Raw genomic sequence first — 57,671 nt, forward strand, 5'->3', positions numbered from 1 at the left:
TCAGACATCTCCGGATCACGGGATATTTGCTCCTCCCCGAAGCTTTTCGCAGCTTATCACGTCTTTCATCGGCTCTTAGTGCCAAGGCATCCGCCCTGTGCCCTTATTGCTTGACCTTTCGCTTCATCACCCTAGCGTAGGTGATGCGGTCTCTTGATTCTCGTGTTACTACAGTAAGTGCTTTCTTCTCACGAAGTTTACACTCACGTTCGTAACGTATGTGTTTGATTACTCTGTTCATAACAGATAAATCGATGTCTTCCTATCTTTGCGTTTGCATTAATTTCTTAATACTTTGCGTTTAAGGATATTTGATTAAGTTAATCAAATCTCATGTATGCAGTTTTCAAGGTACAATGCTGACTGATGTTTTATCAGCCATCTGAAAGGAAAATAGCTTTTTCTCTCAGATCACTGGTAAAACCAGCATCTATCTCATCAGGTTTCCCTGTCCTTCTTTTTTTGATCTGGCGCCCACCTGCTCTCCCACACCGTCTCCAGTGCAGTACCATCGGCCGATTGGGTCTTAACCGTCGTGTTCGGGATGGGAACGGGTGTGTCCCCCAACCGCATCGGCACCAGAAATCTTTCAGCTTGATAGCTAAACAGTAAAACACATTTCTTTTCTCTACTTTTTCCTTAGAAAGGAGGTGATCCAGCCGCACCTTCCGATACGGCTACCTTGTTACGACTTCACCCCAGTCATCGGTCCCGCCTTCGGCAGCTCCTTCCTTGCGGTTAGGTCACTGACTTCGGGCGTTACTGACTCCCATGGTGTGACGGGCGGTGTGTACAAGACCCGGGAACGTATTCACCGCGGCATTCTGATCCGCGATTACTAGCGATTCCAGCTTCGTGTAGTCGGGTTGCAGACTACAGTCCGAACTGGGACGTTATTTTTGGGATTTGCCCACCCTCGCAGGTTCGCTTCCCTTTGTTTACGCCATTGTAGCACGTGTGTAGCCCAAATCATAAGGGGCATGATGATTTGACGTCATCCCCGCCTTCCTCCAGGTTATCCCTGGCAGTCTCCACAGAGTGCCCATCTTATATGCTGGCTACTGAGGATAGGGGTTGCGCTCGTTGCGGGACTTAACCCAACATCTCACGACACGAGCTGACGACAACCATGCACCACCTGTCACTTCTGCCCCGAAGGGAAGGAACGGTTAAGTTCCGGTCAGAAGGATGTCAAGACTTGGTAAGGTTCTTCGCGTTGCTTCGAATTAAACCACATGCTCCACCGCTTGTGCGGGTCCCCGTCAATTCCTTTGAGTTTCATTCTTGCGAACGTACTCCCCAGGTGGAATGCTTAATGCGTTTGCGGCGGCACCGAAGAGCTTTGCTCCCCGACACCTAGCATTCATCGTTTACCGCGTGGACTACCAGGGTATCTAATCCTGTTTGCTCCCCACGCTTTCGAGCCTCAACGTCAGTTACCGTCCAGTAAGCCGCCTTCNATTTTGTTGACGACTTGAATACTTTATCATATCTTCTGTCTTTTGTCAACTATGAATTTCATTTTTCTGAAATTCTTTTTAATTGTTTGTTTTTTGAAAACAATTATTTGCGACAGCTCAGTTATAATACCACTGGGAGTTATGCTTGTCAACCATAAATTTCAATTTTTTTAGATTTTCCTGGAAATTTATTTTTATAGGACAATTTTTTATTCTTATTTTTAATTTTTAGGATTATCTTTATTGTTGTTTATTGTGTTGTTTTTTTTATGATAAGTCTCTTCGCTGGATGGCGCTACGCCGGTCGCATTTTCAATGCGGTAAGTGCGAGGGAAGGCGATCTCAGAGTTCCGCAGCCCGAACGCCCTCCCTCGCGCTCCCACCCCGTTGGGCACGGAAAGAGTTCTGCGTTGTTGTGTGTGCTGCGTTGTTGACTTTTGTCTGTATGCTGCGGTACTCAGAATGGAACGTTGTGCCGATCTGGTTTCTGTATTCTTCGGTACTTATGGTGGTACGCTGTGCCGATCTGCGATCTGGTTCTGTGATTCTTCGGTACTTATAGTGGTACGCTGTGCCGATCTGGTCCCTGTATTCTTCGATATTTATGGTGATACGCTAGGCCGATCTGATCCCTGTATTCTTCGATATTTATGGTGATACACTGGGCCGATCTAGTTCCTGTATTCTTCGATATTTATGGTGATACGCTGTGCCGATCCTGTTTCTGTATTCTTCGATACTTATAGGAATATTCTGTACCAGTCTGACATTTCAGGACAGGACGCCCAGTCCGCTTTCATCCCCCGCATGTTTTTTTCCTGTCGGCTGGAAACGTCAGCCAGAGGAAGGTGGCATCGGGCCGGGCTGCTGCGGAGGAGGGGTGATTACTACTTGGGCTGCGGGAGACGGCGTTATTGCGGCAGGGTCTGCTGTCTGAGCCGCAGGCGAGTTCTGGCCCTGCCGCAATGCTTTTAGCCGTCTCCCGGAGCCCTAGTAGTATCCCCCGACGGAGTCCCTGCCCGGAGCGATGCCACTTTCCTCTGGCGTCCCTCAACCACATCCACCTCTCAAAACCCCAAAAACATCCCCGCCTGCATCCACCCCCGGACCGATGCCACCTTCCTCTGGCGTCCCTCTCCATCCACCCCACAAAACCGCAAAAACACCCCCGCCTGCATCCACTCCCCGGACCGATGCCACCTTTCTCTGGCGTCCCTCTCCATCCCAACAAAAAAACGGCACCCGGCAGTTCCAACACTGCCAGACACTGGAACCAAAACACCCGTCAAACAGACCTATACAATATATAATCAACATTCGCTATCTGCTCAACTAATTACCACCAGAAAGTTCCCTCAGCAACTCAAGATCGCTGGCCTGCACTTTAATATTCGTAGTCAGCTTCTCACCCTCAGGGCTAATATACGTCACCTCAAGAATGCTCCCCTCACGAATCCCACGCCGGGAAACCGCACTACAAAATGCCGGAAACTTCGGATGATTCTGTTTAAATGTATTCCATGCATTCATAACCTTCATCATATTTCCAATATTACCAATACCCATAACCAACACCAGCCTTTCCTTTACTATCATCTATGTTTTTTATCTATTAACCCAAACACAGCCGCCGTACAAACCATACAGCGGCTGACCACATGATCCTATTCAAAATAACCTGCCAGAAACTCATAACCCTCTGATAAAAGAAATCGCATCCCGGATCCCAGCCACATAAACCAATTTAATTCCTTTAATACTCTCTGTAGCCGTCCGGTTCACCTCAGGAAGTATCACCGTCTCAAACCCAAGCTTTTTCGCTTCCTGCACACGCTGTCCGGCCATACTCACTGCACGAACCTCGCCACTCAGACCAATTTCACCAAACGCCATCACAGAACCCGGGATCACGATCTCCTTCGCACTGGAAATAATAGCAAGACAAATACCCAGATCGATCGCCGGCTCTGTCATCTTCATGCCACCCGCAATATTCACATAAGCATCCGAAGCAGCAAGATGAACTCCCGCCTTCTTCTCCAGAACCGCCATCAAAAGATTCACGCGATTAAAATCCGTACCAACTGCTGTTCTTCTCGGAATTCCAAAATTACTCTGACACACCAGAGCCTGGATCTCCACCAAAATCGGTCTCGTCCCCTCCATAGAACATGCAACAACAGATCCCGAAGCATTCTCCGGTCTTCCATTCAAAAGGAACTCGGAAGGATTCTTCACTTCTTCAAGTCCGGAATTCTGCATCTCAAAAACACCAATTTCATTGGTAGAACCAAAACGATTTTTCACCGCACGCAGGATCCGGTAAGAAGCATGCCTGTCTCCCTCAAAGTAAAGCACAGTATCTACCATATGTTCCAGTACACGAGGACCTGCCACATTTCCCTCCTTGGTCACATGACCCACGATAAAAATGGACACTCCCATACCCTTAGCGATCTGCATCAATACATTGGTAGATTCCCTCACCTGAGAAACACTTCCCGGTGCAGACGAAATATCTTCATGAAACATCGTCTGGATAGAATCCACAACAGCTACATCTGGTTTCGTCCGCTCAATGATCTCCCGGATATTTTCAAGATTCGTCTCACAGAGCAGTTTCAGTTTATCATTAAACGTTCCAAGCCGATCTGCCCGGAGCTTGATCTGTCTGAGAGACTCCTCACCAGAAATATACAAAACAGAAATCCCCTGTGAAGATAAATTTCTGCACACCTGCAACAACAATGTAGACTTGCCAATACCAGGATCTCCACCTACCAAAACAAGGGAGCCGGGGACGATTCCGCCTCCCAGCACCCTGTCAAGTTCACCGATTCCGCAGCTCTGACGTTCATCTGAAGAAAGACTGATATCTTTCAGAACTACAGGCTCCGTTTTCTTTTGTGTAGTTTTAATACTCCCTGAGGAAGATTTTTTGGAAGAAACCGTTTCCTCCACAAAAGTATTCCATGCCTTGCATGCCGGGCACTGCCCCATCCACTTGGCTGATTCATACCCGCATTCCTGACAGAAATAAACCGTTTTTTTATTTTTTAGCATTTTACAATTTTAACTTCTGCTTTGGTGTTCGCATCCAGTTCAACACTGAAAGAAAGCTTGCCGCCCAGGTTTGTGGTCATTGTACCTGTACTTACATCATCAATAAATACCTGATACTCTGTCTCAGCTTCCAGTTCAACAGTAATCTGAGAATCCTCAAAGCCCTGAACCTCAAAGCTCATTGCTGTTCCATCCTGCTGAAGATGGAACACACTGGTTCCCGGAACAGACTCATATACGAACATTCCATTACGCTCAAGTTTGGTGATCTCCTTATATGTTTTTACTTTATACATATCTCCCTGATACTGATAATCCGACAATTTGGATTTCTGATTTAATTCATAATCTCCAAAACTGATAGTCCCATTATCTTCTGTGCGGATCAATTCCTGTACCACTGCCATGATCTTATGTCCTCCTGAAATCTTTCGTTGTATAGTTTTAATTTTGTTAATTATAACTTATTTCTGTTTTTTTGGCTATAGAAAGTAATAAAATTCTTACGCTTTCTCCGCATCTTTTACTTCAAAGTAGATTTTCTTGTCTTTGACCTTCACCTGTACGGTATCACCGGCTTTGATCCGACCTTCAAGGATTTCTGTTGCCATCTCATCCTCAATCTTTGTCTGAATCGCACGACGCAGCGGTCTTGCACCGTATTTACTGTCAAAGCCCGCATCTGCGATAAGATCTTTAGCTGCTCCGGTAACTTTCAGTATGATATCCAGCTGTTCCTGACAGCGTTTTTCCAGGTTTTTCAAAAGAATAGTAACGATCTTCCTGATATTTTCTTTATTCAGAGAATGGAATACCATGATCTCATCGATCCGGTTCAGAAATTCCGGTTTAAACATCCGCCGCACTTCTTCCATCACTCCGGACTTCATACGTTCATAATCACGCTTTTCCGTATCTCCGGACATAAATCCAAGATGTTTCGGTTCCATGATCATCTGCGCACCTGCGTTGGAAGTCATGATAATGATCGTCTGCTTAAAATCCACTTTTCTGCCTTGAGCATCTGTAATATGACCATCATCAAGTACCTGCAGAAGAATATTAAACACATCCGGATGAGCCTTTTCAATCTCGTCAAAAAGAATGACACTGTATGGATTTCTACGCACTTTTTCGCTGAGCTGTCCACCTTCTTCATAGCCTACATATCCGGGCGGCGATCCGATCATTTTAGAAACACTATGTTTTTCCATATATTCGGACATATCTACACGGATCATTGCCTGATCACTTCCAAATACAGCTTCCGCCAGCGCTTTGGAAAGCTCCGTTTTTCCCACTCCGGTAGGTCCCAGGAATAAGAAAGAACCTATAGGCCTTGCGGGATCCTTTAATCCTACTCTTCCCCTTTTTACCGCACGGGCAACTGCAGAAACTGCCTCATCCTGTCCGATCACACGCTTTTTCAGAACCTTTTCCAAATTTGCAAGCCTACGGGATTCCCCCTCTGTCAGACGCTGTACAGGTATTTTTGTCCAGTCAGACACAATACCGGCAACTGCCTCTTCCTCAACTGTAAGTGGATTTTTCCGATTTTTCCGCTCCGCCTTTCTTCGGATCTTTTCCAATTCTGCTTCCGCCTCATTCTGCTTTGCCTGTGCTGCTTTTGCACCTTCAAGATCTGCATTTATGACTGCCTGTTCTTTTTGTTTCAGAATATCGTGGATCTCTCTTTCCAGTGCTTCTGCTTTCGGAGACGGACGATATCCCGCCAGTTGTACTTTCGACGCTGCCTCATCAATAATGTCAATGGCTTTATCCGGAAGAAACCGGTCATTGATATAACGAACGGACATTTTTACAGCCGCCTCAAGGGCCTCATCCAGAATCTCTACACCATGATGTTTTTCATAATATGGGCGCAACCCCTTCAGGATTTCAACAGCCTCCTCTTCTGTAGGCTCTTCCACGATGATAGGCTGAAAACGCCGTTCAAGCGCTGCATCCTTTTCAATGTATTTCCGATATTCTTCCAGTGTCGTTGCTCCGATCAGCTGGATCTCTCCACGGGAAAGAGACGGTTTCAGGATATTGGAAGCATCCAGTGCACCTTCCGCTCCACCTGCTCCGATGATCGTATGGATCTCATCAATAAAGAGCAATATTCCCTGCTGTTCGCTTACCTCATCGATCACATTTCGGATACGTTCTTCAAACTCACCGCGATATTTACTTCCTGCGACCATTCCGGAAAGATCCAGAACTACAACCCGCTTATCCTTCACAGTATCCGGTACCATTCCTGTGACGATCCGCTGTGCAAGTCCCTCTACGATAGCCGTTTTTCCTACTCCCGGCTCTCCAGTCAGGCAGGGATTGTTCTTTGTTCTTCTGCTCAGGATCTGGATCAGTCTGGCAATCTCTTTATCCCTTCCCACTACAGGATCCAGCTTACCTTCTTCTGCCATGGCCGTCAGATCTCGGCTATACTGATCCAGAGTTGGTGTTACACTGCTGTTTCTTCCCTTTGAAGCTTTTACAGCCTGGAATTCTTCCGCAATGGCATCGCTGTCCATTCCCATAGCTGTCAGCACTGCCGCATAAAGCTTCTGGATATTGGCACCCATTGTGTACAGCAGTCTGGTACCCACACAGTCTGTTTCTTTCAACATTGCCAGCAGAATATGTTCTGTCCCAACTTCCTCAAAACGCATGGATTCTGCTTCTGCATATGCACCCTCAAGAACTCTTCTGGTTCTCGGACTGAATCCCGGTTTCTGTGAAACAGCCGTATTTCCCGGCGGTGCGATCAGTTTATCGATCAGAGCCATCGCTTTATCAGCCTGGATCCCAAACTCCTCCAGAACTCTTCCTGCTGTGCCCTCCTTTTCTTCTACAAGCCCGACCAGCAGATGCTCCGTGCCGATATAACTATGTCCGCAGGAGCTGGCTGCCTCTTTTGCCAGAGCAAGAACATTCTCTGCCTGTTTTGTATATCGTTCCTGCATGATGTCTCCTCCTATCTGTCTGTGTCATACTCGTCAAAAATCTCGTCCACCAGCTGATGGACTTCTTCTCTTGTTACATTTTTACAGCATCCCCATGCCATTGCTACTGTCAGATTCTGTTTCATTTCTTCCAGTGCTCTGACCTTATCTGCATCTATGGAGATCACCGCTCCCTTTCGCCTGTCAATAGTCACAAAGCCTTCCTGACGAAGCAGCGCATATGCCTTATTCACAGTATGCATATTGATTCCTGCAATGCTTGCAAGCTGCCGTACAGAAGGCAGAGTATCCCCTTCATGAAGCCTTGATGTAGCGATCCCCATTATGATCTGATTGGTGATCTGCATATAGATTGCCTCATCACTGTTAAAATCGATTTCTATCACCATAGGGTAATCTCTCCTCTACAACAGCAAAAGGCTGCACAGTTTCATCCTGGCAGCCTGCTGTGATTTTTGTTTTTATTTACTGATCCCTGCAATCTTCTCTATCTGTTCTTTGTTAAGAACCAGATTAAATCCCATTGGATTTACCACATAAGCGTTTGCCTGCGGAATCATCAGGCTCGGAAGTTTGTCTATAGTCACTTTCGCAACACGGAGATTCTTGCCTCTTCCAAATTTCTCAAATTCCATAACATCTGTAAACACAGGCTGCATGATCTTATCCTCTTTATTTTTCAGATACGGAATATGGAGCTTTCCATCTTCTTCCTGCTCTGCATTGATCGCGATCAGGAATTCTGCCTTACGCAGGTTTGCTATCAGCTCTTCTTCCAACTCACGGATATTCTTATGCTCTTCCTGTTTTACCGGGCGACGCAATTCCTGCATAAAATAGATTCCGGAAAGTTCAAGAGACGGGTTCAGAAGCGGTCTCTTTGACGGCTCGATCTTACTCATATCTCTCTGGTTTGCGATCTTTCCGATCTCAATCTCGATCTTCTCTTCTCCGTCGATCCAGATCACACTGTTCACTCCGATCGCGTACAGCGTACCATACAGTCTTGGATAGTCTTTTTTCTCATATTTCATGCCCATAAGAAGGATCTTATCCTCAAGGAGCTGTTTACCATATTCTTTGATCTCTTCTTCTGTGGCAAAAATCCTTGCCTGGTCATTAAATGTTTCTTCATCACAGGTCACATATGGAAGTCTGGTTGCCTGTGAATATGCAACAAATACTTCCTCCCTGTTTCTGAGCTCATGGATTGCTTCTTCTACACTGATTCCCATTTTTCTGTCCTCTCTGCCTCATCACTTGGATGCGACACCTCATCAAGGAAAATGGTTGGTTCCTGTTGTGCCCTGTCAGCATCCAGCTTTTCATGTTCGTAACTACTCACTGTGTTTCATAGTTGTTACTATTGTACAATGAAATCCCTGTTTTCGTCAAGCTGTGCCTGTGAAAAATGACCAACTTAAGCCTCGTCGATAGCTTTTCCGATATCGTGACGCATATACTTATTTGCAAAGCTGATCCACTCTGTAGCAGCATATGCATTCTTTCTGGCTTCTTTTAATGTCTCTCCTTTGGCAGTGATGCCAAGAACACGCCCACCGTTTGTAACGATCTCTCCATCTTTAAATTTGGTTCCCGCATGGAAACAGTAGTATCCGTCTTTGTCCTTAAAATTCTCAAATCCATGGATCGGGATACCTTTTTCGTATTTTACCGGATATCCATCACTTGCAAGAACAACACAAACTGCTGCATTGTCCTCAAATTTCAGATCGATCTGATCAAGTTTGCCGTCTACACAGGCTTCCATTACTTCAATGATATCATTCTCCATACGCGGAAGAACAACCTGTGCCTCCGGATCCCCAAATCTTGCATTATATTCCAGAACCTTCGGGCCATCTGCAGTAAGCATCAGTCCGAAGAAAATGATTCCCTTAAACGGACGTCCCTCTGCTGCCATGGCATCTACTGTTTTCTGATAAACATATTTCTTACAGAATTCATCTACTTCCGGAGTATAGAACGGACTTGGAGAAAATGTTCCCATTCCGCCTGTATTCAGTCCCTGATCCCCATCCTTCGCACGCTTGTGATCCTGTGCGGATGTCATGGTACGGATCGTCTTTCCATCTACAAAAGAAAGTACGGAAACCTCACGGCCAGTCATAAATTCTTCAATTACCATGGTATTTCCGGCATTTCCGAATTTTTTGTCTTCCATGATCTCTTTTACGCCAGCTTCTGCCTCTGCAAGATCCTGGCAGATCAGAACACCTTTTCCAAGAGCAAGGCCATCTGCCTTCAAAACGATCGGGAATTTTGCCTCGGTCCTTAAATATTCCAGAGCTTTTTCCGGATCATCAAAATTCTCATAAGCAGCTGTAGGAATGTCGTATTTTTTCATAAGATCCTTGGAAAAAGCCTTGGAGCCTTCCAGAATAGCAGCATTTTTGCGCGGTCCGAACACACGCAGTCCCTCTGCCTCAAATACATCTACGATTCCGCCCACAAGAGGATCATCCATTCCCACGATAGTAAGATCGATCTCTTTTTCTTTGGCAAAGGCTGCCAGTTTTTCAAACTCCATTGCTCCGATATCTGCACATTCCGCATACTCTGCGATTCCTGCATTTCCAGGTGCACAGTAGATCTTGTCAACTTTCGAGCTTTTTGCAACACTCCATGCAATTGCATGTTCTCTTCCGCCGCTTCCTACGATTAATACTTTCATCTGTTTACTCCTTTGTTTCATCTGTCTGCTGATTACTTTAAAGAAACAATTCCATCTGTCACTGTGATCTTGTCATTGGCGATAAGATTGATTGCTTCCGGAAGGATCTTCCACTCCGCTTTTTCCATTACACGTCTCTGAAGCTCCTTGGATGTATCTCCGTCTTTTACCTTTACTGCCTTCTGAAGAATGATCGGACCTGTATCCGTTCCGGCATCTACGAAATGAACCGTAGCGCCTGTTACTTTCACTCCTCTTGCGAGAACTGCATCATGAACCTTAAGTCCATAAAAACCTTTTCCGCAGAAAGACGGGATCAGAGATGGATGGATATTGATGATCTTGTTGGGATACGCTTCCACCATCATCGGAGGGATCGCAACCAGATATCCTGCAAGAACAATCAGGTCTACCTCTTTTTCCTGAAGCTTCGCCAGTAATGCTTTATGGAAAGCTTCTCGGTCCGGATAGTCTTTCGGTGCGATGCATACCGCCTCTATATCATGCTTTCTGGCTCTTTCCAGAGCATAAGCGGAGGCATTATTACTGATCACGATATCCACTTTTGCATTTGTGATCTCTCCTGCATCAATAGCATCCAGGATCGCCTGAAGATTCGTTCCCCCACCGGAAACAAGAACACCGATCTTTAACATAAGGTCACTCCCTTTTCTCCCTCTTCAATGGATCCTACCACATATGGCTTATCGCCGGTTTTACGGATAGCTTCCATTGTTTTGTCAACATCTGCAGGATCTACTGCCAGGATCATTCCAAGACCCATATTATATGTATTATACATCATATGCTCATCAATATTTCCTTTTTCAGCAAGGAGCTTGAAGATCGGAAGTACCGGATAGCTGTCTTTTTTGACAACAGCTCTGGTTCCCTCTTTCAGCATACGTGGGATATTCTCATAGAATCCACCCCCTGTGATATGGCTGCATGCATGGATCTTCACGCCAGACTCTCGGATGCTCTTCAGCGCTTTTACATAGATTCTGGTCGGTGCAATCAGTGCCTCTCCCAGAGTTGTTCCAAGCTCTTCATAATAAGTATCCAGAGACTCTTTTGTCATGTCAAATACTTTACGTACAAGAGAAAATCCATTACTGTGAACTCCTGTGGAAGCCATACCGATCAGGACATCTCCTGGTTTCAGGGCCTCTCCTGTAAGAAGATCTTTTTTGTCAACGACTCCTACTGCAAATCCGGCAAGGTCGTACTCATCTTCCGGCATAAGTCCAGGATGCTCTGCTGTCTCACCACCGATCAGAGCTGCCTCAGACTGTACACAGCCCTCTGCAACACCTTTTACGATCTCTGCGATCTTTTCCGGATAATTTTTGCCGCAGGCAATGTAGTCCAGGAAAAACAATGGCTCGCCGCCTGCACATGCAATATCATTTACACACATGGCTACAGCATCGATTCCGATGGTATCATGCTTGTCCATAACCATGGCTACCTTAACCTTGGTTCCACATCCGTCTGTTCCGGAAACCAGAGTAGGCTCTTCCATATCTTTGAATTTCTCCATGGAAAATGCACCTGAGAATCCACCGATTCCTCCAAGTACCTCCGGTCTCATTGTCTTGGCAATGTGCTTTTTCATCAGCTCTACTGATTTGTATCCTGCCTCAATATCTACGCCTGAAGTCTTGTAATCCATAATGTCCTCCTTATGACAACACCTTTTTATTTTTATGGTAAAAGATTTATTTAGTAATTTTTGTATCCAACTTCCTGAAGCCTTGCGTCTTTCTTCTCAACCTGCTCCTTCAGATCCTGACTGTAGGCTTTCAGTCTGGAAAGAAGCTCTGCGTCGGAAGTTGCAAGGATCTTGGCAGCAAGAAGTCCCGCATTGGCGCCACCATTGATCGCTACTGTAGCAACCGGGATACCGCTTGGCATCTGTACGATTGAGTAAAGGGAATCTCTTCCTCCCAGAGAGGTTGTATGCATCGGAATACCGATCACCGGCATCGGAAAGATTGCCGCACACATTCCCGGAAGATGAGCTGCCATTCCTGCGCCTGCGATGATAACTTTGAAGCCTTTTTCTTCTGCTGTCTTTGCATACTCGAAAAATACATCCGGTTCTCTGTGTGCGGAAATGATCTTCATTTCATAATCAATCCCCAGTTTCTCCAGGATATCTGCTGCTTTGCTCATAACCGGCATATCTGAATCACTACCCATTACAATTCCTACTTTTGCCATTGTGTTCTCCTTTCATGGTACACTAACTGAATATTAGCCTGTGTCCTTTGACTATTGTTATGGTTATTCTACGTATATTCTCACTTTCTGTCAATACGATCAGAAAAACTGTAAATTTACTAATTAACTTATATTATTATTTAATGGAAGATTCTCAAAAGGACGGTTCAATTCCTCTGTTCCGGGAAGAACAAACCTTCCGTTTTCGATAATGGAGATCATTTCTCCCTCATCATCGATCACCCGGATACTTCCAAGCTCATCATAAGGTATCGTAATATCTGTATGACAGCCATAATAAGCAAGGCTTACGTCATCCTTTCGCATCTCGGAAATCTCATTATCCCTGGCGATGATTTCTTTTCCATCCGGATTATATACCGGTGTATCCTCTGCCCAGCTGTAACAGGTATCGCCCACAGCAAAATGCGGTCCCATTTTTTCTGCGATCAGGATCGGAAGCTTATCCGCAATTCCGTATTTCAGCGCCGCCACATAAGCTGTGGTATTTGTACCGATGGCAAACTCTCCCATGGGGATCTTCGGATGGTGGTGGAGGATATTATCTTCAATATATTTCCGGTTCTCTTCTTCGGTTTTAAAATTCGAGCAGGTGTAATCAATAACCTGGCCGCAGTCAAATACCAGCTTCAGATCCCGGAACTGAAGACCGTTCAGATATACTTTTTTCACATGAAGGATTCCGCCTGTGCCTGCCAGCTGCGGAGATGTAAAGACTTCGCCCACCGGAATGTTCACATCTGCCACACAGTTCTCAAAATTCGTCTGTTTCTCCGGATCTGTCAGCTCATGAAGATGGATCAGAAGATCCGTCTCATTGTCTCCACGTCCTTTGACTTCCACCCACTCACAGGTATCCAGGGTATTGATGATCGTCTGCTGGATTTCCTGATAGAGATGGTAATCCAATGTATTGATCTTTACGATCTCACGGAAAATTTCCTCATAATTTCCACCAATCTCAGGAACCGGATATGCAATGATCGTAAAACTTCTCTCATCACCTTTGATGTATCGGTTTACGATCTGTCCGGATTCATTGTCAAGTTCTGTCTGAAGCTTCTGCTGTGTCTCGCTTAATGCATAAGCTTCCGGTTTACTTATCGGAGAGAAAGGATTTTCTCCAAATGTATCAATGCAGGCCGGACCGCCATGTACTTCTGCCAGTTCTCTGTACTTCTCATAGGAGGTCTGCATAGCACGAAGTTTTCGCTGAACAAAATCCCCATCCAGGAACAATGCACTGTCCTGACGATGATCGTAATCGTACTGCGGATTGGCAACGCCGCCTGTATAGCCTACTCTCACGGCGCCTCTCTTATTTACCACATGCGTTGCATGGCGATAGATTACCGGCTTCAAACCCATTTTTTCAAACTGGAGGATCGCTGCTTTTACCATCCGTTCAAAACCAAGACTATATCGGATATTTACTGTTTTCTTTTTTGTGATATCCTTCCGTCCGGTGATAAATCCGATCCGATAGCCTTCTGTATAGGTAGAAGCCATCTTATCGATCTCTTCCTGAGAAAGGGAGTTCAGAAACTCTGCAACTCCTGTTTCATTCTCTGAAACAAACTCGCCATAGCGATACAGATATCTCAAATCCGAAAGATCCGAATTCATGATGATATCTGCTGCAAAGTCAAGCTCCGGATCTACACCTTCCCGTATCCTCTGCTCCATCATATCCTGGCAGTAATCATTTACATAGGAACGGAGAATCCCCTCCACTGTTGCCGCCTCCGGAAGTTCTTCCTCACAAAATGCAGAATATACTTCCAGAAACAGTTCCATGGATACAGTCATATCCCACAGCCTTTTCTCATGAGCATAAGCTACAGTTCCTGCGATCTCTGCATACAGAAAACTGAAGGCTTTTCCATATTCTCCCATCTGCTGTACTGCATACGCCGGATTTCCATAGCTGCTTTCATAATTTTCCGGGAGGATATCCTGATAAAAGCAATGATTTCTCTCTTTCAACGCCTCCATCGTAAGCTCTGCTGCGCTCTCATCCATCACATCTGCTGCCATGGAAAGAAACTTTGCCCTGTTTCTGAAAAAATCTCCAAACGGTTTTTTTACGGTTTCTTCTGTTATGATCTCACGGATCCGTTCCTTCGCAAGTCCATAACGTTCTTTCATGCATTCTTCCAAGACTTCATCTCCCATCTTTTTCATCATCGATCACATGCCCCAGGGCAATGTGTTTGTCAACGAGTTCTTTCATATATTCCCAGATCACTTCAGAACCCTCTCCTGTTTTCCGGTTTCTCTTATAAATCTGACTTTTCTTCACCTGATGCTCTTCCCAGCTTTTTCCGTTGGAAGCATCATTTAGAAACAATGGCTGACAATTATCTAGCACATGGGCAAATTTCGCCTCCGGGGTTTCGTAAGCCTCAAACTCCTCCCATAATGCTTTTAACCACTGTCCCTGATCTTCCGGCAATAGTCCATAGATCCGTTCTGCTGCCTGCTTCTCCCTGTATTCCTTGGTTGTCGCTCCTTTTTCATCATATGCATAGGTATCACCTGCATCAATCTCTACCAGATCATGCGCCAGTACCATAGGAATCACCTTCAAAAGATCCACTTCCTCATTGGAATATTCCTTTAAAAGCACTGCCATCAACGCCAGATGCCAGGAATGCTCCGCATCATTCTCTTTCCGCTTTCCGTCTGCAAGATATGTCTGACGAAAAATATTCTTGACTTTATCTATTTCCATAATAAAGTCCAGCTGTTTTTTTAAGCGTTCTTTTTTATCCATCTGTTATACCCCCGATAAAAAAAGTCCCAGCCAGATAACCAGGATCACTCCATTCAAAATAGACCCGACCATGCTCGTCCTGTGTTTCCGGTTTTCTTCCGAAAAGCTGGAAAGCCCCAGTGTAAAGCCATATGCAGAAAGTAGCATGGCAAAAAGCCCGGTTCCGCCGATCAGGCCCCCGAGCTTTCCATCAAAAAAGAGTGCAAGCACAACTGCCGCGATAAACAGCACGAGGGAAGCCGCCGCAAGTCCTACAGACCATTTTCCCTTGGAAGCTTCTCTTTTTTTTGCAAATGCATATCTATATCTTCTTGCCATTAATTTTTCTCCTAATTCTGTCGCAGACTGCATAAATCCCATATCCAAGCGCTGCGCCCAGAGTATTCAATATCATATCATCCACATCAAAGCAGCCAACTTTTGTAAGCAGCTGGATCACTTCTATCGTCAGACTGATAAAAAAGCCGGATAATATGATAAAAAAGCCATTTCGCATTTTTCCGGTTATTACCGGAAGAATAAATCCGTATGGCACAAATCCCAGCACATTTCCAAAAACATTTGTGAAAAGCGCAAATGTACCCACTATTTTTCGATAAGTCCAGAAACGCCTGATCTCCACAAACGGAACAAGATTGTAACGGTATTCTCTTTCTGCATCCGCCACTCTTCCGTATCCTTCGGAAAAGAACAGAAGATACACAAGAACAAGAACATACAATACAAAAAAAGCTGTCCCGAGTTTTTTTACTCTGCGTTTTGTCCCTTTTTCCAATATTCTCCCCTGCTTAAATAGTCCGAAAAGCCACACGGAACAACGTGCGGCTTTTCAGATCATATTAGATTAATATCTCTGATTTTCTTCTGAGCAGTCTCGCACCGTTCACGATCATCAGAATTCCTGTGACAAGTCCCGTCACCAGAACGACAATACCGAGTGCAAGGCTTCCCGCCCCGCTGCTCGCCATAGTTTTATAAATTTTTTCATTCATAAGGCTGCGTCCTCCCAGTAAAAGCGGACCTTCGGAATCCGCCGCTCTTTTATGACCTTTTATAACAATATTATTCTGCGCCGTACTGGTCATAATATGCATCAATGGCAGCTTTCAGCTTATCATCGATCACAACACGGCCTTTGTATTCTTTGTTGTAGAGATGCTCAACAACCTCCGCCATAGTTACAATAGCTGTAGTCTGAAGGCCGTAGGTTTCCTCGATCTCTTTGAGCGCACTCTTTGTTCCCTGGCCACGTTCCATACGGTCAACAGAAACCACAAGACCTATCGGATTTACATCTCCCTGCGCTTTGATGATCGGAAGTGTTTCTTTAATGGATGTTCCTGCAGTCGTAACATCCTCAATGATCACTACCTTATCCCCATCCTGGATCGGGCTGCCAAGAAGAATTCCTTTATCTCCGTGGTCTTTCACTTCCTTACGGTTGGAACAGTAACGGATATCCTTTCCGTACATTTCACTGATCTCCATAGTTGCTGCTACAGAAAGCGGGATTCCTTTGTATGCCGGTCCAAACAGCACATCAAAATCCAGTCCGAATTTGCTTTCTATCGCTTTTGCATAATACTGTCCCAGCTTGCGAAGCTGCGCACCGGTACGGTAAAATCCTGTATTTACAAAAAATGGTGTCTTTCTTCCTGATTTCGTAGTAAAATCTCCAAATTTCAGGACATTACAGTCAATCATAAATTCAATAAATTCCTGCTTATACTGTTCCATTTATCTAATCCTCCATGTTTTTCATATATACGACAAACCCAGGATCCACACTCTGCTGCAATCCCAGTGTAAAATCCCTTTATTCATCCTGTTAATTCTAACATATGAACAACAGAATTGCAAATACGGCAATCCTCCGTTATTTCACTACTCCGATCAGCTCATTGATGTCTTCCACTTTCTGTTTTTCAAGAAATGCCTGAATACCATCTGCAATCTCCACAGTAGCATAAGGGTTAAAAAAGTTTGCAGTTCCCACAGACACTGCAGTAGCACCTGCCATAATAAATTCCAGGGCATCCTCAGCAGTTGCGATTCCTCCCATACCGATGATAGGAAGGGATACTGCATTTGCCACCTGATATACCATACGGACAGCTACCGGTTTTACTGCAGGACCGGACATTCCACCGGTTTTATTTGCCAGTGCAAATGTACGTCTGTTGATATCGATCTTCATTCCTGTCAGGGTATTGATAAGAGAAAGAACATCTGCGCCGCCAGCTTCTGCTGCTTTCGCCATCTCGGTAATATCGGTTACATTTGGGCTCAGCTTCATGATCACCGGCTGTTTTGCATATTTCTTTACTTCTTTTGTGATCTCTTCAAGAGCTTTCGGATTCTGACCGAAGGCAATTCCGCCTTCCTTGACATTCGGACAGGAAACATTGATCTCCAGCATATCCACAGGCTCATTTCCAAGGCGTTCTACAACCTCACAGTAATCCTTTGCAGATTTTCCACAGACATTGACGATGATCTTTGTATCATATTTTTTAAGGAACGGAATATCTCTTTCACAGAAAACATCAATCCCCGGATTCTGAAGACCAATGGCATTGAGCATTCCGGATGCTGTCTCTGTCACTCTCGGTGTAGGATTTCCCGGCCACGGTACATTTGCCACACCTTTTGTCACAACTGCGCCAAGTCTGTTCAGATCCACAAATTCACTGTATTCCGCTCCGGAACCAAATGTTCCGGACGCTGTCATCACCGGATTCTTAAGTTCTACGCCGGCAAGATTTACATTCATTCTGCTCATAGCTCTACCTCCGTGCTCAGGAATACAGGTCCGTCTTTACATACTCTCTTGTTATGGACATGAGAATGAGAATCCACATCTTTGGATTTGCACACACAGGCAAGACACGCGCCTACGCCACAGGCCATACGCTCTTCCATGGAGATCCAGCACGGAATTCCTTTTTCAAGGGCATATGCCTTGATGGCACGGAGCATCGGGGCAGGTCCGCAGGCAAAGATCGCATCTGCCTCAAGATCGTTCTCACGGATGGCATCCATAACATTTCCCTTTGTTCCTGCAGAGCCGTCTTCTGTTGCCACATAGACATCTCCATAAGCTTCAAATTCCTTATTTAAAAACAGCTCATCTCTGTATCCGAGAACCATGATCTTTTCTGCGTCCAGCTGTTTAGCAGTTTCCAGCATTGGCGGGATTCCGATTCCTCCACCCATGAGAAACACTTTTTTGCCTTTTACTGCATCCAGCGGAAAACCATTTCCCAGAGGTCCCATAGTCTCAATGGGGACCCCTGCATGAAGTCTGGAAAATTCCTCCGTACCGGTTCCTTTTCCTGTAACGCGATATACCAGTCTCAGTTTTCCTTCTGCTTTATCGATCTCACAGAGACTGATGGGTCTTGGCAGAAGCTTACCGCCATTGCGGCTGTAAAGTGATACAAACTGTCCCGGCACTGCATTTTTTCCAATCTCACCTGCATCCAGCCACATACTGTAAATATCTGTACCAATACATTCCTGGCTGAGTATCTTACAGGGCTTTTTTGTTTTTTTACTTTCTGATGTACTCATAAAATGCCTCCTGCATTATCTGTTCTCCAGCGCACCGCTGATATCCGCGATCATATCTTTTACTGCCGCTCTGGAAGCATCTGCGTAATTTTCAGCGCCAAACTCTTTATATTTCTCCTGCTTATATGCAGCGATGATTCCTCTGGAAGAGTTTACGATAGCACCAAGTCCGTCCTCATTAAAGAAATGGACAAGATCTGCGCCCTTTCCACCCTGAGCACCATATCCGGGAACAAGGATAAATGTCTTCGGCATGATCTTTCTTAATACCTTTCCCATTTCCGGATAGGTCGCACCTACAACAGCACCAACATAACTATATCCATCACCCATAAGCTCATCGCCCCATTGTGCAACCTTCTCACCTACCAGCTCATAGAGCGGGCGACCGTCGATGACACGATCCTGGAACTCACCACTTGATGGATTGGAAGTTTTGACCAGAACAAAGATACCCTTTTTCTCTTCCTTACATACATCCATAAAGGGTTTCACACCATCAGAACCAAGGTATGGATTGACCGTTGCAAAATCCTCATCAAAACCTGCATATTTTTTTGAGCCTACCTGAACCTGTCCCAGGTGACCAACTGCATATGCTGCAGATGTGGAACCGATATCACCTCTTTTGATATCACCAATCACAACCAGATCTTTGGCTTTACAATACTCAACCGTTTTCTTGTATGCGATCAGTCCCGGGATACCAAACTGCTCATACATGGCGATCTGTGGTTTCACTGCCGGGATCAGATCACAGGTCGCATCCACGATCCCTTTGTTATACTGCCAGATTGCTTCTGCAGCGCCCTCCAGAGTCTCTCCAAACTCTGCAAAAGCCTTCTTCTGGATATGCTCCGGAATATAATTCAGCATAGGATCCAGTCCTACAACGATTGGTGCATTTGTTTTGCGGATATTGCTGATCAGTTTGTTAATCATGATTCTTTCTCCTCCTGGTTTTTAAATACAATTTTTCCGTCACAGATGGTATAAAGCACTTTTCCCTTTACTTTCCAGCCATCAAACGGTGTGTTATGTCCTTTGGAAACAAATTTATTTTTATCGATAGCATACTCCTGCTCCGTATCCACGATGATCACATCTGCCGGATGGCCTTTCTGGAGAGTTCCTCTGTCAAGCCCGAGGATTTTCGCCGGGTTCAGGCACATCTTCTCAACCATCTGTTTCAGTGTGATCACATCTTTTTCCACCAGCTCTGTATAGGTGAGCGGAAGGCTTGTTTCCAGACCTACGATCCCAAATGGTGCATTCTTCATAGAACCTGTTTTTTCCTGTGCACTGTGCGGTGCATGGTCCGTGCTGATCACCTCGATGGTACCGTCCTTCAGGCCCTGTTTCAGTGCTTCCACATCCTTCGGTGTACGGAGCGGCGGATTCATCTTGTAATTCGGGTCATCTGTTTTAATATCATCGGATGAAAGGATAAAATGGTGCGGGCATACTTCAGCTGTGATATTGTCGTATCCTTTCTCTTTTACGATCTTCATCATCTGGGCATCCCCATAAGTGGAACAGTGGCAGAGATGAAGATGGACTCCTGTCTCCAGCGCCAGAATGATATCTCTGGCTGTAATGGTATCTTCCACTGCATTGCAGATTCCGGGAAGCCCCAGTCTTTTGGCGTTCTCATCCTCATTCATGCATCCATCTCCACGCAGATCGATATCTTCACAATGGTCAAAAAACGGCACGCCACATTCTGCTGCGATCCTCATTGCTTCTTTACAAAGTGCTGTATTCATCACAGATTTTCCATCCTCGGATACTGCCGGGATCCCTGCTTTCACCATTCCGGCAATATCTGCAAGTTCAGTACCTTTTTCTCCCATAGTGGCTGCACCTGCCTGAAGTACATGAATACCGGAAACCTGCGCCGCCTTGTTATGTACATAGTTTACCCGGTCCGGATTATCAATAGTGGGAGTTGTATTTGGCATAGCAACTACAGTTGTCACACCACCACGTGCTGCCGCAGCAGCACCACTCTTGATATCTTCCTTATGTGTCTGGCCCGGATCACGAAAATGGACATGAAGGTCGATAATTCCCGGCATGACCAGCTTTCCTTTCGCATCGATCACACGGTCGCCGTCTTTCTTTTTCAGCTTCTGGCCTATTTCCGCAATGATTCCGTCTTCCAGATAAATATCGCCTGTTTTATCCGTATCTGTAGCCGCATCCACGATCCGGCCTCCTCGAATCAGAATCCCCATTTCTGTTCTCCTCTCATCCTGTATTTTCAAAGCAGATCCTTCAATCCGCTTGTATTCTCCTATATCATACACGAAATCTCTCTATTTATAAAGATTTTTTTTACAAAGCAATTTCGCCTCTTTTTACACCCCGGAATTGTTGGAATTTTCTCCTTGACATTTCAAAACACGGGTTATATAATCAGAGCATGGCAAAATATTTAATGTAAAATCACTAGTTTTTAGAGATTATATTTACATGAATATAGTCTGTAAAATCTGGTGATTTTTTATTATCATCAGAAGGCTATTTTAATTTTTTTTATTTTTATGGAGGTAACACAAAATGAACAAGGGAACTGTAAAATGGTTCAACGCAGAAAAAGGTTATGGTTTTATCACAGGTGAGGACGGACAGGATGTATTCGTACACTTCTCCGCTATCAACGGTGAAGGCTTCAAATCTCTTGAAGAAGGACAGGCTGTATCCTACGACTTAACAGAGGGCGCTCGCGGAATGCAGGCTGCTAACGTTACAAAGTTATAATTCTATAACCATAAAAAACGTATAAGTCAAAACGGGGCTGCTTTATGGCAGACCCGTTTTTTATTGCATTGTATTTATCCTGTATATAAAAATCCCCGGGATGCTTCAACACATCCCGGGAACCCATCATTTCATATGTGTTTTCTATTCCGCACTGTCTGAAGATAATCCGGAAATATAATCTGTCAATGCAGAAGTATCCATCACAGTATCCACCTTCACACTGGCTTCCTTCGCCTGGATCTTGGCATATGCGGAATATCCGATCCAGCCTACAAGCAGAACCGCGATGAGGATCCATGCCGCCATCTCAAGTACAAATTCTGCGCGTTCCTTCTTCAGGGCACTGTTTCGCGAGTATTTGTTGTTTTTATATTTGTCAACTTTCTTCTGGCTCATTGTCTTTCTCCTTTGCCGCTTCAGTACTTCGTTCATTATAGCACACTTGTTTTCAAAAGAAAAGCGGCAACTCCCTGAAGAAATGTGATAATTTTCTGAACTGGAGATTTTCTCTGATCAGACTGCTACGATAACGCCACCATCGTTGGCATACATACTGCTGACACCGGCAGTATCCATAACTACGATCTTTGCTGGGTGCAGTTTCTCACGGATAGCCTCCTCCAGCATCTTCGCTCTTTCCGGACAGTTGCAATGAGTGATGGCAACTGTCTTTTCCGGGATGTTGATCCCCTTCTCTCCAATGTGATCCACCATTTTTACGATTGCTTTATTCATGCCTCTGGCCTGATCCAGCTGACAGATCGTTCCTTCCGGAGTAGCTCCCATAACCGGCTTGATCTTCAGTGCACTGGCCACCAGAGCTTTCACTCTGCCCAAACGTCCGTTCTTGCGCAGAGTTTCCAGATTCTCCAACACAAAAAATGTGTTCATCTCTTCAATATATTTCTCTACTTCACTTACTACTTCTTCAAAAGAAAGTCCCTTTTCTTCACACTCCACGATCTTCATGGCAATCAGACTCTGACCACCGGATGCAGATTTGGAATTAAATACATGAACCTTTTTCTCCGGCTGCTCTTCCAGGAACAGGTTTTTTCCAAGAATCGCACTGTTATAGGAACCACTCAATTCTGCCGATAGCGTCACCGCATAAATGTGTTCCGCATCACACTCATATGCCTTCATATAGCGTTCCGGAGAAGGGCATGCAGACTTGGGGCATTCCGGGCAGGCCGCAACCTTCTTTAAAAAATCTTTCTGATTGAAATTCTCATCATCTATAATATTCTCACCGCCCACCGTCAGCGTCAGTGGTATGGATTCAATCCTGCCGTCATTTTTCCATTCATCTAAAAGCTCCCCACAGCTATCTATCGCAATCTTATAGCTCAATTATATCGTCCTCTTTTCCATTATATGTAGTATTCAATACCATATCTATCGTATCACATAAACAGATATTTGAAAAGAGTTTTTTAAAAAGTCTGTCCTTTTTTCTTTATCTGAGATATAATGTCTACACGCGATCACATAAAAGAAAGGAAGTGCGGCATGCTTGCATTAAAGATCACAGATATCCGGGATTTCACAAACAAACTTTTTATAGGAGAAGTATTTGACAAATTCTGTCTGTCCGAAGCGACTGTGACTACTTTTAATACTTTTACCATTGATGGCAGGCTTCAGAAAGATTTTTTTGATACAGACAGCATGAACAGACTCACAGAGCACGGCCGGACACATTCTCTCTGGAAGGACATCAGACCTTTCTGCTGGTCTGTGATCCGCGGTAAGCGTACGCCCTTAAGCTTCAGGATCGTGCTGCATTTAAGTCGGAGTGGAGTTGAAGCCGCAATGAGAAATACAGATTTCGGAATTTCCTCCGAACAGATAGACGGACTATTCTTAAATCTTCAATTTAAAAATAACAGCCTTCTTTGTACTACCGGAACCTCTCTTAAAACATTCTCTATGGATAAACGCCCAGAGCAGCTCTGGGATGATATGATCCTGAGCTTTCTGTCCAGGAATCAGATTCTTTTTGAAAGGCTATAGTCAATTCTCTTCTTCTATTTCCCTCAGGTAATACGCAAGCATATCAATAAATTCACTGTTGGTAGGCTTGTATTCCAGAGGATATCCTGCAATCTCATCCAGCAGTTTTTTATTTCCTTCCCAACACACATTTACCATTGTTCTGATATCATGCTCAATATTGGTAGGTGTTGATCTGTACTTCCGCGCCAGGCATGGATAAATGTCCTTTGTGATCCGCAATGGTTTATACTGATACCCCATGGAAATCTTTACCGCTTCCGCAACGAAAAAATATCCTTTGTATTTCGAATTTGCACCAAGTCTTCTGATCAATCCATACACCTTTTTCATACATTTGTTCCTCCATTTCATTTTTTTCTCTTTTTAAAAGCACTCCCTTATGTATAATACGACAGTTATCTATATTTTTCGCTTTCTTCTGAAAATTTATTTTATACATATTAGATACTAATTTAAATTTTTAGTCATATTTTACAGGTTATTTTTATTTAATATCTATTATTTTATTTAAAATTCCTATAATTGTGTTAAAGATACACATATTGTTATAAAAAAAGCAAAGGCTTTGCCCCATTACGGGCAAAGCCTTTCGATCATTTTATATGTCGTTTTATTTTGTAAGGACCATAAGGATATCGTTGCTTCTCTTTACAAATTTTGTCATTTCTTCAGGAGAAAGCTGTTTATGGCTCATCATTGCAAGATCATAAAGCTGTTCACAGATCACCGGAACATACTCTGATCCCTGATTTTCTGCTATAAATCTTACAAGAGGATGATTTGCGTTCAGTACAAGTACTTCCTGACCACCGAACATATTCGGATCCATTCCGTACATATTGTACATTTTCATCATATCCTGCATACGGCGACTCTCCTCAGGAAGAGTGATCATCGCTGCAGTTCCCTCATTTTTCAGCTTCTCTACTTTTACTTCAAGTTTATCCTTGCCAAGATTCTTACGGAACACCTCAGTAAGTGTCTTGACTGTTGCTTCATCCGCTTTTCCGTCTTCACGAAGCTCTTCTGTCAGATCTGCATCAATTCTCTTGAACTGGATCGTCTGATCCTGCTGTTCAAGATGGGAAATAAACTGTGAATCGATCACATGCTTCAGCAGTACAGCATCTTTACCCGCTTCACGGAACATATTAATGTACTGGCTCTGCTGTACCTCATCGGTCACATAATAGATCACCGTTTTTTCCGGTTCCTCATTCTGGGATCCTTCAGAAGCTTTCTCCTCTGTCTTCTCCTCTTCAGCTGCTTTTGTTTCTTCTTTTTTATTTTCCTCAATGCAGTCTTTCAGGGTAAGATATTTGCCATCCAGATTCTTAAAGAGGATATAATCGTTCATCTTCTCACCAAATTTCGCATCCTTGATGCATCCAAATTTGATAAACGGGCTGATATCATCCCAGTACTTCTCATAAGACTCTCTGTCTGTCTTGCACATTCCGGTGAGCTTATCTGCTACTTTCTTGGTGATGTATTCAGAAATCTTTTTCACAAAACCATCATTCTGCAGTGCAGAACGGGAAACATTCAGTGGAAGATCCGGACAGTCGATCACGCCTTTCAGAAGAAGAAGGAATTCCGGGATCACCTCTTTGATGTTATCTGCAATAAATACCTGATTATTATAAAGCTTGATGGTTCCCTCAATGGAATCATACTCTGTCCTGATCTTCGGGAAATACAGGATACCCTTCAGGTTGAACGGATAGTCCATGTTCAGATGGATCCAGAACAGCGGTTCCTTGTAATCCATAAATACCTTACGGTAAAATTCTTTATACTCTTCATCCGTGCACTCATTTGGGTGTTTCATCCAGAGCGGCTGTGTATCGCTTAAGGATACCGGCCGTTTATTGATCTTTACTTTATCTTTGGCAGGAGAAACTTCCACAACTTCTTTCTCGCCTTTATCATTCTCCTTTTCCTCTGTCTTGGCATCCTCATGGATATGCTCAACTACCACATCATCTTCACGGAGATCTGCCTCATCGATCGTTTCATACTCCTGTTCAGCATTTGCTTTGGAAAGATAGATATTTACCGGCATGAAAGAACAGTATTTCTCGATAACCTCTCTCATACGATATTCATTGGCAAACTCCAGGCTTTCCTCATTGAGGAAAAGAGTGATCTCTGTTCCCGGTTCTGTTTTGTTTCCGTCTGCCATCTCATACTCCGTACCACCGTCACAGGTCCAATGTACCGGTGTGGAACCCTCCTTGTAAGAGAGAGTATCAATATGAACTTCATCTGCAACCATAAATGCAGAATAAAATCCAAGTCCGAAATGACCGATCATCTGATCATCCGTTGTTTTATCCTTATATTTCTCAAGAAACTCTGTGGCACCGGAAAAAGCGATCTGTGTGATATATTCCTCTACTTCATCTGCTGTCATACCAATACCGTTATCGATAAACTTCAAAGTTTTCTGATCCGGATCAACGATAACATTTACAGCCGGTTTGTAACCTTCCGGGAATGTATAATCTCCCATAACTTCCAGCTTTCTCAGTTTGGTGATCGCATCGCATCCGTTGGAGATCATCTCTCTTACAAAAATATCATGGTCGGAATATAACCATTTCTTGATAATCGGAAAAATATTTTCACTGTTGATTGATAAACTTCCATGTTTTGCTGACATATATGTCACTCTCCTTTTGTTTTTATTTTTATTTCTGATGTTCCGACAGAGCCGGAAACCTGTTGTTTTTTTCAATAAATATATACTAATACGACTTTTTACAAAAGTCAAGAAAAATTTAGCACTCATCATTATAGAGTGCTAGTAACAGCATATAAAACGGATCTCTATGTGCAAAAAAATCCCTCCGTACATTTTTTGTACGGAGGGTGCTGTAAAACTATCTTCTACATTCTGTTCTTATTTTTTCTTTCTACGATATACAAGGATTCCTCCAATACATACCACAGCCACGATCAAAATGATCACAAATGTCATGATCGGTGTACTGTCTCCCGTCTGCACTGCAGATTTCTGATTTGTCTGTGTCACTGCCGGACTCGGAGTCGCAGTAAGAACTGCTGCCTGTGATACCGTAAAAGTAACCGTACTTTCTGACTGTGTACCGGTATCCTTCCAGCTGGAGCCGTCGTATTTCTGCTGTCCAAAGGTAACTTTCAGAGTATATTTTCCCGGCTTGCTGACACGGAATGTTGCAGTATAAGGCTCTCCATCCCAGGTACGGGTCTCTGTGATCTTCCAGCTCTTCGGCTGATATCTGGTATCTCCCTTACGCGGGTTTGTATTATCCATTCCTGCACCAGCTGCTGTAAAGGTGATCTTTGTATTGGTATCATACTTGCCATTGGAATCAATGCCTGTGATCTTATTGTCCGATGCAGCGGCTTCCGTGCCCTGATATCCATTTACTGTAATACTTACTGCGATCACTGTACTGATCTTGTTGGGATTCTTAACCCCCTCCGGAAGAATGACGGTACCTTTTACATTAAATATCTGACGTTCTGCAGAAGACGGATCATAAGAAGATCCCTTAACATCCCATTTAACAGATGCCTTCTGCTCTCCCTTTGTTGTAGTGATCTTTACTGTTCCCGGAAGCTTCAGGGCTTTCTGGGTTTTCTGGGTTCCATTGGGTAGATCTTTGATATCGGATGGCTTTTTGATGCCTGTAAGGTTATTCGCCTTCTTACCGTTATCTGTTTTTTTCTTTGTAACGCTGAAATGGACATTTACATAAGCTTCCACATTTGCATCATTGGCGATCACAATGTCTTCCAGATATTCCCCCTGTGAAAGTCCGCTGACCGGCTGTACGCTAAAGGTTGCATTATCTCCTGCTTCCAGCTCTGTGGCGGAAAGTGTACCAATTGTATATGCATTTGATGAAGGCTGTTTCAGAACGATCTTTGTATTTCCGGTGTTGGTAACTGTAACTTTCTTCGCATCAGGAAGTTCCTTATAGCCTTCCTCTTTGGTTCCAAACTCCAGACTATCTGTTACCGAAAGACCGGGATTGGGTTCCGGTTCCGGTTCCGGCTCCGAAACTGTAAATTCCAGCCGGACTTCAGCCAGTGTGTTTCCGGTATTCTGATCTGTCACAGAAATCGTATCGCTGTGATCTCCGACCTGAAGACCGGTCTTGGGCTGTACGGTAAAGGTTGCCGCCTTATCTCCGGGATTGAGCACTTCCGCAGAAGGCTCTCCCACCTCATAATCCTCCGGAGCAGAAAGCTGGATCCGGATAGCCTCTGTACCTGTATTCTCTACGGTTACAGGCTGTGCATCCGGCGCAGTCTCATAGCCCTGTTCCAGTGTTCCAAACTTCAGAGGACCTTCCGGTTTCACTGTTGCAGTAACTGTTTTTGGTGTTTCTGTCTTTACCATAACCGAAGCCGTCACTGTAGCAGATGCTTCCGTGCTTTCATCAGAAGCAAATACAAGCTCTTCCACGTATGGATCATCTTTTGCAGAGAGTCCAAGCTTAGGCTGTACGGTAAAGGTCTGCTCTCCTCCCTGCGCCAACTGGATATTTCCGCTACTCTCCACTTCACTGACCGGCGCAATATCAAAAAACTCCGACTCAGGCTGTACTAACGTCACAGCTTCTGTACCTTCGTTTTTGATCGTGACTGTACTTGTTGTTTCTACCTTTTCATAACCGGCAGTCAGATCATCAAAAGGCAGTTCTGTCGGATCCGCAGTTAGCTTGTATATTTTTTCCGCTGCAGGGTCCGATGTTTCCCCGGGATCTGTCTGCTCATTATTTTCATGATCTTCGGCTTTTTTATTTTCCGGTTCTTTTACTGTAAAGTCCGCTTCAAAGAAGACATCGGCACCTTCTTCTGTCTGATACGTGATCAGATCTTTGTATTCTCCAGCCTTCAGACCTTCTCGTGGTTTTACCCACACAGCAACACTTTCACCACTCTTTAATGGCGCATCGTTAATATCCGCAGCCATGAAATTCTCCGGGGCAATCTCTTTAAAATTGAGATCTCCGGTTCCGTTATTTGTGATAGTAACCATCTGTGCTTCCGGAATTTCCGTATATCCCTCTTCCACGGAACCAAAATCCAGAATTCCACTTCCATCTTCCGTGTATGCAGATGCCGAATATGTCGGTTCCTCATTTTTTTCGGAAGCGTCTGCTGCTGTACCTGCGGAATCCGGTGTCTCTGTCTGACTATCTCCAGATGTATCTGCCTCATCGGTATTCTGAGGCCCTGACTGTTCTCCGTTTACTTCTATAACAGAGTTTTCAGCAGGCTCCTGGGTATCTGCAGGTTCCTGTGCATCTGTATTTTCCTGTACATCTGTATTCTCCTGCACATCCGCAGACTCCGTTTCTTCTGCCGGCTCTATGGTTTCCTCAGGCTGAGCACTATCAGGCTCCTCTGACGTTCCAGCTTCTGTATCCGGCGTGTTCTCTGAAGACTCCGAATCTGCCGAAGCTTCACTTTCCTCCGCATCCGGATCTTCTCCTACTGCTTTGGCTTCTTCCTTTTTCTTTTCTGCCAGTGCTTTGGCTTCCTCCTCTGTTTCGGAAACCTCCTGGGTCGTCACCGTAAGCTCACCACTGACTCCCGTCTCTTCTTTTCCGGTGATCTTCAGAACGATCGGAAGACCCAGATCTTTTTCATCGATTTTATAAGTCTTATCAGTTCCTACCTCTGTAAGAAGGTCTCCGTCCTTTAATGACCAGGAAAAACTCACATTATCATCTGTGATCCCCTCCGGCTTGACCTTTGAGTAATCTGCACTTAAGGTAGACCCGATCGCAAGTGTTCCTTTGACCTTCAGCTTTCCATCAAGAGTTCCCGATGGAGCTGCAGTGGCAAATACCATCGATGGAAGCAGCGTTACCATCATAAGCACAGCCATGACGACTGCCAGCACTCTGCTTTTTTTCATATCCCATCCTCCTTTACATCATTTTATTTTCCCCACATTTACCCTTTCTACGCAGGGCTTTCTTTTTGCTGATGCAAGTTTATCATATTTAATTTTCAGAGGTGTAATCCCTGCTTTCCGTCAGCCTTCTACGATCATATATTTTCCGTCCGGGAGTTTGAATACTTCACTTTCTTCTTCCAGCTCCTTCAGGGAAATCCCCTCCACATCTGCGCCCATTCCATCCAGATATTTTTTAACATCCTTCAGGGAATCCAGCACAACTGCCATGCAATCCTCTAGAAATTCCTCTGCCTCCTCAAAATCCTCTGCTACCGGCTCATCAAAAAGCTGACCCTGTTTTTCCAGAAATGTCTGGACATATTCTTTCTTGTACATATTAAAGTACCTCCTTTATATCTCCGCCCGCCGCGATCAGTCTGCGAAGTACTGGTTCCACCTTCTCTGTCTCGTAGAAAGCCGCCGCCTTTACCCCTGGCTTCGCATGCTTCATGGCAAAGCTGTATTTTACAGATTTCATCATTTCAATATCATTGTATTCATCCCCGAACGCTATGCATTCATCCGGTCCGATTCCCAAAAGTTCCTGGTATTTACGGATCCCTTTTGCTTTGTTCGTGGTAAATGGAACAAAATCCACCCACGCAAATCCGGATGTCACAACAGTACATCTGTCTTTGAACCGTTCTCTCCAGTACCGGATGGATTCCTCCGTCATTCCTTCTCTCTCATAAACTGCAACCTTCATACAAGGCTCTGTGATCTCATCAAAACTCTTTATGATCTTACACTGATTTTTTACTTCTTCGATCATCAGATGGCGATAATGTTCTGTCTTGGGCATGATATAATAAAAATCCTTTGTAGAACAGGAAAATTCCGCTCCGGGCTTTTCCCATATTGCCTGAATGATCTCTCTGACCAGTTCTTTGTCAAAGCTGTCGCAGTACAGAAGCTTCTCATTCTGGACAGCAAGCCCGCCATTTTCACTGATAAATGCCATCTCGTCCTTTACCGGCGCAAAAAGATTCCTCATATTGGCATACTGTCTGCCACTGGCTGCCACAAAGAGGATTCCCATTTTTTTCAGTTCCTTTACCAGCGGAAAAATCTCTTCCGGCAGCGTCTGTCTTCCACCGATAAGCAGCGTTCCATCCAGATCACTGGCAACCATCTTAATCATGCTGCTTCTCCTCATAGATAGTAAACAGATCACCAGGTACAGCTGCTACAATATCTGCACCGTTATTTTCAAGCTCTTCTCTGTCACGGAATCCCCATAGTGCACCAACGGTATACATTCCGGCAGCACTTCCTGTCTGCATATCTGTCTTTGTATCTCCGATATACATACATTCTTCCGGCTTTACGCCGAAATCTTCTGCAATCTTTAGCGGACCATCCGGCGCCGGCTTTCTGCGGATCCCTTCCTGCTGTCCCATCACCTCATCAAACAGATCGCCATAGATCGCCTTTACCACTTTCTGCGCCGCAACATGAGGCTTATTGGAGCATACAGCCATCTTAAGGCCTGTATGTTTCAGCTTCTGAAGGGTTTCCGGCATATCTTTATATGGCACAACTTTATACAACGGATCTTCATCAAATTTCCTGCGATAAAGTTCCCTGACTTCTTCGTAGTGTACCAGCTCCGGATCTCCTGCATCGATCAGGCATCTTCTGATCAGCATATCTGCACCTTCACCGCTGTAATAACGAAAATTATCTGCCGGCTGTGGTTTCAGGGAAAACTTTTCCATGATCTCATTCGCCACATATGCCATAGATTCCAGTGTATCCGCAATTGTTCCATCCAGATCAAATATACAAGCTTTTATCATTTTGTCTTTCATCCTCTCAGGTTCATTCCCAGTTTTTTTGTCTCATAGATCAGTCTTGCCACAGGCAGTCCCACCACGTTGTTATAATCACCACGGATTCCCTTCACATAGGCTCCCCAGGCGCCCTGGATCCCATAGCTTCCGGCTTTGTCCATTGGGTCTTTGCTGTTTACATATTCCTTTATTTCTTCCTCTGTCACCGGATAAAAGCTCACATCTGTGCACTCATGGAAGGTATGAGCTTTCCATCTCCCTTTTTCTCTTATCAACAAAGTTACACCGGTATATACCTGATGTGTATTCCCCTGCAGCATAGCGAGCATCTCTATTGCAGCTGTCTCATCTGCCGGTTTACCTAAAATCTTACCCTCATAAGATACAACGGTATCTGCACCGATCACAACCACATCTCTCAGATCTCGGTTCTCCTCTTCCTCCAGCGCGTATGCCGTAAACATAGCTTTCTGACGAGAAAGTTCCTCCACCACTTTCGCAGGCTCTGCACTGGTGATCCGTTCTTCCCCGCTGGCAGGCTTCACTTCAAAGGCGACTCCTACCTGGCTTAAAAGTTCCCGCCTCCTGGGAGATGCGGAAGCAAGCACGATTTTCTTCATGTGTAATTCCTCTCTTTCCTGTGTTATCAGTATAACCGTTTCTGTAAATGGGCGCAACCGAAATCGTTGCAGGAGCATTTTGTACTTATCCATTTATTCCTGATGACGATAAAACAAAACAAGCAGTACACCCTGATACCTGTTCACGGTGTACTGCTGTCATATGTTTCGTATTCTTTTTGACAGTTTTTATGCTTTCGGTAATTTGAAAGAGCTCTTCAGAGATACAATGCGGTTAAATACCGGTGCTCCCTCCCTGGAGTCATGGATATCTGCGCAGAAGAAACCGTTACGTACAAACTGATAGCTGTCATAACCTTTTGCTTTCAGAAGCTCCGGCTCTACATAAGCACTTGTTACTGTAAGAGAATTCGGATTTACATTAAGAGAACCATCTTCTTTATTGTAAACACCTTTTTCTTCATCTACGATATTCTCGTAAAGTCTTACCTCAACTTTACCTGCATTGGATGCTTCCACCCAGTGGATCGTTCCTTTTACCTTACGTCCGTCCGGTGCATTTCCGCCCTTGGTCTCCGGGTCATAGGTACAGTGGACTACACGGATCGTTCCGTCGTCATCTGCCTCATAACCTGTGCAGGTTACAAAATATGCATTCATAAGACGAACTTCATTTCCAATATAGAGACGTTTGTATTTCTTAGGAGGCTCTGCCATAAAATCATCACGTTCAATATAAAGTTCTCCACTGAACGGAATCTTTCTGGTTCCAAGCTCCTCATTCTCCATATTATTCGGAGCTTCAAGATACTCAACCTGTCCTTCCGGATAGTTATCGATCACGAGCTTGATCGGATCAAGGATCGCCATCATACGCGGACGTTTCAGCTTCAGGTCCTCACGGATGCAGTACTCGAGCATTGCATAATCTACAGAACTGTTCGCCTTTGAAACGCCACAGAGTTCTACAAATTTACGGATAGACTCCGGTGTAAATCCACGGCGGCGAAGTGCGGCGATGGATACTAGTCTCGGATCATCCCATCCATCTACGATGCCGTCCTCAACAAGCTTCTTGATATAACGTTTACCTGTAACAACGTTGGTCAGGTACAGCTTTGCAAACTCGATCTGCTTCGGTGGGTGCGGATATTCCAGTTCCTTTACCACCCAGTCATAAAGCGGTCTGTGGTCCTCAAACTCCAGAGTACAGATAGAATGTGTCACACCCTCAATGGCATCCTCGATCGGATGAGCGAAGTCGTACATCGGATAGATGCACCATTTATCTCCTGTATTGTGATGTGTCATGCGGGCTACACGGTAAATGACCGGGTCACGCATGTTCATATTCGGTGATGCCATATCGATCTTGGCGCGGAGAACCTTCTCGCCATCTCCGTATTTGCCCTCACGCATCTCTTCAAAAAGCTGAAGATTCTCTTCTACAGTACGGTTTCTGTACGGGCTCTCTTTACCTGGCTCTGTAAGAGTTCCTCGGTACTCACGAATCTGGTCTGCAGTCAGGTCGCAGACAAAGGCCTTGCCTTTCTTAATAAGCTTCACTGCTGCCTCATACATCTGATCAAAATAATCAGATGCAAAGAAAAGTCTGTCTTCCCAGTCTGCACCAAGCCATTTCACGTCAGCCTTGATGGACTCTACAAATTCGGATTTCTCCTTTGTAGGGTTGGTATCATCAAAACGGAGATTGAATTTTCCGTTGTATTTCTGAGCCAGTCCATAATTTAAAAGAATGGATTTCGCATGTCCGATATGAAGATAGCCGTTAGGTTCCGGTGGGAAACGTGTATGCACGGTGTCATAAACGCCTTCTTCAAGATCTTTGTCTATAATATTTTCAATAAAGTTTTTGGAAACTGTTTCGTTCTCCATTGCTTTCCCTCCTAAATATCATCCTGATGTTTTATCTTATCATAAATCCGGAGTTTTTGAAACCCGCAAAACCTGTATCTAAACAAAAAATTGTCTGTTTTTAGACACAAAAAAAGCTGCTGACGGGAATCGAACCCGTGACCTCCGCCTTACCAAGGCGACGCTCTACCGACTGAGCCACAGCAGCTTGTTTCGCGACGTTTGTGCCGCTCACAGTTGTTTATATTATCAGATGATTGTCATATTGTCAATACATTATTTTTATTTTTTTAAAAATTCATATTTTCATGATTATAGCACAAAAAATCCTGTGTGCTGTCGCTCACAGACACAGCACGCAGGATTCTCTTTTTACTCTTCTGTCTTTGTCTCTTCTGCTTCTGTCTCTTCTTCCGCTTCGGCCTCCGATTCATCATCTGCAGGTGTTTCCTCTTCTGCTTCTGTTGGTGCCTCTTCAGCATCCTCTGCCTCTTTGGAAACTTCTACAGTCTCAGATGCAGTCTTGTCCCAGTCCTGGAAGACTTCTTTCTCTTCTTTTTCTTCCTTCTTCTCGTCATCCTTGAAATCATCAAGATCTTCGAAATCATCCTCAAAGTCTTCTTCGCATACGGATCGTCTGGATACAAGTGCTGCGATAGCTCCTGCTGCGGCAGCGGTAAGCGCTCCTACTGCAACAAGTCCCCAATATTTATTGATCTTCGCCATAATTTGGTCTCCTTTCTTATTCTGCTCCTTATGAATATTATTTTAATACTTTTATATTCAAAAGGAAAGAAGTATTTACTCTTCTCAAAAATAGCTTTTAATTTTCCCACGGATCCTCTGCAGTGCATTATCAATGGATTTCGGTGTTTTTCCAAGGATCTGGGCAATATCCATATATCCATTTCCATCCAGATACAACTGCAGTACCCTGTTTTCCAGAGGGCTCAGGCTCTTTTTCATTTCATTTTCGAGAGCCGCCACATTTTCCCGGTCGATCAGGATCGATTCCGGATTATCATGCTCCACACAGGAATCTCTGAAGTTTTCCTCCGCCTCTCCGTCGCTTAAAGACACATAAGTGTTCAGTGGCTGATGTTTCTGGCGGTTTGAACTTTTAATTGCAGTATATATCTGTCTGTCAATACATATATTTGCAAAAGACTGAAAAGACGACTCCCTGTCTGGCTGGTAATCACGGACTGCCTTAAACAGTCCGATCATCCCCTCCTGTATCAGATCATCTGTGTCCCCACCTATCAGAAACATGGCACGAGCCTTTTTTCTGACCAGACCTTTATACTTTTCCATCAGATAATCTGCAATTGCAGATTCCCCTGCACGAAGTCTTTCGATAAGAGCTTCATCCGTCATCTCATTATATCGGCACATTTTTTCTCCGAACAGCTATGGCTGTATTTGATGTATTTATTTTGACAGTCTCTGTCTCACGATCTCAAAAGCAAGCACCCCTGCTGCTACAGAAGCGTTGAGGGAATCGATATCCCCCTTCATCGGGATCGCGGTAGTAAAATCACATTTCTCTTTTACAAGGCGGCTTACACCATTTCCCTCATTTCCGATCACAAGGCCAATAGGTCCTGTCAGATTCTGACGGTACATCACCTCTCCGTCCATATCTGCACATACGAACCAGATGCCTTTTTCTTTCAGTTCATCAATAGTCTGTCCCAGATTAGCAACCTTGGCAACCGGTGTATAATTCAGTGCGCCTGCCGACGTCTTGGCAACCGTAGCAGTCAGTCCTACTGCTCTGTGTTTGGGAATGATCACACCATGAGCACCTGCGAGATTTGCGGTACGGATGATAGCTCCCAGATTATGAGGATCTTCAATATTATCAAGAAGAATGATAAACGGAGGCTCTCCCTTATCTTCTGCTTTTTTCAGGATATCTTCCACTGTAGAATAATCATAAGCCGCAACCTGTGCGATCACACCCTGATGTGCACCTGTCTCGCTCATGGAATCCAATCGTTCCTTTGGAACAAATTTTACAATGGTATCATGTTTTCTGGCTTCTCTTGCGATGGTGCGGACCGGTCCGTCCTGACAGCCATCCAGAATAAACAGTTTATCAACACATTTACCGGAACGAAATGCCTCAAGGACCGCATTTCTTCCTTCTATCATTTCAGTCAATTTAAATTTCCTCCTTCTCAAGTCCTGCATGGACCAGTTCCAGTATCCTTGAAAAATCCTCTTTCAGGTAAAGATATCCCATCAGCGCCTCAAACCCTGTGGCACGCCGGTAATCCGCCATGGTGGCATGTTTGGCCATGGTAGCGGAATGCGCATTCCTTCCTCTTCGATATACACTTTTTTCTTCTTCTGTCAAAAGTGGTTCGAGGATCTCCATCATACCCGACTGCGCAGATGCTTTTACAAGGCTGCTAGCTTTTTTGTGGAGACGATTTACCGGACAATTCGCTTTTTTCACAAGAATAGTACGGATCACCAGCTCATAAACACCATCCCCGATATAGGCCAGCGTCAGCGGCGAATAAGTCCGAAGGTCTGCGTCTTTCAGATCAAACAGCTCTTTCAGTTTCTTTAAGCTCTCTGCCATTTCACACCTTCTCTTGTATCTTTAAGGATGATACCTTTTTTCAGGAGCTCATCTCGGATCTCATCTGCTCTCTTGAAATCCTTTGCCTTTCTTGCAGCCTGGCGTTCCTGGATCAGATCCTCGATCTCTTTGTCAAGAATCTCTTCTTTTTTCTCGATTTTCAGTCCCAGCACATCACTGAGCTTAAAAAGTTCCTCATAAAGACCACCGGCAAACTCCCTTGAGCTGTTCTCGTCTACGTTTGTGTTGGCAAATTTTACAAGCTCAAAAATTGCCGCAAGTGCATCTGCAGTATTAAAATCATCATCCATGGCAGCTTCAAATTTGGTAACAAAACCTTCTGCCTCTTTGAGAAGCGCAAGCTCTTCCTCTGTAATATTCTCTGCCGCCCCATTGTCTTTACGGTCGCTGAGCTTGCCTGCCGCCTCAAGGATACGCTCCAGAGAGTTCTTTGCTGCCTCCATCAGATCTGCGCTGAAGTTCAGCGGACTTCTGTAATGTGCGTTCAGCATAAAGAAACGGAGAACCTGAAGATCATACTGTTCACCGATCTGACGAACGGTACGGAAATTTCCGAGAGATTTGGACATCTTGCGGTTGTCGATGTTCAGGAAACCATTATGCATCCAGTATCTTGCAAAAATCTTACCATTGCAGCACTCACTCTGTGCGATCTCATTCTCATGATGCGGGAAGATCAGATCCTCACCGCCTGCATGGATATCAATCTCTTCTCCGAGATATTTCTTGGACATAACAGAACACTCAATATGCCAGCCAGGACGTCCGTCGCACCACGGTGACGGCCAGGACGGCTCGCCCTCTTTCTTTGGTTTCCAAAGCACGAAGTCTAACGGATCTTCCTTCTGATCCTCACCGGATACCTTAAGAGAACGGAATCCTGACTGGAGATCATCCAGATTCTTATGAGAAAGCTTGCCATACTCTTTGAATTTCTTTACACGGAAATAAACGGTCCCGTCAGCTGCCGGATATGCATATCCTTTATCAATAAGAGTCTGGATCATGTCGATCATGCCCTGGATCTCCTGTGTAGCCTGGGGTGCAGTTGTAGCAGGTTTTACATTCATATCTGCCATATCCTTCTTGCACTCTTTGATATAACGGGTAGAGATTTCCTCTGCGGAAACGCCCTCTTCAATTGCCTTCTTGATGATCTTGTCATCTACATCGGTAAAGTTGGATACATAATTTACTTCATATCCTTTATATTCCATATACCTGCGCACTGTATCAAAAATGATCATAGGGCGGGCATTTCCGATATGGATCAGATTGTATACCGTAGGTCCGCAGACATACATTTTTACTTTTCCTTCTTCCAGAGGTACAAATTCCTCTTTTCTGCGTGTCAGTGTGTTAAAAATCTTCATGTTACTCTTCCTCCAATTTCCCGATTCTGTACAGGGAGCAGATCGCCTGTGAGGAGATTCCCTCTCCCTGTCCTGTAAATCCAAGGCCTTCCTCTGTGGTCGCCTTGATATTCAGCTGTGATATTTTAATCCCAAGTGCTTCTGCGATATTTTCTCTCATCGTCGGAATATGTGGTGCCATCTTCGGTTTCTGAGCGATGATGGTGGCATCGATATTTCCGATCGCATAGTCATTCTCCTTCAGTAATCCGGCAACATGCACCAGAAGTTTCACACTGGAGATTCCCTTATATGCAGGGTCTGTATCCGGAAAATGCTTTCCGATATCTCCAAGAGCCGCAGCTCCCAGAAGTGCATCCATGATCGCATGGATCAGAACATCTGCATCCGAATGGCCCAAAAGACCTTTTTCCCAAGGAATATCAACACCACCAAGGATCAGTTTCCTGCCCTCTGTCAGTTTATGTACATCATATCCCATTCCTACTCTCATCAAACCGTTCATCACTGCCTTTCCTAAAATTTATGTCAAGTCAAAAGAACCTTTTATGAGCTGTTCCTGCTCAGTATGTGAGCATCTTCCGAAGTCTCAGAAGGCTCAACCTTCTTCTTGTATATGGTGCAAGTCTGAGACTCTCCTCGATCGCTTTTCCCGGCAGTCCGATATCCCGGACTCTGCTCACGCAGCCGACGATACTCATCATCTCCTGCATATCTGTAACTGCAGGAAGAAGATCTATGATCTTAAGGATTTCCGGAAGTGCACCGGAAAGTGTTTCTGTGCTTACATCGTCCAGAAGTTCCGGAGTGTTTTCTTTTTCAAGTGCTCCAAGAATCCCTTTTCTGCCGAAGGTCTCCTGCAGGAGTTCTCTGTCTCCGTCTGTAAAGGCATGCACTCTGCAGGCTCCTCTTCGGATAGCATCTGCAAGCTTTTTATATTCCAGAAGGACCAACATGGTTGCTGCAGAAACCTTCTCCCCGTGAAGAGCATCCAGGTGGCCATTGACCACTTCCATATCCCAGAGGTGGACCATATGGTGCTCCGCCCCGGATGCCGGTCTGGAGTTTCCTGTCATCTGCATGGCCAGTCCGGAAAGGATCAGCGCATACATCAGCTTCTCACATGCATCTTTCTCTCCTGCTGCAATTTCTTTCAGATTATCCTTAACAGTCCGGATCGCTTTTGTTTCCAGGTCTGCCACCGCTGTACAATAGTATTCATCCATAAGAATACTTGCTATCTTCCAGTCTGCCAGCGCAATGTATTTTCCCAGAATATCTGACACCCCGGCTGCTGTAAGCCTTGCAGGCGCCTTAGCAAAAATATCCGTATCCGCAAAAACAAAAAGTGGCGCAGATGCCTGAAATACTTTTTTTACACCATTCCAGGTCATGTCTGCTACTGTGGAAGTAAATCCGTCTGAACTGGCTGCGGTGGGCACAGAGACAAAAGGGATCCGGTACTGATGGGCGACAAAACGGCTGAGATCATGGATCGTCCCCGCTCCAACTGCAAGAACAAGATCGATGTCCTCTTCCATATAATTCTCCACGATCTCCACGGCACGCTCATCTGCCTCAAGACCTTCAGCATCCAGGATCAGTACCTGACACCGGTCATAGATATCCTCCATCAGTTCCTCTGTAGCTTTGTAACTGTTCGTGTCACAGATCAGAAGCGGGGAAATACATTCTTTCAGATCACCGTCTGACATTTCCTTTTCCAATTTCCCGATAGCTCCTGATTCAATTACAATTTCTCTAACGTCTATGTGGTGCTCCCTCCCGCAGCTGCAAGGTCGGGCAAAATCGTCCGCATCGACTCGCATGTACTTATGTCCTCCTGACTTCTTTTAATGATTCACAGCGTATTTCTCTGTCCGCTGAATGATACAATATTACAGTTTGGTATTATACAGGATTTTTTTTTATTACGCAATGATAGAGTTCAACTTGTTTCATCATATAGCAAAAATCCTTTATTTTCAAGGATTTCCGGTGTTTCTACGCCAAACAATGTTTCGCCTGGTTGCGTCTATTTTCTTTTGTTTGTCACAAAAATTGTCATAATAAAAAGCCACTCACAATAAAGGGAAGTGGCTCTGATTATTACATTACATTTTCAAGCTTTTTCAATTCATTCTGTACTCTTGCTCTTCTGCATCCTTCCCCTCCGCTTATTTCCATTCAGCGTCTGCTTCACTTAAAGTCTTTAATTGCCCAAAAAACTCTTTTGCAGCATCCAGACCTACAACCCCACTGTCTGTCAAACAGATATTCGCAATCCGCTTCGCTACTTGCTCATAACCGAATAACATCATAAAAAAAACACCGTCTCACAGACAGTGCACCTCATTTCATGCAACTGGCTGCCATTTTACAGGCCCTGTAGCTTTGCGTCCCAGACTTTCATCTGGTTTGCCGATCATCCTTATTAAGCTTTTATACGTATCCTAAAAAACTGGTTTTATTATACTACAGCGTTCTACTTTACACAAGAAAAAACATTACCGTTTTAACGCCTGAAAACACAAAAAAGAGATTGCTCCAAAACAGAGAAAAATACTTTATCACCACGAAAAAAAATCCCCGCTGTCTGACTGAAATCAGACAACAGGGATTTTTTATCAGATCATCCGATCGCTGCGATCACTTCTACCTCGCAGAGAACGTTCTTTGGCAGTGTCTTGACTGCAACACAGGAACGTGCAGGTTTATTTACGAAATATTTGGCATATACTTCATTAAATGCCGCAAAATCGTTCATATCTGCAAGGAAGCATACTGTCTTGATCGCATTCTCATAGCTGGAACCGGCAGCTTCCAGAACTGCTCCGAGATTCTTCATAACACGGTCAGCCTGCTCCTCGATGGTTGTGCCAACTACCTCTCCAGTTGCCGGATCCACCGGGATCTGACCGGATGTGTAAAGTGTATCTCCATGGATGATAGCCTGGGAGTATGGTCCGATTGCTGCAGGTGCTTTGTCTGTATGTACTGTCTTCATAATAGAATTCCCCTTTCATGAACATTTCGGATACTTCTCTGGCGGAAATATCCATCAGGATCTTACTCAGCTGTTTTTTATTCTAACTCACAGATCACCCCTGGTCAAGGTCCATATTCAGATAATTATAAACAATACCGGAAATATCCCGGATATGCGAAACTGCGTCCCCAGGTTTACAGTCTTCTGACATCACACAGAGGATATATGTAATCTTTTCTCCATATATAATGGCGATATCATGCTGGTCCGTATCCGTTTCTCCAGTCTTATTTGCAATTTCCACGGACACAGATATCCCGCTGGGGATCTTAGTAGTAACCTGCTGGTTCAGAAGCAGGTTCAGCATAGCCTCCGAAGCTTCTTTCGATACACATTCTCCTTTATAGATCCGGGAAAGAAGCTCTGTGCAGTCTTTTACAGAAGTGGTGTTCCTGCCACCGAGGCCGACATCCTTTGAAGAGGACGGGCTTAAGATGTGCTGTACGGAAGTATCTGCAAATTTCTGTTCCGCAAGAAATCCATTTACAGCCTGTGCTCCGTCCTTAAAAACACCCGATGCTGTCTGCAGACGTACCAGCTCATTAAAGGATTCATTGTCACTGACTGTGATCATATTCCAGAGAAGGTCATTGACCTTTGTGGATACGGACGGATCTGTAACATCTTTTTTCATTTTTGCCGCTTCGTTCTGAAGGACTGCATCCATGTTGGCATAGGTCTGGGCCATGACAAACACTTTGATCAGACTGGCTGAGTACAGTGACTGACTGTTCTGTTCAAACTCCTGATCACTGGTTAGATCCTTTACATAAACGCTCCATGTACCCTCATAGGTTCCAAGAAGATCCGCAAGCCGTTTCTCAAGGCCATCCATTCCCAGATCTTTCGTCTCGACTTTTCCGGATTTATCCACGGAAAATCCCTCCGGAGTCTCTCCCTCTTCCTGGAGCAGAACGCCGTTTTCTCCGCCAAAATAATAATATCCGTCAAACATCTGTCCTGCAGCATTCATTTCCAGATAATGGATACCTGGATCTGTAACCATTTTTCCATATTCATCAAAATAATACAGCCCGTTGTATGTTGTTTTGTCCACCACCAGCTCATCCATATAACGTACCTGTGGAGAAGCGCTGAGTTTTCCCAGATTGTTTACCATATAACAGCCGTCAAAAGAAACTTCCTCACCGCTACCGTCTTTTGCCGGAGCCTTCAGATCGGTGATCTGGACCATATGCGAGTTTCCCGCTGTAAATTTACCGCTTTCGTCGTGATAATAATATCCATCAAAAACCGTTCCGTCGATCTCAAAATGATCAAAATAATACACTGCCGGAGTATTTTCTTTGGTTCCATCTTCATTCAGGCAGTAAAAGCCATTGCTTTTCAGAATATATTTCCCGCTTTCACCGGGAATTGGAAGTATCTGGGACTCCTCCGTAACAGAACCAAGGCTTCCCTGTGCCGTCTGCTGCACTGTTGTCGCAAAAACCGGCTGTGCGAGCATCACTGTGCTCAGACAAAATGCCAATGCTTTATATATTTTTTTTCGTCTCATATACTTCTTTCACTTTTCTTATGATCCTATTTTACAGTTTCTTGTCCTGATCCGGCATCCACACATTCCTCCAGTGATTTTCCAGATAAAGACTCTATAAGTATATCGGATTTCTCCGTTCTGTCAAGTAAACCTCTTCCAGAACGTCTCCACTGCACCTTCTACCGTATCCAGCCTGCAGCCTGTACGGTCCTGCCATTCCCTGGGAAAGATTTCCTGGTAATCCCGATCCCAGAAGCGGTCATCCAAAAGCAATATCACGCCTTTGTCCTCTTTTGTGCGGATCACGCGCCCGGCGGCCTGAAGCACCTTGTTCATACCCGGGTAGCGATATGCATAATCAAAACCACAGTGATTCTTTTTATCGTAATACTCTTTCAAGATCTCACGCTGACTGCCGATCTGGGGAAGTCCGGTTCCTACGATCACTGCCCCGATCAGACTTTCTCCTGTCAGATCAACACCCTCAGAAAAAATTCCTCCAAGGACACAGAACCCTACCAGGGTACCTTCCCGTTCCTGAAATTCCTCCAAAAATCCTTCCCGTTCCTGTTCTGTCATATCCGGCGTCTGACACACGCAGCGCACCCAGTCTACGGAAAATTCTTCCTCATAAACTTGCAGTACGTCTTCCATAAGACGATACGACGGAAAAAACACCATATAATTTCCCTGCCTCTGCCAGACACATCTGGCAATATATCCGGCGATCTTCCGGTATTCTGCACGATTTCTCCGGGTATACCGGCTGCTTACGTCGCTGCCGATAAGAATCCTGCGGTTTTCTTTTGGGAAAGGAGACTGCACATAAATCCCATAGGCATCACGGTCTGTTGTCAAAAGCTCCCGGTAATAGAGCATGGGAAACATTGTAGCTGAAAAGAAAATAGCACTTTTCCCTTTTTTCAGGTATTCTCCCAGATTTTCTGCCGGGTTCACACAGAACAGCCTCAGACGAAATCCTTCTTCTGCGTTGTTTTCGGTATATACTACATAATTTTCATCTACCAGCTCTGAAACATTTAAAAAATCACGCACTATAAAATAAAATTCCAGTATTTCCCTGCGTAGTTCTTCTTCCAGTTCTTTTTCCTCCAGTATTTCTTCCAGTTCACCTGATATTGTAAGAAATGTGATCGGCAGTACTCCGGGATTGGGAAGCACCTGATACCCTTTTCCTGTTTCCGCAAGATTCTCTTCCAGTTCCATCATCTGGCGATTTGCTTTATCCAGTGTTCTGGCCAGTTTTGAAAATCTCTTTCTTATCTTCTTTCGAAGTGCTACCAGACTCTGACGGGAAATACCGGCACTGTACATCTCTCTGCCACGTTCTACCAGATTATGTGCCTCATCGATCAGAAAAATATAATCCCCGGAAATATTTTCCCCGAAAAAACGTTTCAGATGAACATTGGGATCAAACACGTAATTATAATCACAGATGATCCCGTCTACCCAGATTGAAAGATCCAGACACATTTCAAAAGGGCACACCTGCCATTTTTCTGCATGAGCACGGATCACTTCTCGGGAATATACCTCTTCAGTGGTCCAGAGCTCATAAACCGCATCATTTACCCGGTCAAAATGCCCCTTTGCATAAGGACATTTCTCCGGTGTACATTCCGGAGTATCCTGAAAACACAGCTTTTCCTTTGCCGTGATCGCCGTTACCTTGAATTTCAGACCTTTTTCCCGCAGGATGTGAAATGCCTCCTGCGCCACAGTTCCTGTGATGGTTTTTGCGGTAAGATAAAAAAGTGTTTCACCTTTTCCCTCACCGATGGCGCGCACGGACGGAAAAATGGCAGACATGGTTTTTCCCACACCGGTAGGCGCCTGAACAAATAAGGTCTTCCCGCTGGAAACCGTATGGTACACACCACTAACAATATCCCGCTGCCCTTCTCTGTATGGAAACGGAAACTGCAGATCCTTCATGGATGCATTTCTCTCTTTTTTCCAGTTAAGAGAATATGCGATCCATTTGTGATAGGCATCCAGAAGCTTCTGATACCAGCCTTTAAGCTCCTCTATGGAAAAATCCTCACGAAATCTCCTGGTTTCTTCCGTCTCAAGATGAGCGTATGTCATCTGAATGTGGATTTCAGAAATCCCTTCTTTTTCTCCCCAGATCATTCCGTAACACATGGCCTGGGCACGGTGGACAGGTATTGGCATGTCCATTGCCTGGACATTTCCGTAAGTCCCCTTGATCTCATCAATATAAACGGCTCCGTCCTCTGTAAAGATCCCATCTGCACGGCCCTCGACCTGAATGACCACATCGTCGTATTCACTTTCTTTTTTCAGAGAAACCTCTGCCTGATAATCGCCCTTCATACTCCGCTGTATCTTGCGGTGAAGCCTTCCGCCTTTTAACATGGCTTCCTTATCTCCGGATGTCCCACTGCTGTTATCCAGATCTCCGCTCCTCAGTATAAATTCCACAAGATTTCTGACAGAAATCCGCACTCTTGGTTTTTCCATATTTTCACTCCCGGCAGCTGCCGGAATTCCAGTCCGGCAGCTATTCTTTTTCCATGCTATACCAGGATTATACCATAAAATATGATCCGAAAGCTTCCCATAATAAAAAGGACGCATGTTCTGCTTTTCTTCTCATGAACTGCGCCCTTTTATCACCGTTTTTCTTTATTCATATTTCTCAACCTGCTGCATACTTGGAAAGAACACGATTAAAATCCTCATCTTCTCCGTAACACTTTACTGTCAGAGTCTTTGTCAGATCCAGACTCAAAAGTCCGAGGATCGACTTTGCATCAATGATAATACGGTTATAAAATACATCAATATCAAAATTACATCTGCTGGCTGCACTGACAAACTCCTGTGCACTTTTTTCATCCAGTTTGATCTGTTTCTCCATAGCTGACCGCCTGCCTTTCTGATTTTTTCATATTTCAGTTTTACACAAAAGTTAAGTTTTTGTCAATACTGTTTATTTCATATCAAACTTTTTTCGACACAATGTACAATATTTTTTGTTTTTCGACCATTTTTTCTTATATTATGCGGGTTTATTCCAATGATGGGGTGTTGCCAAGTGTTGCCACAAACGCTGCATTTTTTTGACTCAATGCTTTTTCACGTGAATTTCTACGTTTATAATAAATTGCCTGTGTAGTTAAAATACTGCTATGTCCCAGGTCTGCACTAATTTCGCTAATCGGAACCCCATAGTCTTTAAGTGCAGTAGCATAAGTACGTCTACCCGTATGAGATGCCTTATACGGTATATGTATCGCATTACAGAATGTTTCTATTCTTGCATCAATAGCCCTGTGTTTTAGACGAGCCCCCTTTCGTGATACTATAACATGTTCGCTATATAATCCCAAATGGTCATTACGGCGTTTCATTTCTTTAAACCAAAAAACAGCCTCATCCGTCAGGTCTATACTTCTCCTACTAGCAACATTTTTCCCATGATTGATTTGTGTAACATAATTTCCTGTATCTACATCTCTATAATTGACATAATTTTTATTAATAGTAAACGTTTTCTTTTCAAAATCAATATCAGACCAATCTGCTGCCAGTAATTCACCTATTCTACATCCAGTTGTAGCAGATAACATAATAACGGCAGAAAATCTATATTTCTTATGTTCATTCCATTCTTCTAGTGATTTTTTCCGGATAATGCATAATTCCTCGTCAGTCCAGGCTTCCTTTTTGTATTCATTAACAGCACACAAATTAGCATTGATTTTTACATAACTCATATAATTTGTATTCATATATTCCCGCATAATAGCATAATGCATCACCTGAGATACTAAAGTTTTTATGTTTTTTACCGTTCTATATGCAAGTTTTTTATGATACAACGTTTTAATATAGTCGTCACAGTCAAATTTTTTTATCTTTCTTAATGTCAGATTAGAGAACTCGGTATCTTTAAGATGATTACGATAGATGGAATCATACCTATCCAGTGTTGTTTCATTTATCTCACCTTTCTTTTTTCTAAGCCATTCTTCACACACATCTTGCAGAGTCATATTTTTATCATATGTCCCTACCACCGATTTTTCTATGTAATCATAAAAATTTTTTAGGCACTCCGCCTGTGTACTGCCACTGACTTGTGGCCTTTTAGGTCCACCTGGAATAACATATTTTCCCGGAATATTACATACATATCCTTTTCTATTTTTTCTCTGTGTAAGTTTTGGTGCTTTTATGCCATATTTATTCATGAGAGCCTCCTTAATTGTTTCTATCTGGGCTCTCTCTACGTCCTCGTTATTAATTATAGCAGAATCTAATAACTTTTTCATCATTTCAACAGTAAGTTCCATAAAAGTTGCCTCCGTTCTATTGTTTGAAGACAACATGCTGAAAAAATGGTATGGCCTTAGTTTTTTGCGAGTCTTTTTTCAAAATATCTATGAACACATCTTTTAATGTAAATAAAAAAGAACCGGTATAACCCGGCTCTCTATTTAATACGGTACAGAGAGCCCGTTTCCAGGCCCTCTGTGCCAACTTTTTATGATGCCTTGCCCTTTCTCAGTGCTTCCCTGAGTTCCTTTTCTGCCTCGTATGCCTGCTTGGATAGGATTTGAGAACCGATGGCATGAACAGAAACGGAGGCTGCGGCTGGACAGTTGCAGCCGGGCATCGGGAAGGCTGTACGGAAGAACGATTGGCTGGAAACGGCGGCCCTGGGATGGCGTCCTGTGGCAGTGTGGACCAGCGGCAGGGAAGAAGTACAGTGATTGTAGCGGGCAGGTCATGACAGGTTGCCGCATCGGTAGCGGCGATATATGAGGGCAGGATGCGGCAAGAATGGCTGCGATATGTTAAAGACATCGGGAAATGATTGACGAAGCGTGCCAGCAAGGACTCCTGGACCGGCCTGTGATGGCGGCTGTAAATGAAAAGAGCCTGGTGCGGCCTGATGATGATGGATGCGGACAGGACCTATGGAATAGATTAGATTTATAGATGTGCCGGATACGATTGCCAGATATGATGGTTCTTGTGGCCGGTGGGCTGGAACGGGATAACGCCCGGGGAGTTTCTTATATATAAGAAGGTTTACGGCGTCAGGCGGGACTGTATGCCTTGTACTCATCAACGTTTAAGCATAATTTGCATTCCAAGGTTCATCCACCACTTCTTTTTTTGCTTTTTCTTTTTTATGCTTTATTTTATCTTTTTGTCTTCTTTTTTCGCTCTTTATCTATTTTTATTTCTCTTCTTTCTTCTTTTCCGTTTCAATAAAAAAACTTTGTTTCAGGGTAATACCCTGAAACAAGGTTTCTAGTGGTTTTATTGATTTTTTTGGTTTTCTCTTTTTGTTTTCTTTTTTCTTTTTCCCTGCTCTGCGTCATCTCTTCACGGGTTTCCGGTTACGTTTCGGCAGCGCAAAATATCAAAAGAAATCGCAAAAAAAGTGCCAAAAAGACTTACATAAAAATATGTGGTGTCCTTTCGCACCCTCTTTTGACACTTTTTTCGTAATTTCATTTGTCAAAACCGGGACGGCTTTATCCATAAGATATCAAGATAATCCGGCTGCAACAGACTATCTTTTTTATTCTTTTTCGGACAATCTTTCCGCGCCCCTCCTTTTTTTTCTGTTCACTTTTTAAATCTCTTTTTCTTTTTTTCACAGACCTTTGATGCCTGGTTTTTGGCTTAGTTAAGCCTTTTTTAAGGTTTCTCTTCTCTTTTTTCCATTAAAAAAACCCTGTTCCAGGATTTCTCCTGAGACAAGGTTTTTGGTGGTTCTTTTGGGTTTATTTTTCTTCTTTTGGGCTGGAAGCGGATGAAGATTGAATAAACGGGAGGCACTGGTTTTTGACAAGGAATGTTACGAAAAAAATGTCAAAAGGCAGTGCGAAAAAATATAGAAGAAAAACCTTGTGCCTGTATTATACTATATTGTTTTCTTCTTTTCAACGGGATTGTTTTAATCCAGCATCTTAAATCCCTTCCAGTATCTGAACCATGCTTTTGCTACAATGCTGCTCCTTGCCACATAGGGATTGTCCCAATACCTGGAATCCAGCGATTCATTCCGGTTATCTCCAAGCATAAAATAACTATCTTCCGGGACATGAAATTCCATCTCTGGCTCCTCTTCCATTTCTTCACGTATAAAGGAATCATCTAATGCTGTATGTGAACCATTGATATAAACTTTTCCATCCTTTATAAGCACAGTCTCCCCTGGCAATCCAATGACCCGTTTGATATACACTTCGTCAGGCTCATCCGGGGCATAAAACATGATGATATCGTACCGTTCCGGATTGTTTCCAAACTGGTATGCAATACGGTTCCCAATCAGTCTGTCACCTGTCATCAAAGTGTTTTCCATGGAATCTGATGGGATATAAGCATTTATCAGGATTTTCGTATACAGGAAAATCATTGCAGCAACTGTTATAACAATGATGGCCAGATATCTCAGGCATACATGACTCAATGGCTCATCTGTATTTTTTTCTTCCATATTATATCTTCTTTCTTATATCCAAATCTCGCGATTGCGGCTCCTCAAGACATAGAAACAGCCGCCCCAGTCTGGTAAATGAAGCGGCAATCTCTATCCAACTTTATATTTAATCAGCCATCTATCGACCGTGTTCCCTTTTCACCGCCATAGTAACATGTCATAGCAGAAATGTCAATCAACCCGATTATACATCCAGGAGGTCTGTTTCCAGGCCTCCTGTTCCAAATTCCTTATGATGTTATGATGCTATCTTTCCATCCTTCCTCAGTGCTTCCCTGAGTTCCTTTTCTGCCTCGTATGCCTGCTTGTAATGATTCCGTGCATACAGGTCTTCAAAAGTCCGGATATTGCTTTCCAGCATATGTTCCACCCACAGCCACTCTTCCAGGGTAAGGGATATCACATTCCGGATTTCCCCTTCGCTCCTTTGCTTTTACATTCAAAAGGCCTTTTTCCGTCCTCGTGACCGGTGCATAGTAGTTCCGGATATCAATTTCTACCGTTTTCTCAGAGGCTCCGTCCCAGCGGATAGAGATTTCATACACAAAGTATTTATCGCCGTGTTTCCGCCGGATAAGGGGCCTCATGCCGGAACTGTAGACCGTCTCTGCCTGGAATCCAGCCTTGGATTCCTCCGCATCCAACTGTCCTGCTTCGTATAGTCTTAAGGCATCCTCGATTGCTGTTATCTGTGCCGCGTTTCTTGGATACCTGCCTAAATTGCTCTCAAGCCAGTTCTTCTGGTTGATTAACAGCCTTTTATTAGTCTGTTCATCCTCCAGGAGCAGTGCTGCCGGAGTCTTTCCTTTTAATGTCCCTGCATTAATCGTAGTCGTGTATGCCGGGCTCTTTGACGGCTCAGATTTCTGTTTCTGTACCGATAACATATCCCGGAGGCTCAGGTTCCGGATTTTCTGGAAGATGGCCGGAAGTTCTTTTACCGGCACATTGGCTGTGGCCGGTCTCTTTTCTTTGCTGATAAGGACAAATTTAAAACGGCTGAACGTATCGTGATGGAAGGTCAGCGGCTCGCTGCCGTCCTTGCATTCTGGTATGGTCAACTCATTCAGCACAAAAAATGTCTGGTTCTTCTGGATACAAACGCATTCTTTTGGATTCTTCATCATAATATAATCTCCTTTTTACGTATAAATTTTGGTATGTAACATTTTTATCCGGGCAGGCCGTCTGTGCAGCCTGCCCGTGTCTTTACCGGTCTATAACTCTTATCGGACCGGGATAGTCGTGAGCACCCGTTTCCAATTCAGCCCAAAGTGGCAGATACCCCATACATAGACCTCCAGCCTGGCGTTGTAATAGACCAGTTCCTCGGATTCATCCAGCAGTATCCTTGCCCCTTCCTCTGGCACCTGGTAATACTCACACGGCTCTATGACCTCACATCTCGCCGTCAGCAGTTCTATGTCTTTCTCCCACCTGGAAGTGTCCTGGTTATCTTCGGCCTCGGCAATCATCGCCTCCAGTTCCCGGACTCTCTCCAAGGCCATTTCCGAACCATAGGCCTCACCCTCGCTGTCCCTGAAATACAGTTCATCGCCATTTACCAACTCCCAGGTCCCCTCATCTTCGGCATTGATGTCGTAGTACTCTGCGTCAACTGCTTCTGCCGCAGCAAAATAGTCTACGAAGCCTGCCTTTATCGCCGCAGGGCTGAGTTCCGCTCCGTGCCAGGTAGTATGTTTCTGTTTCATATGTAAAATCTCCTTTCGTCCTGATTCCTTACCGGTTGTATCATCTATATGTCAAAAGAATCATCCCGTCTGTTTTTTTGCGGGTCCATCTTTTCACCGGAAGCAGGCTGCCGGTCCAGCCCGCCCAAGTCTCCAGATATCCGGGATTCATTCCGTATCCGGGCCATTCCACATCTTTTCTTTGTTCAGATACTGGATATCGTTTCTTTTCAATTCTTCGCCGACATTCCAGCCCAACTGACAGATTCTCACGCTCTCTTCCGGGTATTCCAGCAGTGCTTTTCCCCATACCCTCATGAACTCTGTATTGGCCTCCCTGACGGCAGCCAGTTCTTGTGTGCATTCCTTATCAATCCGTTTCTTGCTTTCCTCCATGACCTCTTCCTCTGACAACATGTTCATCATTTTGCCCTGCTGTACCAGTTCCTGCATCCTGTCCAGCATCATGGACATCTGCGTGTCTTCTACAATCTCCTGAGCCTTCTTTGCAAACACCTGGTATCTGTCCCTTACCACATCATAGGCCTTCTGGATTTCCTTTCTGCATTTCAGGTTTGTAATGTCGCTATAAACTTCTCTTAATGGTCTCATATCGGTATCTTCCTTTCTGCTATAAAATCGTTTCTTATAAAAGCACTTCTTACTCTTCAAAGGTTCCGAAAAGTTCCTCATATTTTTCAACAGTAAGGTTCTCTTCCGCCCATTCCCTTGCTTCTTCCTCTGACAGTGGGATAATCTGCTCCCCGCCGATGCAGCCGCCGCTTTCCAGACGTTCCGCATATCTGGATGCCGGGCCTCCTTCGCCATACAGGAAGAACTCTCCTGTTTTCTTCCTATAGAATTCCTCTTCAAAATAACGGTAGTCATTTTTGTAACAACTGCTCTGGTTACTGCCAATATATCTGGCTGTGTCTGTGTCATATAATCTTCCATGTAAAATCTTTCTCATGGTCCTATCCTCCTTGTTTTTTCTTTACATATATAGCCTGCTGGAAAATTGATGCAGTCGTGCGGATTATCGTTGATTTTTCTTAGCCCTTGTTGTGCCACGGCACATTTCCGGCATCCGCATGACGGAATGTTCTTATGTCTTCATGGATTTCACCTCCCGGTTTTCTCTTTTCCCTTCCGTTATCCTTTATATGTTGAGGAAATCCGGAGGCGTATTTTTTTGCGGATTATTTTTCGGCTGGTGGAAATGGCATCTGGGAGGGCCGGAACGCGGGAGGAGTTGCAGGCTGGATAGGGTTTGAGAACAAGGTGCAACAGTAGAAACGGAGGCTGCGGCTGGACAGTTGCATCCGGGCATCGGGAAGGCTGTACGGAAGAACGATTGGCTGGGAACGGCGGCCCCGGGATGCCCTGGGATAATGCCTGCGGAGATGTTGACCGGCGACAGGGAAGAAATACAGAGATTGTAGCGGGCAGGTCATGACAGGTTGCCGCAGCGGTGGCGGCGATATATGAGGGCAGGATGCGGCAAAGATGGCAGTGATATGTTAAAGGCATCGGGAAATAATTGACGAAGCGTGCCAGCAAGGACTCCTGAACCGGCCTGTGATGGCGGCTGTGGATGAAAAGAGCCTGGTGCAACCTGATGATAAGGGCTGCGGACAGGATTATGGATAGATATGATTTTATAGATGTGCCGGATACGATTGCCAGATATGATGTTTCTTATGGCTGGAATATATATGATAACGCCCGGGAAGTTGCTTATATATAAGAAGGTTTACGGCGAATGGCAGGGCTGTATGCCTTGTACTCATCAACACCTGCGGGAGCATTTCGCCTTACCCGGACGGCCTGTTCCCATAGACAATTCCACTGGCAGACTTGGAGTTACTGGCGGCCTGCGCCGTTGTCAGGTTATCCCTACCGGATGGCTGTGGTTCTCTGGCACGAAAACCAATTCTGCGGCTGTGATACAGTACCGGTTCCCCGATAACTTATCGGCTGCGAAAGTGTTTTTTCGTATAAGGCCTCATATCCTACCGATAGCAATACACTACCGATTAATCAATGCCCCATTTGCCCTAGTACTGCCCCAGTACTACCTGGGCACTAATCATTGTATAAACTCCTTCATTTATGCAAAATACAGTATATCTCATATGTATATACACTATATATAGTATATTTATTTATATTATATAGAAAATGCCCTAGTGCCCTAGTGAATGAAGTAATATATATATATATGAGAAATTTAAAAATAAAAAAAGATTTACTTAAATTTTATTTTTCTCTTCTATATATACTATATTTTTACTCGGGCAGGGCGGGGCACTAGGGCACTGGCCACAAAACAGGCCATTTTTTGCAAAAAATGCTCATTTTTTATTGTTGAAATACTTAACCCTTGCTCTCATTGTCCTTGTACTGCCCAGTTATCGCCCGTTCTGCCCCTACTGCCTCATCTCTGAACATAAGCAAAGCCCGGGCACTATAACCGGGCTTTGCTTTCATTACTTAAATTCTATTTCTTCAATCTGTAGTTGTCTTTGCGTATTGATTTCGTCTGCCACCTTCAAAAATGGGTTTTGAGGGGCGTTCTCTTCTACTCCAGGCTGTGATAAATCATCCTCATCTGCACAATCGCTATCTATCAGTCTGATATTTACGAGTCTAGGTCTAGTACTGTATATCTTAGAAGGTGTCTTCCTGGTATTTGCGCCCTTATCTGCTCTGATTAAATCATTTTCTCTCAGAAAATCAAAAAACAGTCTCCTGTCAACGCCGCCATCTGCCAGCCATCTATCTAAAACCTCCGGTCTGACACATAACCATCTCTGTTGGTTTTCCATTCTATACAGGCCCCAATACTCTCCAACCCATTTGGCTGGGTCTAACGGGTCCGCGATTCTCTCTGTCAAATTTTCGTCCAATCCCTCAAATCGGTCAGGATTGCCAATCATCAGGTCCTCAAGTTTGTTATAAAATCTTTTTGCTGGTTTGATGGTCTCCTCATCCTCAGTAAAAGAAATCAACTCGTCAATCGTAAACATAATATCGTCTTTAAATAATCTTGTTGCAGCAAGATAATCCGCAAGCATCAGTATCGCCAGTCCCTCAGCCTGTGTCTCTGAATGTCCAATCTCTCGCATACGTGCAACAATCTGCGAAAAAAATTTCTTTTTCATAGCCTGCAACTCATCCAGTTCCATTCCCTGTAGGATTTCCACAAAATCACGTCCGGCAAATCCGTAATTCGTAGCAAAAAACTCTTTCCAATATCCTATTTTTTCTTCCCAAACTTTCGGAAACTGGCTCCCAGATTTCACTGCATAAACTCTTGTGTATGAGCCTCCATTGACCCCGCCTCTGTTTCCATATGAGGTCAGGATAGCCTCAGAATTTACTAGGGATGACAAGCACCAGGACATCTGCGCCCGGTTGCCCATATTCTTTGTTCCTCTCAGTGCTCCGGCTCCATTTGACGCCTGCATAATGAATTTTGGAATCATATTCGGGTCTGCGTTATTGGCATCCTCTACAACCAATGGGATGTTCTTATGTGCATTCATACGAATCTCCATACCGGTCGGTGTTGACTGAGGCGTTAGTGCTATAACGTAGCCCTCTCTAAAATCTCCAAAAATCGTGGCATTGATTGAATCACAAATGGTCTTCCCTGTGTGCGTGTCTCCGTAAATGTTTCCGATAAAACCGTTAACTACATCTGGCAGCATGCCCAGTATAGGGGATGCTAACAGTACTATCGTTGCAAAATTAAACATCTTTACCCTAGTCTGCCTCATCTCCTTGAACTCCCTATACCAGGCCTCTCTGTCGCCCTGTGACTGTGATATAGCCTGTGTCAGTCCTGGGAATTCATCCTCTTTTTCAAATACAAACTCATTATTTGTATATGGCAGGAATTCTTTTTTGTCGCTCGTCCATCCGAATGATGATGCCATTTTATGTATTGGGAGAGCACCCCTCATCGCAGATTCCTCGAGCATAGCGGTTGCATAATCCGTAAACGCCATTGCCCGGCGGCTGTTGATACTGTATCCTTTTTTGGCCAGCGTCATTGCCTCTCGTGAGTCCATCAATGTTGACTGCTCCACAATCTTGTGTCTCCAATCTCCCTGCACACTTTTAAACCTTATACCGCATTTCTCAGCACCGATTGCTCCAGCATCATACGGTTCATATAGACAATCAATCAAAAACGGAAATCTCCCCGCCTCTACCCGTCTTACTGTTTTTCCGCTCTCCTCTAGCATATAAATTCCATCATCGTTGGCAACCCATCCAGGACCAATATAAATATTTTTACAGCCTTCAGGCAGTTCTGTAAATTTTGTCATATTCCCTGTTTCCAGGATTTTTTCTCTTTCTTTTTGTGCTAATTTTTTCCTCTCCTGCTCCGCCATTTCATCATCGTGTTTCTGCCTCTCTTTTATTTCTCTTTTTGCGGCCATACAATTTTTCTTGAAATACCGAACCAGGGCCATTCCGCCTAATTCCTTTGCAAGCATCTCTAACCGATACTGCACTTCATTCCGCCTAATCTCTCCACAGTTTACACTAAATAATATTCTGTACATATCCGAATCGCTGAACTGCTCCGCTCTTGTCACACATCCGATTTCTCCCTTTTTGAAGCAATCGCAATACAGTTCTGTATAATCCTGTAATCCGGGATTCTCCGGTATTTCTTTTTTATTTATTGCAGATGGTCCTGCCTGCGGAACGGCTGCGTTTTGCCCTCCTTTTATCATATTTATGATTAACGCCTGCATTTCCGGCGGCAACTGGTTCAGCATTGCTGCTACATCTATGTTTAAATTCTCACTCATAATCTTCTCCTCCTGTTCTTTCATGAGATAAAATCAATATGCGTAAAAATCATGTTGATAGTTTGTGGTTTCGTGATTTATTTTTATAATACGCTTCGTACTACGTTGTGTCAACATATTTGCAAAAATCCATTTATTCTTCATGTTTTCTTTATTTTTACACGTACTACATTGCGCAACTATTATTTATATTGATTTACGCACTACCATATGCTACAATGTACTCACCAAATAAAAAAGTACTGTGAAAGGAACAAAAACTTATGGAAAACACCCATTCATGGACTTGTGATAATGAAATCGGGACCACTCTTCCCCAGTATGCGAACAGCCAGGGAATCACATATGAAGCGGTCAGACGCCAGGTTATTAAATATCAGGATACTGAACTCCGGGGCCATATCCAGATAAGGAACAAGACTAAATACCTGGACGACTTCGCTGTAGAATTTCTGAACGAGCACCGGAGACCTCAGGCACAGATTGATAGCGATGCCAACAACATTGCGGAACAACTCAAAGATATGCTCATTTATATTAAGGAGAATAAATCTAATCCCCAAAAAGCCCACCAATTTCAGCCTTTCAAGGATTATATTTCCAATACTCCCGAGGATGCCTTCGCACAGGAAAACCATGCAGCCACCACACCTTCATCAAAGGAAACATCACCCCAAGCAAACACCAAGCCCTTAGACGAATCCATATGGATGCCATTGCACAAGGCGTCCCCTGACCGTCAACTGATTGCTCTACAGACCGAAAATGAACTTCTCAAGAAACAACTTTCAGATTTACAGAACGCATACAACAAACTTCTGGTAGAGACCAGCAATTTGACCGCAAAAATTTATTATGCTGAGAAACACGCAGACAATGCAGAGAAGAACTCCAAGCGGTGGTATAACCTTGCGCTTGAATGTATCAAGACCTTTAACCAACAGCAAGCCCAGGATTTCAATGCTACAAAGTCGGAGGCTCCTGACGATGCTCCTGAGGATTGATTGGATAAGATAGAAACACCATACTGATATTTGAGGGACCACCATTGCTGCATTTCCGGAACCACCATCGCTGCATTTCCAGAACCACCATCACCGAACTTCCGAAAGCACCATCACCGTGTTTCCGGGACCACCATCTTTACCAGGATTTCAAGATTATAACAGCCGGAACGACTGCCGATACCCCTAAAAAAGAATGATTTTCTACAGATTTATTAAGAGGAAGGGCGCATATACTCACCATTATTATGGTGTACTATCCACCACCTCCGGCTGTGTCTATCCCTGCCGCCTTCCAGCCGTCACCCCAGAACCGTTTTCAAAGCCAAGAGCAGGATGATTCTATTGTAAAAAGTTCTTGTGATATTTCACGATATGTGTGATACAGATGATTCCCGATTTCCCATTTATCGGTATATTGATTTTCAGATTTGCATATGATATAATGCCAGTAGGCAAAAGGTAATTATTAAACGCTTATAGCAAAGAACGAAGCCCCCGGCTGTACTTGCACTACAACCGAGGGCTTCTTCTTGTTTTTTAGGATGGTCAAGTATCCATCAGGCTATTGTTGTCCTAGTCGTTCCTATCTAGCCATTTGCAGATGAGATGGCAAGTCACACCTGCCGCGACGGTAACGATAAAGGTAATTATTATTTCGCTTATAGTTCTCACCTCCTCCCGTTGCCGGGTCTCGGTTGGACAACAGAACGATTATATCATACCTCAGAACAAAACGGAACCTTTCAAAATACATATTGCTACCCAAATCTGTCCATCTCTTTTTTCTTCTCCCATCCCTCCACACCAAAACCCGCAAATTTTTTTATCCCCATCATCTTTTCTTCATATTAATATTACCCAAATCCAAAGGAGGCAATATTATATGAAAAAAACAGATAAAAAACAATCCAAATCTAGGCAGGAAGCCCTGAATGAACTGACTGCGGGCCTGGAGCAGTCCATCAAAGATTTTATGGATGGGGACAAGTACAGGGCTTTTCTTTCCAAGATGTTGCACCTCCACAATTACTCGTTGAATAACCAGATTTTGATTGCCAGACAAAGACCGGATGCCACGCTGTGTGCAAGTTATACCTGCTGGAAGTCTCTGAACCGTCAGGTCAAAAAGGGAGAATCCGGAATCCAAATCATCTGCCCCTCATCAATCAAATCCCAATCCTTAAAAGACGTAAGAGATGAAAACGGCAGACCGGTTACTCTTCCCGATGGAAGTGTCAAGCAGGAAGTTGTTGAAAGAATCATTCCGTTCTTTAAGGTTGGATATACCTTTGACATCAAGCAGACGGAAGGTGA

At 44.2% G+C, this 57,671-nt stretch carries 56 protein-coding genes, 1 tRNA gene, 2 rRNA genes, 1 riboswitch and 1 other annotated feature (1 of these 61 running past the window's edge); of the genes, 6 read left to right on the forward strand and 53 right to left on the reverse strand.

Features of this window, described 5'->3' with window-relative positions; all coding sequences use genetic code 11:
- From BN3261_RS00030 to BN3261_RS00145, 23 genes are all read right to left on the reverse strand, one after another.
- Nucleotides 1-116 (reverse strand): 23S ribosomal RNA (locus tag BN3261_RS00030); the annotation flags it as partial.
- 349 nt (nucleotides 117-465) lie between these two features.
- Nucleotides 466-583: ribosomal RNA gene (gene rrf / locus BN3261_RS00035) — 5S ribosomal RNA — on the reverse strand.
- Between the two features lie 60 nt (nucleotides 584-643).
- Nucleotides 644-1,635 (reverse strand) — a sequence feature (16S ribosomal RNA rRNA prediction is too short).
- 875 nt (nucleotides 1,636-2,510) lie between these two features.
- Complete coding sequence (locus tag BN3261_RS00045) at nucleotides 2,511-2,777, reverse strand: hypothetical protein (protein ID WP_059085163.1); 267 nt, start codon at nucleotides 2,775-2,777, stop codon at nucleotides 2,511-2,513.
- Nucleotides 2,778-2,792: 15 nt separating this feature from the next.
- Entirely contained in the window at nucleotides 2,793-3,026 is a 234-nt protein-coding gene (locus BN3261_RS00050) for a hypothetical protein (RefSeq protein WP_173733054.1), read from the reverse strand.
- Nucleotides 3,027-3,149: 123 nt separating this feature from the next.
- Complete coding sequence (radA, locus tag BN3261_RS00055) at nucleotides 3,150-4,523, reverse strand: DNA repair protein RadA (protein ID WP_059085164.1); 1,374 nt, start codon at nucleotides 4,521-4,523, stop codon at nucleotides 3,150-3,152.
- Nucleotides 4,517-4,930 (reverse strand): hypothetical protein, encoded by a 414-nt coding sequence (locus BN3261_RS00060; protein WP_015525913.1) that lies wholly within the window; start codon nucleotides 4,928-4,930, stop codon nucleotides 4,517-4,519. Before BN3261_RS00060 ends, radA begins: the two co-directional genes overlap by 7 nt.
- A gap of 96 nt (nucleotides 4,931-5,026) precedes the next feature.
- Nucleotides 5,027-7,492 (reverse strand): ATP-dependent Clp protease ATP-binding subunit, encoded by a 2,466-nt coding sequence (locus tag BN3261_RS00065; protein ID WP_059085165.1) that lies wholly within the window; start codon nucleotides 7,490-7,492, stop codon nucleotides 5,027-5,029.
- An 11-nt stretch (nucleotides 7,493-7,503) separates the two neighbouring features.
- A complete protein-coding gene (locus BN3261_RS00070; protein WP_015525911.1) occupies nucleotides 7,504-7,881 on the reverse strand; it encodes a GntR family transcriptional regulator in 378 nt (125 codons plus the stop codon).
- Nucleotides 7,882-7,953: 72 nt separating this feature from the next.
- Nucleotides 7,954-8,727 carry an SseB family protein gene (locus BN3261_RS00075; RefSeq protein WP_015525910.1) on the reverse strand — a complete coding sequence of 258 codons (774 nt, stop codon included), beginning with the start codon at nucleotides 8,725-8,727 and terminating at the stop codon, nucleotides 7,954-7,956.
- Between the two features lie 185 nt (nucleotides 8,728-8,912).
- Nucleotides 8,913-10,187, reverse strand: a complete 1,275-nt coding sequence (gene purD, locus BN3261_RS00080; protein WP_059085166.1) for a phosphoribosylamine--glycine ligase — start codon at nucleotides 10,185-10,187, stop codon at nucleotides 8,913-8,915.
- A gap of 32 nt (nucleotides 10,188-10,219) precedes the next feature.
- Nucleotides 10,220-10,843, reverse strand: coding sequence for a phosphoribosylglycinamide formyltransferase (gene purN, locus BN3261_RS00085; RefSeq protein ID WP_015525907.1), 624 nt, complete (start codon nucleotides 10,841-10,843; stop codon nucleotides 10,220-10,222).
- A complete protein-coding gene (purM, locus tag BN3261_RS00090; protein WP_015525906.1) occupies nucleotides 10,837-11,862 on the reverse strand; it encodes a phosphoribosylformylglycinamidine cyclo-ligase in 1,026 nt (341 codons plus the stop codon). Before purM ends, purN begins: the two co-directional genes overlap by 7 nt.
- 50 nt (nucleotides 11,863-11,912) lie before the next feature.
- Nucleotides 11,913-12,413: a 5-(carboxyamino)imidazole ribonucleotide mutase gene (gene purE, locus BN3261_RS00095; protein ID WP_015525905.1), complete on the reverse strand. Its 501-nt coding sequence runs from the start codon at nucleotides 12,411-12,413 to the stop codon at nucleotides 11,913-11,915.
- Nucleotides 12,414-12,536: 123 nt separating this feature from the next.
- Complete coding sequence (locus BN3261_RS00100) at nucleotides 12,537-14,618, reverse strand: aminopeptidase (RefSeq protein WP_420313728.1); 2,082 nt, start codon at nucleotides 14,616-14,618, stop codon at nucleotides 12,537-12,539.
- Entirely contained in the window at nucleotides 14,599-15,210 is a 612-nt protein-coding gene (locus tag BN3261_RS00105; RefSeq protein ID WP_059085167.1) for an HD domain-containing protein, read from the reverse strand. The genes BN3261_RS00100 and BN3261_RS00105 overlap by 20 nt, the downstream gene beginning before the upstream one ends.
- Before the next feature lie 3 nt (nucleotides 15,211-15,213).
- On the reverse strand, nucleotides 15,214-15,528 hold the full coding sequence (locus BN3261_RS00110) for a hypothetical protein (protein WP_015525901.1): 315 nt from the start codon (nucleotides 15,526-15,528) through the stop codon (nucleotides 15,214-15,216).
- Nucleotides 15,512-15,985, reverse strand: a complete 474-nt coding sequence (locus tag BN3261_RS00115) for a VanZ family protein (RefSeq protein ID WP_022426214.1) — start codon at nucleotides 15,983-15,985, stop codon at nucleotides 15,512-15,514. Before BN3261_RS00115 ends, BN3261_RS00110 begins: the two co-directional genes overlap by 17 nt.
- Nucleotides 15,986-16,049: 64 nt before the next feature.
- Nucleotides 16,050-16,202, reverse strand: coding sequence for a hypothetical protein (locus BN3261_RS17570; RefSeq protein WP_022426215.1), 153 nt, complete (start codon nucleotides 16,200-16,202; stop codon nucleotides 16,050-16,052).
- A 70-nt stretch (nucleotides 16,203-16,272) separates the two neighbouring features.
- Complete coding sequence (gene pyrE, locus BN3261_RS00125) at nucleotides 16,273-16,947, reverse strand: orotate phosphoribosyltransferase (protein WP_015525899.1); 675 nt, start codon at nucleotides 16,945-16,947, stop codon at nucleotides 16,273-16,275.
- Between the two features lie 139 nt (nucleotides 16,948-17,086).
- Entirely contained in the window at nucleotides 17,087-17,992 is a 906-nt protein-coding gene (locus BN3261_RS00130; RefSeq protein WP_015525898.1) for a dihydroorotate dehydrogenase, read from the reverse strand.
- Nucleotides 17,989-18,783 (reverse strand): dihydroorotate dehydrogenase electron transfer subunit, encoded by a 795-nt coding sequence (locus tag BN3261_RS00135; protein ID WP_021650964.1) that lies wholly within the window; start codon nucleotides 18,781-18,783, stop codon nucleotides 17,989-17,991. The genes BN3261_RS00130 and BN3261_RS00135 overlap by 4 nt, the downstream gene beginning before the upstream one ends.
- 15 nt (nucleotides 18,784-18,798) lie before the next feature.
- Nucleotides 18,799-19,725: an orotidine-5'-phosphate decarboxylase gene (gene pyrF / locus BN3261_RS00140; protein WP_059085168.1), complete on the reverse strand. Its 927-nt coding sequence runs from the start codon at nucleotides 19,723-19,725 to the stop codon at nucleotides 18,799-18,801.
- Nucleotides 19,722-21,020: a dihydroorotase gene (locus BN3261_RS00145; protein WP_022426216.1), complete on the reverse strand. Its 1,299-nt coding sequence runs from the start codon at nucleotides 21,018-21,020 to the stop codon at nucleotides 19,722-19,724. Before BN3261_RS00145 ends, pyrF begins: the two co-directional genes overlap by 4 nt.
- A gap of 325 nt (nucleotides 21,021-21,345) precedes the next feature.
- Here BN3261_RS00145 and BN3261_RS00150 point away from each other — a divergent pair, with 325 nt between their 5' ends.
- Nucleotides 21,346-21,546, forward strand: coding sequence for a cold-shock protein (locus BN3261_RS00150; RefSeq protein WP_015525894.1), 201 nt, complete (start codon nucleotides 21,346-21,348; stop codon nucleotides 21,544-21,546).
- Nucleotides 21,547-21,690: 144 nt separating this feature from the next.
- On the opposite strand, the gene BN3261_RS00155 is transcribed toward BN3261_RS00150, so the two are convergent.
- Nucleotides 21,691-21,945, reverse strand: coding sequence for a hypothetical protein (locus BN3261_RS00155; RefSeq protein ID WP_015525893.1), 255 nt, complete (start codon nucleotides 21,943-21,945; stop codon nucleotides 21,691-21,693).
- 117 nt (nucleotides 21,946-22,062) lie between these two features.
- Nucleotides 22,063-22,902: a DegV family protein gene (locus tag BN3261_RS00160; RefSeq protein WP_059085169.1), complete on the reverse strand. Its 840-nt coding sequence runs from the start codon at nucleotides 22,900-22,902 to the stop codon at nucleotides 22,063-22,065.
- Between the two features lie 159 nt (nucleotides 22,903-23,061).
- Here BN3261_RS00160 and BN3261_RS00165 point away from each other — a divergent pair, with 159 nt between their 5' ends.
- On the forward strand, nucleotides 23,062-23,565 hold the full coding sequence (locus BN3261_RS00165; protein ID WP_022426217.1) for a DUF5721 family protein: 504 nt from the start codon (nucleotides 23,062-23,064) through the stop codon (nucleotides 23,563-23,565).
- Here the strand turns inward: BN3261_RS00165 and BN3261_RS00170 are convergent, their stop codons facing one another.
- The 22 genes from BN3261_RS00170 to BN3261_RS00270 form a co-directional block, all read right to left on the reverse strand.
- The gene (locus BN3261_RS00170; RefSeq protein ID WP_022426218.1) at nucleotides 23,566-23,898 is read right to left on the reverse strand and encodes a sporulation initiation factor Spo0A C-terminal domain-containing protein; all 333 of its coding nucleotides are present in this window, start codon (nucleotides 23,896-23,898) and stop codon (nucleotides 23,566-23,568) included. It lies immediately after the preceding gene.
- Nucleotides 23,899-24,178: 280 nt separating this feature from the next.
- Nucleotides 24,179-26,233, reverse strand: a complete 2,055-nt coding sequence (gene htpG, locus BN3261_RS00175) for a molecular chaperone HtpG (RefSeq protein WP_059085170.1) — start codon at nucleotides 26,231-26,233, stop codon at nucleotides 24,179-24,181.
- 240 nt (nucleotides 26,234-26,473) lie between these two features.
- Entirely contained in the window at nucleotides 26,474-29,488 is a 3,015-nt protein-coding gene (locus BN3261_RS17860) for an ICP22 family protein (protein WP_235812322.1), read from the reverse strand.
- Between the two features lie 120 nt (nucleotides 29,489-29,608).
- Nucleotides 29,609-29,866, reverse strand: coding sequence for a hypothetical protein (locus tag BN3261_RS00185; RefSeq protein WP_015525887.1), 258 nt, complete (start codon nucleotides 29,864-29,866; stop codon nucleotides 29,609-29,611).
- Nucleotide 29,867: 1 nt separating this feature from the next.
- Nucleotides 29,868-30,671, reverse strand: coding sequence for a Cof-type HAD-IIB family hydrolase (locus BN3261_RS00190; protein WP_021650974.1), 804 nt, complete (start codon nucleotides 30,669-30,671; stop codon nucleotides 29,868-29,870).
- A complete protein-coding gene (locus tag BN3261_RS00195; protein WP_044961208.1) occupies nucleotides 30,664-31,329 on the reverse strand; it encodes an HAD family hydrolase in 666 nt (221 codons plus the stop codon). Before BN3261_RS00195 ends, BN3261_RS00190 begins: the two co-directional genes overlap by 8 nt.
- An 8-nt stretch (nucleotides 31,330-31,337) precedes the next feature.
- Complete coding sequence (locus BN3261_RS00200; protein ID WP_022426223.1) at nucleotides 31,338-31,943, reverse strand: Maf family protein; 606 nt, start codon at nucleotides 31,941-31,943, stop codon at nucleotides 31,338-31,340.
- Between the two features lie 189 nt (nucleotides 31,944-32,132).
- Nucleotides 32,133-33,800: a glutamine--tRNA ligase/YqeY domain fusion protein gene (locus BN3261_RS00205; RefSeq protein WP_015525883.1), complete on the reverse strand. Its 1,668-nt coding sequence runs from the start codon at nucleotides 33,798-33,800 to the stop codon at nucleotides 32,133-32,135.
- 114 nt (nucleotides 33,801-33,914) lie between these two features.
- Nucleotides 33,915-33,987 (reverse strand) — tRNA-Thr (locus BN3261_RS00210).
- Between the two features lie 164 nt (nucleotides 33,988-34,151).
- Nucleotides 34,152-34,505, reverse strand: coding sequence for a hypothetical protein (locus BN3261_RS00215; protein WP_059085171.1), 354 nt, complete (start codon nucleotides 34,503-34,505; stop codon nucleotides 34,152-34,154).
- An 84-nt stretch (nucleotides 34,506-34,589) separates the two neighbouring features.
- Complete coding sequence (gene sigH / locus BN3261_RS00220; protein ID WP_059085172.1) at nucleotides 34,590-35,174, reverse strand: RNA polymerase sporulation sigma factor SigH; 585 nt, start codon at nucleotides 35,172-35,174, stop codon at nucleotides 34,590-34,592.
- A 36-nt stretch (nucleotides 35,175-35,210) separates the two neighbouring features.
- Entirely contained in the window at nucleotides 35,211-35,936 is a 726-nt protein-coding gene (gene rlmB / locus BN3261_RS00225; protein WP_227573913.1) for a 23S rRNA (guanosine(2251)-2'-O)-methyltransferase RlmB, read from the reverse strand.
- A 10-nt stretch (nucleotides 35,937-35,946) separates the two neighbouring features.
- A complete protein-coding gene (locus tag BN3261_RS00230) occupies nucleotides 35,947-36,372 on the reverse strand; it encodes a Mini-ribonuclease 3 (RefSeq protein WP_021650980.1) in 426 nt (141 codons plus the stop codon).
- Nucleotides 36,357-37,766: a cysteine--tRNA ligase gene (gene cysS / locus BN3261_RS00235; RefSeq protein ID WP_021650981.1), complete on the reverse strand. Its 1,410-nt coding sequence runs from the start codon at nucleotides 37,764-37,766 to the stop codon at nucleotides 36,357-36,359. Before cysS ends, BN3261_RS00230 begins: the two co-directional genes overlap by 16 nt.
- Before the next feature lies 1 nt (nucleotide 37,767).
- On the reverse strand, nucleotides 37,768-38,259 hold the full coding sequence (gene ispF / locus BN3261_RS00240; protein ID WP_044961210.1) for a 2-C-methyl-D-erythritol 2,4-cyclodiphosphate synthase: 492 nt from the start codon (nucleotides 38,257-38,259) through the stop codon (nucleotides 37,768-37,770).
- Between the two features lie 70 nt (nucleotides 38,260-38,329).
- On the reverse strand, nucleotides 38,330-39,595 hold the full coding sequence (locus tag BN3261_RS00245; protein ID WP_021650982.1) for a sn-glycerol-1-phosphate dehydrogenase: 1,266 nt from the start codon (nucleotides 39,593-39,595) through the stop codon (nucleotides 38,330-38,332).
- A 348-nt stretch (nucleotides 39,596-39,943) separates the two neighbouring features.
- Nucleotides 39,944-40,087: a hypothetical protein gene (locus BN3261_RS17575; protein WP_015525840.1), complete on the reverse strand. Its 144-nt coding sequence runs from the start codon at nucleotides 40,085-40,087 to the stop codon at nucleotides 39,944-39,946.
- Nucleotides 40,088-40,123: 36 nt separating this feature from the next.
- Nucleotides 40,124-40,199: riboswitch (cyclic di-GMP riboswitch) on the reverse strand.
- Nucleotides 40,200-40,398: 199 nt separating this feature from the next.
- Nucleotides 40,399-40,773, reverse strand: a complete 375-nt coding sequence (locus BN3261_RS00250; protein ID WP_015525839.1) for a RidA family protein — start codon at nucleotides 40,771-40,773, stop codon at nucleotides 40,399-40,401.
- A 94-nt stretch (nucleotides 40,774-40,867) separates the two neighbouring features.
- Nucleotides 40,868-42,334, reverse strand: coding sequence for a serine hydrolase (locus tag BN3261_RS00255; protein ID WP_059085173.1), 1,467 nt, complete (start codon nucleotides 42,332-42,334; stop codon nucleotides 40,868-40,870).
- A gap of 123 nt (nucleotides 42,335-42,457) precedes the next feature.
- Nucleotides 42,458-44,824 (reverse strand): ATP-dependent DNA helicase, encoded by a 2,367-nt coding sequence (locus tag BN3261_RS00260; protein WP_059085249.1) that lies wholly within the window; start codon nucleotides 44,822-44,824, stop codon nucleotides 42,458-42,460.
- A gap of 178 nt (nucleotides 44,825-45,002) precedes the next feature.
- Nucleotides 45,003-45,224, reverse strand: a complete 222-nt coding sequence (locus tag BN3261_RS00265) for an HPr family phosphocarrier protein (protein ID WP_015525837.1) — start codon at nucleotides 45,222-45,224, stop codon at nucleotides 45,003-45,005.
- Between the two features lie 151 nt (nucleotides 45,225-45,375).
- Nucleotides 45,376-46,662, reverse strand: coding sequence for a tyrosine-type recombinase/integrase (locus BN3261_RS00270; protein ID WP_059085174.1), 1,287 nt, complete (start codon nucleotides 46,660-46,662; stop codon nucleotides 45,376-45,378).
- A 278-nt stretch (nucleotides 46,663-46,940) separates the two neighbouring features.
- Between BN3261_RS00270 and BN3261_RS17580 the strand changes: the two genes are divergently transcribed.
- On the forward strand, nucleotides 46,941-47,102 hold the full coding sequence (locus tag BN3261_RS17580) for a hypothetical protein (protein ID WP_199874090.1): 162 nt from the start codon (nucleotides 46,941-46,943) through the stop codon (nucleotides 47,100-47,102).
- Nucleotides 47,103-48,281: 1,179 nt separating this feature from the next.
- On the opposite strand, the gene lepB is transcribed toward BN3261_RS17580, so the two are convergent.
- The 5 genes from lepB to BN3261_RS00295 form a co-directional block, all read right to left on the reverse strand.
- Nucleotides 48,282-48,827 (reverse strand): signal peptidase I, encoded by a 546-nt coding sequence (lepB, locus tag BN3261_RS00275; protein WP_059085175.1) that lies wholly within the window; start codon nucleotides 48,825-48,827, stop codon nucleotides 48,282-48,284.
- Nucleotides 48,828-49,162: 335 nt separating this feature from the next.
- On the reverse strand, nucleotides 49,163-49,957 hold the full coding sequence (locus BN3261_RS00280; protein ID WP_059085176.1) for a structural protein: 795 nt from the start codon (nucleotides 49,955-49,957) through the stop codon (nucleotides 49,163-49,165).
- 99 nt (nucleotides 49,958-50,056) lie between these two features.
- The gene (locus BN3261_RS00285) at nucleotides 50,057-50,542 is read right to left on the reverse strand and encodes a hypothetical protein (protein WP_059085177.1); all 486 of its coding nucleotides are present in this window, start codon (nucleotides 50,540-50,542) and stop codon (nucleotides 50,057-50,059) included.
- Nucleotides 50,543-50,689: 147 nt separating this feature from the next.
- On the reverse strand, nucleotides 50,690-51,133 hold the full coding sequence (locus tag BN3261_RS00290; protein WP_059085178.1) for a hypothetical protein: 444 nt from the start codon (nucleotides 51,131-51,133) through the stop codon (nucleotides 50,690-50,692).
- A gap of 49 nt (nucleotides 51,134-51,182) precedes the next feature.
- A complete protein-coding gene (locus tag BN3261_RS00295; protein ID WP_059085179.1) occupies nucleotides 51,183-51,491 on the reverse strand; it encodes a hypothetical protein in 309 nt (102 codons plus the stop codon).
- Between the two features lie 624 nt (nucleotides 51,492-52,115).
- Between BN3261_RS00295 and BN3261_RS17585 the strand changes: the two genes are divergently transcribed.
- A complete protein-coding gene (locus tag BN3261_RS17585; protein WP_199874091.1) occupies nucleotides 52,116-52,268 on the forward strand; it encodes a hypothetical protein in 153 nt (50 codons plus the stop codon).
- A 742-nt stretch (nucleotides 52,269-53,010) separates the two neighbouring features.
- On the opposite strand, the gene BN3261_RS00305 is transcribed toward BN3261_RS17585, so the two are convergent.
- Nucleotides 53,011-55,350 carry a DUF927 domain-containing protein gene (locus BN3261_RS00305; protein ID WP_059085181.1) on the reverse strand — a complete coding sequence of 780 codons (2,340 nt, stop codon included), beginning with the start codon at nucleotides 55,348-55,350 and terminating at the stop codon, nucleotides 53,011-53,013.
- A 263-nt stretch (nucleotides 55,351-55,613) separates the two neighbouring features.
- Here BN3261_RS00305 and BN3261_RS00310 point away from each other — a divergent pair, with 263 nt between their 5' ends.
- Nucleotides 55,614-56,354 (forward strand): hypothetical protein, encoded by a 741-nt coding sequence (locus BN3261_RS00310; protein WP_059085182.1) that lies wholly within the window; start codon nucleotides 55,614-55,616, stop codon nucleotides 56,352-56,354.
- Nucleotides 56,355-57,240: 886 nt separating this feature from the next.
- Nucleotides 57,241-57,671, forward strand: the 5' end (the start) of a protein-coding gene (locus tag BN3261_RS00315) for an ArdC-like ssDNA-binding domain-containing protein (RefSeq protein WP_059085183.1). It continues 517 nt past the right edge of the window; 431 of the gene's 948 nt are visible here — the first part of the coding sequence; the start codon lies at nucleotides 57,241-57,243; its stop codon lies off the right edge, out of view.

It is taken from the genome of Blautia massiliensis (ex Durand et al. 2017), assembly GCF_001487165.1.
GTDB classification, from domain to species: domain Bacteria; phylum Bacillota; class Clostridia; order Lachnospirales; family Lachnospiraceae; genus Blautia_A; species Blautia_A fusiformis.

What these genes read in the sequence shown, in the direction of transcription:
- BN3261_RS00045 (WP_059085163.1), bottom strand. Translation starts at nt 2,777, where the DNA reads ATGTTGATTATATATTGTATAGGTCTGTTTGACGGGTGTTTTGGTTCC.
- BN3261_RS00050 (WP_173733054.1), bottom strand. Translation starts at nt 3,026, where the DNA reads ATGGGTATTGGTAATATTGGAAATATGATGAAGGTTATGAATGCATGG.
- radA (WP_059085164.1), bottom strand. Translation starts at nt 4,523, where the DNA reads ATGCTAAAAAATAAAAAAACGGTTTATTTCTGTCAGGAATGCGGGTAT.
- BN3261_RS00060 (WP_015525913.1), bottom strand. Translation starts at nt 4,930, where the DNA reads ATGGCAGTGGTACAGGAATTGATCCGCACAGAAGATAATGGGACTATC.
- BN3261_RS00065 (WP_059085165.1), bottom strand. Translation starts at nt 7,492, where the DNA reads ATGCAGGAACGATATACAAAACAGGCAGAGAATGTTCTTGCTCTGGCA.
- BN3261_RS00070 (WP_015525911.1), bottom strand. Translation starts at nt 7,881, where the DNA reads ATGGTGATAGAAATCGATTTTAACAGTGATGAGGCAATCTATATGCAG.
- BN3261_RS00075 (WP_015525910.1), bottom strand. Translation starts at nt 8,727, where the DNA reads ATGGGAATCAGTGTAGAAGAAGCAATCCATGAGCTCAGAAACAGGGAG.
- purD (WP_059085166.1), bottom strand. Translation starts at nt 10,187, where the DNA reads ATGAAAGTATTAATCGTAGGAAGCGGCGGAAGAGAACATGCAATTGCA.
- purN (WP_015525907.1), bottom strand. Translation starts at nt 10,843, where the DNA reads ATGTTAAAGATCGGTGTTCTTGTTTCCGGTGGGGGAACGAATCTTCAG.
- purM (WP_015525906.1), bottom strand. Translation starts at nt 11,862, where the DNA reads ATGGATTACAAGACTTCAGGCGTAGATATTGAGGCAGGATACAAATCA.
- purE (WP_015525905.1), bottom strand. Translation starts at nt 12,413, where the DNA reads ATGGCAAAAGTAGGAATTGTAATGGGTAGTGATTCAGATATGCCGGTT.
- BN3261_RS00100 (WP_420313728.1), bottom strand. Translation starts at nt 14,618, where the DNA reads ATGAAAAAGATGGGAGATGAAGTCTTGGAAGAATGCATGAAAGAACGT.
- BN3261_RS00105 (WP_059085167.1), bottom strand. Translation starts at nt 15,210, where the DNA reads ATGGATAAAAAAGAACGCTTAAAAAAACAGCTGGACTTTATTATGGAA.
- BN3261_RS00110 (WP_015525901.1), bottom strand. Translation starts at nt 15,528, where the DNA reads ATGGCAAGAAGATATAGATATGCATTTGCAAAAAAAAGAGAAGCTTCC.
- BN3261_RS17570 (WP_022426215.1), bottom strand. Translation starts at nt 16,202, where the DNA reads ATGAATGAAAAAATTTATAAAACTATGGCGAGCAGCGGGGCGGGAAGC.
- pyrE (WP_015525899.1), bottom strand. Translation starts at nt 16,947, where the DNA reads ATGGAACAGTATAAGCAGGAATTTATTGAATTTATGATTGACTGTAAT.
- BN3261_RS00130 (WP_015525898.1), bottom strand. Translation starts at nt 17,992, where the DNA reads ATGAGCAGAATGAATGTAAATCTTGCCGGCGTAGAACTTAAGAATCCG.
- BN3261_RS00135 (WP_021650964.1), bottom strand. Translation starts at nt 18,783, where the DNA reads ATGAGTACATCAGAAAGTAAAAAAACAAAAAAGCCCTGTAAGATACTC.
- pyrF (WP_059085168.1), bottom strand. Translation starts at nt 19,725, where the DNA reads ATGATTAACAAACTGATCAGCAATATCCGCAAAACAAATGCACCAATC.
- BN3261_RS00145 (WP_022426216.1), bottom strand. Translation starts at nt 21,020, where the DNA reads ATGGGGATTCTGATTCGAGGAGGCCGGATCGTGGATGCGGCTACAGAT.
- BN3261_RS00150 (WP_015525894.1), top strand. Translation starts at nt 21,346, where the DNA reads ATGAACAAGGGAACTGTAAAATGGTTCAACGCAGAAAAAGGTTATGGT.
- BN3261_RS00155 (WP_015525893.1), bottom strand. Translation starts at nt 21,945, where the DNA reads ATGAGCCAGAAGAAAGTTGACAAATATAAAAACAACAAATACTCGCGA.
- BN3261_RS00165 (WP_022426217.1), top strand. Translation starts at nt 23,062, where the DNA reads ATGCTTGCATTAAAGATCACAGATATCCGGGATTTCACAAACAAACTT.
- BN3261_RS00170 (WP_022426218.1), bottom strand. Translation starts at nt 23,898, where the DNA reads ATGAAAAAGGTGTATGGATTGATCAGAAGACTTGGTGCAAATTCGAAA.
- htpG (WP_059085170.1), bottom strand. Translation starts at nt 26,233, where the DNA reads ATGTCAGCAAAACATGGAAGTTTATCAATCAACAGTGAAAATATTTTT.
- BN3261_RS17860 (WP_235812322.1), bottom strand. Translation starts at nt 29,488, where the DNA reads ATGAAAAAAAGCAGAGTGCTGGCAGTCGTCATGGCTGTGCTTATGATG.
- BN3261_RS00185 (WP_015525887.1), bottom strand. Translation starts at nt 29,866, where the DNA reads ATGTACAAGAAAGAATATGTCCAGACATTTCTGGAAAAACAGGGTCAG.
- BN3261_RS00190 (WP_021650974.1), bottom strand. Translation starts at nt 30,671, where the DNA reads ATGATTAAGATGGTTGCCAGTGATCTGGATGGAACGCTGCTTATCGGT.
- BN3261_RS00195 (WP_044961208.1), bottom strand. Translation starts at nt 31,329, where the DNA reads ATGATAAAAGCTTGTATATTTGATCTGGATGGAACAATTGCGGATACA.
- BN3261_RS00200 (WP_022426223.1), bottom strand. Translation starts at nt 31,943, where the DNA reads ATGAAGAAAATCGTGCTTGCTTCCGCATCTCCCAGGAGGCGGGAACTT.
- BN3261_RS00205 (WP_015525883.1), bottom strand. Translation starts at nt 33,800, where the DNA reads ATGGAGAACGAAACAGTTTCCAAAAACTTTATTGAAAATATTATAGAC.
- BN3261_RS00215 (WP_059085171.1), bottom strand. Translation starts at nt 34,505, where the DNA reads ATGGCGAAGATCAATAAATATTGGGGACTTGTTGCAGTAGGAGCGCTT.
- sigH (WP_059085172.1), bottom strand. Translation starts at nt 35,174, where the DNA reads ATGTGCCGATATAATGAGATGACGGATGAAGCTCTTATCGAAAGACTT.
- rlmB (WP_227573913.1), bottom strand. Translation starts at nt 35,936, where the DNA reads ATGATAGAAGGAAGAAATGCGGTCCTTGAGGCATTTCGTTCCGGTAAA.
- BN3261_RS00230 (WP_021650980.1), bottom strand. Translation starts at nt 36,372, where the DNA reads ATGGCAGAGAGCTTAAAGAAACTGAAAGAGCTGTTTGATCTGAAAGAC.
- cysS (WP_021650981.1), bottom strand. Translation starts at nt 37,766, where the DNA reads ATGAAGATTTTTAACACACTGACACGCAGAAAAGAGGAATTTGTACCT.
- ispF (WP_044961210.1), bottom strand. Translation starts at nt 38,259, where the DNA reads ATGAGAGTAGGAATGGGATATGATGTACATAAACTGACAGAGGGCAGG.
- BN3261_RS00245 (WP_021650982.1), bottom strand. Translation starts at nt 39,595, where the DNA reads ATGCGAGTCGATGCGGACGATTTTGCCCGACCTTGCAGCTGCGGGAGG.
- BN3261_RS17575 (WP_015525840.1), bottom strand. Translation starts at nt 40,087, where the DNA reads ATGATGTTATTCGGTTATGAGCAAGTAGCGAAGCGGATTGCGAATATC.
- BN3261_RS00250 (WP_015525839.1), bottom strand. Translation starts at nt 40,773, where the DNA reads ATGAAGACAGTACATACAGACAAAGCACCTGCAGCAATCGGACCATAC.
- BN3261_RS00255 (WP_059085173.1), bottom strand. Translation starts at nt 42,334, where the DNA reads ATGAGACGAAAAAAAATATATAAAGCATTGGCATTTTGTCTGAGCACA.
- BN3261_RS00260 (WP_059085249.1), bottom strand. Translation starts at nt 44,824, where the DNA reads ATGGAAAAACCAAGAGTGCGGATTTCTGTCAGAAATCTTGTGGAATTT.
- BN3261_RS00265 (WP_015525837.1), bottom strand. Translation starts at nt 45,224, where the DNA reads ATGGAGAAACAGATCAAACTGGATGAAAAAAGTGCACAGGAGTTTGTC.
- BN3261_RS00270 (WP_059085174.1), bottom strand. Translation starts at nt 46,662, where the DNA reads ATGGAACTTACTGTTGAAATGATGAAAAAGTTATTAGATTCTGCTATA.
- BN3261_RS17580 (WP_199874090.1), top strand. Translation starts at nt 46,941, where the DNA reads ATGAACAGAAACGGAGGCTGCGGCTGGACAGTTGCAGCCGGGCATCGG.
- lepB (WP_059085175.1), bottom strand. Translation starts at nt 48,827, where the DNA reads ATGGAAGAAAAAAATACAGATGAGCCATTGAGTCATGTATGCCTGAGA.
- BN3261_RS00280 (WP_059085176.1), bottom strand. Translation starts at nt 49,957, where the DNA reads ATGATGAAGAATCCAAAAGAATGCGTTTGTATCCAGAAGAACCAGACA.
- BN3261_RS00285 (WP_059085177.1), bottom strand. Translation starts at nt 50,542, where the DNA reads ATGAAACAGAAACATACTACCTGGCACGGAGCGGAACTCAGCCCTGCG.
- BN3261_RS00290 (WP_059085178.1), bottom strand. Translation starts at nt 51,133, where the DNA reads ATGAGACCATTAAGAGAAGTTTATAGCGACATTACAAACCTGAAATGC.
- BN3261_RS00295 (WP_059085179.1), bottom strand. Translation starts at nt 51,491, where the DNA reads ATGAGAAAGATTTTACATGGAAGATTATATGACACAGACACAGCCAGA.
- BN3261_RS17585 (WP_199874091.1), top strand. Translation starts at nt 52,116, where the DNA reads ATGAAAAGAGCCTGGTGCAACCTGATGATAAGGGCTGCGGACAGGATT.
- BN3261_RS00305 (WP_059085181.1), bottom strand. Translation starts at nt 55,350, where the DNA reads ATGAGTGAGAATTTAAACATAGATGTAGCAGCAATGCTGAACCAGTTG.
- BN3261_RS00310 (WP_059085182.1), top strand. Translation starts at nt 55,614, where the DNA reads ATGGAAAACACCCATTCATGGACTTGTGATAATGAAATCGGGACCACT.